At 60.8% G+C, this 43,449-nt stretch carries 45 protein-coding genes, 2 tRNA genes, 1 other RNA gene and 1 pseudogene; 13 read left to right on the top strand and 36 right to left on the bottom strand.

Going from position 1 to position 43,449, the window contains the following annotated elements; all coding sequences use genetic code 11:
• A partial coding sequence (locus ZBI01S_RS07895) for an HNH endonuclease family protein (protein ID WP_066058813.1) occupies positions 1-1,426 on the top strand: 1,426 nt, incomplete at its 5' end.
• Between the two features lie 23 nt (positions 1,427-1,449).
• Here ZBI01S_RS07895 and ZBI01S_RS07890 read toward each other — a convergent pair.
• On the bottom strand, positions 1,450-1,656 hold the full coding sequence (locus tag ZBI01S_RS07890) for a hypothetical protein (RefSeq protein ID WP_066058810.1): 207 nt from the start codon (positions 1,654-1,656) through the stop codon (positions 1,450-1,452).
• A gap of 299 nt (positions 1,657-1,955) precedes the next feature.
• Here ZBI01S_RS07890 and ZBI01S_RS07885 point away from each other — a divergent pair.
• Positions 1,956-2,029: transfer RNA gene (locus ZBI01S_RS07885), tRNA-Pro, on the top strand.
• A gap of 426 nt (positions 2,030-2,455) precedes the next feature.
• Here ZBI01S_RS07885 and ZBI01S_RS07880 read toward each other — a convergent pair.
• From ZBI01S_RS07880 to ZBI01S_RS07860, 5 genes are all read right to left on the bottom strand, one after another.
• Positions 2,456-3,259 carry an ABC transporter ATP-binding protein gene (locus ZBI01S_RS07880; RefSeq protein ID WP_066058807.1) on the bottom strand — a complete coding sequence of 268 codons (804 nt, stop codon included), beginning with the start codon at positions 3,257-3,259 and terminating at the stop codon, positions 2,456-2,458.
• Between the two features lie 38 nt (positions 3,260-3,297).
• Positions 3,298-4,398, bottom strand: coding sequence for a FecCD family ABC transporter permease (locus ZBI01S_RS07875; protein WP_245610584.1), 1,101 nt, complete (start codon positions 4,396-4,398; stop codon positions 3,298-3,300).
• Positions 4,395-5,354 (bottom strand): FecCD family ABC transporter permease, encoded by a 960-nt coding sequence (locus ZBI01S_RS07870; protein WP_245610583.1) that lies wholly within the window; start codon positions 5,352-5,354, stop codon positions 4,395-4,397. The genes ZBI01S_RS07875 and ZBI01S_RS07870 overlap by 4 nt, the downstream gene beginning before the upstream one ends.
• A gap of 49 nt (positions 5,355-5,403) precedes the next feature.
• Positions 5,404-6,456 carry a Fe2+-enterobactin ABC transporter substrate-binding protein gene (gene fepB, locus ZBI01S_RS07865; protein ID WP_083524623.1) on the bottom strand — a complete coding sequence of 351 codons (1,053 nt, stop codon included), beginning with the start codon at positions 6,454-6,456 and terminating at the stop codon, positions 5,404-5,406.
• Between the two features lie 149 nt (positions 6,457-6,605).
• The gene (locus ZBI01S_RS07860; RefSeq protein WP_066058805.1) at positions 6,606-7,916 is read right to left on the bottom strand and encodes an enterochelin esterase domain-containing protein; all 1,311 of its coding nucleotides are present in this window, start codon (positions 7,914-7,916) and stop codon (positions 6,606-6,608) included.
• A 252-nt stretch (positions 7,917-8,168) separates the two neighbouring features.
• On the opposite strand from ZBI01S_RS07860, the pseudogene ZBI01S_RS10240 reads away from it, so the two are divergent.
• Both ZBI01S_RS10240 and ZBI01S_RS07855 read left to right on the top strand, forming a co-directional pair.
• Positions 8,169-8,639: pseudogene (locus ZBI01S_RS10240) on the top strand (BsuBI/PstI family type II restriction endonuclease); the annotation flags it as partial.
• 278 nt (positions 8,640-8,917) lie between these two features.
• Positions 8,918-10,630 carry a class I SAM-dependent DNA methyltransferase gene (locus ZBI01S_RS07855; protein WP_110477071.1) on the top strand — a complete coding sequence of 571 codons (1,713 nt, stop codon included), beginning with the start codon at positions 8,918-8,920 and terminating at the stop codon, positions 10,628-10,630.
• Positions 10,631-10,685: 55 nt separating this feature from the next.
• Here the strand turns inward: ZBI01S_RS07855 and ZBI01S_RS07850 are convergent, their stop codons facing one another.
• On the bottom strand, positions 10,686-11,810 hold the full coding sequence (locus ZBI01S_RS07850) for a cation:proton antiporter (protein WP_066058802.1): 1,125 nt from the start codon (positions 11,808-11,810) through the stop codon (positions 10,686-10,688).
• A gap of 194 nt (positions 11,811-12,004) precedes the next feature.
• Positions 12,005-12,378: a transfer-messenger RNA gene (ssrA, locus tag ZBI01S_RS07845) on the bottom strand.
• 172 nt (positions 12,379-12,550) lie between these two features.
• On the opposite strand from ssrA, the gene ZBI01S_RS07840 reads away from it, so the two are divergent.
• Positions 12,551-14,800: a hypothetical protein gene (locus tag ZBI01S_RS07840; protein ID WP_066058799.1), complete on the top strand. Its 2,250-nt coding sequence runs from the start codon at positions 12,551-12,553 to the stop codon at positions 14,798-14,800.
• A 96-nt stretch (positions 14,801-14,896) separates the two neighbouring features.
• Here the strand turns inward: ZBI01S_RS07840 and smpB are convergent, their stop codons facing one another.
• From smpB to ZBI01S_RS07780, 13 genes are all read right to left on the bottom strand, one after another.
• On the bottom strand, positions 14,897-15,373 hold the full coding sequence (gene smpB, locus ZBI01S_RS07835) for an SsrA-binding protein SmpB (protein WP_066058797.1): 477 nt from the start codon (positions 15,371-15,373) through the stop codon (positions 14,897-14,899).
• A 184-nt stretch (positions 15,374-15,557) separates the two neighbouring features.
• The gene (gene ftsX, locus ZBI01S_RS07830) at positions 15,558-16,472 is read right to left on the bottom strand and encodes a permease-like cell division protein FtsX (RefSeq protein WP_222822380.1); all 915 of its coding nucleotides are present in this window, start codon (positions 16,470-16,472) and stop codon (positions 15,558-15,560) included.
• Positions 16,472-17,389, bottom strand: a complete 918-nt coding sequence (gene ftsE, locus ZBI01S_RS07825; protein ID WP_066058795.1) for a cell division ATP-binding protein FtsE — start codon at positions 17,387-17,389, stop codon at positions 16,472-16,474. The genes ftsX and ftsE overlap by 1 nt, the downstream gene beginning before the upstream one ends.
• Before the next feature lie 104 nt (positions 17,390-17,493).
• Entirely contained in the window at positions 17,494-17,604 is a 111-nt protein-coding gene (locus ZBI01S_RS09735) for a MetS family NSS transporter small subunit (RefSeq protein WP_110477070.1), read from the bottom strand.
• Positions 17,604-19,235: a sodium-dependent transporter gene (locus tag ZBI01S_RS07820; protein WP_083524627.1), complete on the bottom strand. Its 1,632-nt coding sequence runs from the start codon at positions 19,233-19,235 to the stop codon at positions 17,604-17,606. The genes ZBI01S_RS09735 and ZBI01S_RS07820 overlap by 1 nt, the downstream gene beginning before the upstream one ends.
• 62 nt (positions 19,236-19,297) lie before the next feature.
• Positions 19,298-20,413: a peptide chain release factor 2 gene (prfB, locus tag ZBI01S_RS07815; protein ID WP_066058792.1), complete on the bottom strand. Its 1,116-nt coding sequence runs from the start codon at positions 20,411-20,413 to the stop codon at positions 19,298-19,300.
• 86 nt (positions 20,414-20,499) lie between these two features.
• On the bottom strand, positions 20,500-20,895 hold the full coding sequence (locus ZBI01S_RS07810) for a pilus assembly protein TadG-related protein (protein WP_159421460.1): 396 nt from the start codon (positions 20,893-20,895) through the stop codon (positions 20,500-20,502).
• A gap of 128 nt (positions 20,896-21,023) precedes the next feature.
• Positions 21,024-21,470: a hypothetical protein gene (locus ZBI01S_RS07805; RefSeq protein ID WP_066058788.1), complete on the bottom strand. Its 447-nt coding sequence runs from the start codon at positions 21,468-21,470 to the stop codon at positions 21,024-21,026.
• A 46-nt stretch (positions 21,471-21,516) separates the two neighbouring features.
• Complete coding sequence (locus ZBI01S_RS07800) at positions 21,517-21,930, bottom strand: TadE/TadG family type IV pilus assembly protein (RefSeq protein WP_245610581.1); 414 nt, start codon at positions 21,928-21,930, stop codon at positions 21,517-21,519.
• A gap of 2 nt (positions 21,931-21,932) precedes the next feature.
• A complete protein-coding gene (locus ZBI01S_RS07795) occupies positions 21,933-22,115 on the bottom strand; it encodes a hypothetical protein (RefSeq protein ID WP_066058831.1) in 183 nt (60 codons plus the stop codon).
• A 153-nt stretch (positions 22,116-22,268) separates the two neighbouring features.
• Positions 22,269-23,207 (bottom strand): type II secretion system F family protein, encoded by a 939-nt coding sequence (locus ZBI01S_RS07790; protein WP_066058785.1) that lies wholly within the window; start codon positions 23,205-23,207, stop codon positions 22,269-22,271.
• Positions 23,204-24,058, bottom strand: coding sequence for a type II secretion system F family protein (locus ZBI01S_RS07785; RefSeq protein ID WP_066058782.1), 855 nt, complete (start codon positions 24,056-24,058; stop codon positions 23,204-23,206). Before ZBI01S_RS07785 ends, ZBI01S_RS07790 begins: the two co-directional genes overlap by 4 nt.
• On the bottom strand, positions 24,055-25,332 hold the full coding sequence (locus tag ZBI01S_RS07780) for a TadA family conjugal transfer-associated ATPase (RefSeq protein ID WP_066058828.1): 1,278 nt from the start codon (positions 25,330-25,332) through the stop codon (positions 24,055-24,057). Before ZBI01S_RS07780 ends, ZBI01S_RS07785 begins: the two co-directional genes overlap by 4 nt.
• Before the next feature lie 153 nt (positions 25,333-25,485).
• On the opposite strand from ZBI01S_RS07780, the gene ZBI01S_RS07775 reads away from it, so the two are divergent.
• Positions 25,486-26,541: a nitronate monooxygenase gene (locus tag ZBI01S_RS07775; RefSeq protein ID WP_066058779.1), complete on the top strand. Its 1,056-nt coding sequence runs from the start codon at positions 25,486-25,488 to the stop codon at positions 26,539-26,541.
• A gap of 122 nt (positions 26,542-26,663) precedes the next feature.
• On the opposite strand, the gene ZBI01S_RS07770 is transcribed toward ZBI01S_RS07775, so the two are convergent.
• From ZBI01S_RS07770 to murI, 4 genes are all read right to left on the bottom strand, one after another.
• A tRNA-Leu gene (locus ZBI01S_RS07770) sits at positions 26,664-26,745 on the bottom strand.
• Positions 26,746-26,821: 76 nt separating this feature from the next.
• Entirely contained in the window at positions 26,822-27,415 is a 594-nt protein-coding gene (gene rdgB / locus ZBI01S_RS07765) for an RdgB/HAM1 family non-canonical purine NTP pyrophosphatase (protein ID WP_066058775.1), read from the bottom strand.
• Complete coding sequence (rph, locus tag ZBI01S_RS07760; RefSeq protein ID WP_066058824.1) at positions 27,415-28,143, bottom strand: ribonuclease PH; 729 nt, start codon at positions 28,141-28,143, stop codon at positions 27,415-27,417. The genes rdgB and rph overlap by 1 nt, the downstream gene beginning before the upstream one ends.
• Positions 28,144-28,204: 61 nt before the next feature.
• Positions 28,205-29,092, bottom strand: a complete 888-nt coding sequence (gene murI, locus ZBI01S_RS07755) for a glutamate racemase (protein WP_066058772.1) — start codon at positions 29,090-29,092, stop codon at positions 28,205-28,207.
• 255 nt (positions 29,093-29,347) lie between these two features.
• Here murI and ZBI01S_RS07750 point away from each other — a divergent pair, with 255 nt between their 5' ends.
• Complete coding sequence (locus tag ZBI01S_RS07750; RefSeq protein ID WP_066058821.1) at positions 29,348-30,628, top strand: nicotinate phosphoribosyltransferase; 1,281 nt, start codon at positions 29,348-29,350, stop codon at positions 30,626-30,628.
• A gap of 139 nt (positions 30,629-30,767) precedes the next feature.
• Here ZBI01S_RS07750 and ZBI01S_RS07745 read toward each other — a convergent pair whose 3' ends face one another.
• From ZBI01S_RS07745 to ZBI01S_RS07730, 4 genes are all read right to left on the bottom strand, one after another.
• Positions 30,768-31,052, bottom strand: coding sequence for a DUF3039 domain-containing protein (locus ZBI01S_RS07745; protein WP_066058769.1), 285 nt, complete (start codon positions 31,050-31,052; stop codon positions 30,768-30,770).
• Positions 31,053-31,120: 68 nt separating this feature from the next.
• Positions 31,121-32,674, bottom strand: a complete 1,554-nt coding sequence (locus tag ZBI01S_RS07740; RefSeq protein ID WP_159421459.1) for a hypothetical protein — start codon at positions 32,672-32,674, stop codon at positions 31,121-31,123.
• Positions 32,650-33,531, bottom strand: a complete 882-nt coding sequence (locus tag ZBI01S_RS07735) for an ABC transporter ATP-binding protein (protein WP_245610579.1) — start codon at positions 33,529-33,531, stop codon at positions 32,650-32,652. Before ZBI01S_RS07735 ends, ZBI01S_RS07740 begins: the two co-directional genes overlap by 25 nt.
• Before the next feature lie 71 nt (positions 33,532-33,602).
• A complete protein-coding gene (locus ZBI01S_RS07730) occupies positions 33,603-34,412 on the bottom strand; it encodes a carbon-nitrogen hydrolase family protein (RefSeq protein ID WP_066058815.1) in 810 nt (269 codons plus the stop codon).
• Positions 34,413-34,581: 169 nt separating this feature from the next.
• On the opposite strand from ZBI01S_RS07730, the gene ZBI01S_RS09870 reads away from it, so the two are divergent.
• Positions 34,582-34,983, top strand: a complete 402-nt coding sequence (locus ZBI01S_RS09870; RefSeq protein ID WP_066058762.1) for a hypothetical protein — start codon at positions 34,582-34,584, stop codon at positions 34,981-34,983.
• Between the two features lie 111 nt (positions 34,984-35,094).
• Here the strand turns inward: ZBI01S_RS09870 and ZBI01S_RS07720 are convergent, their stop codons facing one another.
• The 3 genes from ZBI01S_RS07720 to ZBI01S_RS07710 form a co-directional block, all read right to left on the bottom strand.
• The gene (locus ZBI01S_RS07720; protein ID WP_066058759.1) at positions 35,095-35,886 is read right to left on the bottom strand and encodes an ABC transporter ATP-binding protein; all 792 of its coding nucleotides are present in this window, start codon (positions 35,884-35,886) and stop codon (positions 35,095-35,097) included.
• On the bottom strand, positions 35,886-36,872 hold the full coding sequence (locus tag ZBI01S_RS07715; protein WP_066058756.1) for an ABC transporter permease: 987 nt from the start codon (positions 36,870-36,872) through the stop codon (positions 35,886-35,888). The genes ZBI01S_RS07720 and ZBI01S_RS07715 overlap by 1 nt, the downstream gene beginning before the upstream one ends.
• Before the next feature lie 111 nt (positions 36,873-36,983).
• Positions 36,984-37,946, bottom strand: coding sequence for an ABC transporter substrate-binding protein (locus ZBI01S_RS07710; RefSeq protein ID WP_245610578.1), 963 nt, complete (start codon positions 37,944-37,946; stop codon positions 36,984-36,986).
• 155 nt (positions 37,947-38,101) lie between these two features.
• Here ZBI01S_RS07710 and ZBI01S_RS07705 point away from each other — a divergent pair, with 155 nt between their 5' ends.
• From ZBI01S_RS07705 to ZBI01S_RS07690, 4 genes are all read left to right on the top strand, one after another.
• Positions 38,102-38,578 carry an Lrp/AsnC family transcriptional regulator gene (locus ZBI01S_RS07705; protein WP_083524620.1) on the top strand — a complete coding sequence of 159 codons (477 nt, stop codon included), beginning with the start codon at positions 38,102-38,104 and terminating at the stop codon, positions 38,576-38,578.
• A gap of 14 nt (positions 38,579-38,592) precedes the next feature.
• Entirely contained in the window at positions 38,593-39,495 is a 903-nt protein-coding gene (locus tag ZBI01S_RS07700; protein ID WP_066058745.1) for an alpha/beta fold hydrolase, read from the top strand.
• 41 nt (positions 39,496-39,536) lie between these two features.
• On the top strand, positions 39,537-40,412 hold the full coding sequence (locus ZBI01S_RS07695; protein ID WP_159421458.1) for a hypothetical protein: 876 nt from the start codon (positions 39,537-39,539) through the stop codon (positions 40,410-40,412).
• Positions 40,413-40,526: 114 nt separating this feature from the next.
• Positions 40,527-41,069, top strand: coding sequence for a MarR family winged helix-turn-helix transcriptional regulator (locus ZBI01S_RS07690; RefSeq protein ID WP_083524619.1), 543 nt, complete (start codon positions 40,527-40,529; stop codon positions 41,067-41,069).
• Positions 41,070-41,203: 134 nt separating this feature from the next.
• Here ZBI01S_RS07690 and ZBI01S_RS07685 read toward each other — a convergent pair whose 3' ends face one another.
• From ZBI01S_RS07685 to ZBI01S_RS07670, 4 genes are all read right to left on the bottom strand, one after another.
• Positions 41,204-41,398 (bottom strand): CsbD family protein, encoded by a 195-nt coding sequence (locus tag ZBI01S_RS07685; protein WP_066058739.1) that lies wholly within the window; start codon positions 41,396-41,398, stop codon positions 41,204-41,206.
• A gap of 178 nt (positions 41,399-41,576) precedes the next feature.
• On the bottom strand, positions 41,577-41,780 hold the full coding sequence (locus ZBI01S_RS07680; protein ID WP_066058736.1) for a hypothetical protein: 204 nt from the start codon (positions 41,778-41,780) through the stop codon (positions 41,577-41,579).
• Positions 41,781-41,904: 124 nt separating this feature from the next.
• Positions 41,905-42,297 (bottom strand): DnaJ family domain-containing protein, encoded by a 393-nt coding sequence (locus tag ZBI01S_RS07675; RefSeq protein WP_066058733.1) that lies wholly within the window; start codon positions 42,295-42,297, stop codon positions 41,905-41,907.
• 9 nt (positions 42,298-42,306) lie between these two features.
• Positions 42,307-43,185, bottom strand: a complete 879-nt coding sequence (locus tag ZBI01S_RS07670; protein WP_066058731.1) for an ArgP/LysG family DNA-binding transcriptional regulator — start codon at positions 43,183-43,185, stop codon at positions 42,307-42,309.
• Between the two features lie 70 nt (positions 43,186-43,255).
• Here ZBI01S_RS07670 and ZBI01S_RS07665 point away from each other — a divergent pair.
• Positions 43,256-43,449, top strand: a 194-nt coding sequence (locus ZBI01S_RS07665) for a LysE family transporter (protein ID WP_245610577.1), incomplete at its 3' end; no start/stop codon positions are given.

The following is a 43,449-nucleotide window of genomic DNA, read 5'->3' as shown; positions in this document are numbered from 1 at the left end:
CACCCTTCTGCTTTCGCTTCTACGAGACCTGGCTACCGATGACGAATTGCGTAGGGACATCCACAAGCTCATTGAAGAACCGGCCGTTGGCTGGGAAGACAAGGTCGCGCGACCCCGCTTGGCGCTACGTCCACGCGACAACCAGTTCTTCTTAGAATATGTCCAACAGCAGGGCAGTACTCTCGGGTTGGTTGGACTGAGCAACAACATCCCGGAGACGGACGCCCAGCGCGGTCTGCGCGACAACGCCAAGGCACTCTACGAGGAGTTGCAGAACTTCACTCCCGAACTGCGCAAAGATCTGTTTCGCCTCATCGCACGACGAGCATTCTTGGTCATCGTCGCAACTCCTGACTTGAACAGTGCGTATCGCATTTTCTCGGTGATGAACGCTCGTGGACTGCCTTTGTCGCCCCAGGATATTTTCAAGTCCCAGATCATCGGCGCGATCCCTGAAACCCAGAAGAAGAATTATGCTGACCGGTGGGAACGTCTTGAGGAAGATCTGGGCCGCGATGAGTTCGGAGATCTGTTCCTTTACATTCGCGCGATTAAATCACGCACTCGAAGTGTCAAGAGCCTGTTGCATGAATTCCCTGAGCAAGTTCTCAACGTCTATCTGCCGGACAATGGAAGCGGCTTCATAAAGGAAGTTCTCGAGCCGTATGCCAAAGCAGACATTCGTCTGAATGCTCAAGACTTCGAAGGAGATGACCCACTTTGGGAACAGGTCAACAATTGGCTAAAACGTTTAGCTCAACTCGACAACGATGACTGGCGTCCCCCAGCTTTGTGGGCGATCACCGAGCACGGCGAAGACCCCGAATTCCTAGTCGCGTTCTTCAGCAAGCTCGAACGCCTCGCTGCCAGCATGCTCGTCCGCCGGGTCTACGCGACGCCACGACAACAGCGTTACATGGAGCTACTCAAACAGCTCGCTGATGGTCATGGTCTGGATTCGCATAGCTTCGAACTCACTGAAATTGAACGAGCAGAGACGTTGAAACGCCTCGACGGTGACATCTACTTGAATGCGCGCGTTCACAAGTATGTGTTGCTACGGCTAGACTCCGTGCTGGCTGATGACCCGGGAGCTACCTACGACCACAAGATCATCTCGGTCGAGCACGTTCTGCCCCAAACCATCAATCCCGATAGCCAGTGGGCCTCAAACTTCACTGAGGAAGATGCCACAACGTGGACCCATCGCCTCGGGAACCTACTGCTGCTCAACCGACGGAAAAACTCCAGCGCTGGAAATTACGACTTCGACGTTAAGAAAGAGAAGTACTTCAAGTCAGGGAAAGGCGTGGCGGTGTTCGCACTAACCACGCAGGTACTCGGAGAACCGGTGTGGACTCCGAGTGTTATCAACCGACGTCAGGAAGAACTTATTGAGATCTTGATTAAGGAGTGGCAACTCTAGTCACACCCTGACACCTTCCCAAGTTACTGCTTGATGGCTACTACTTGGGTGCTGCCGTCGCGGAATTGAAAGGTGACGTTGCCGTCGACGTCGACGGTGCCTTTGTCGAGCAAAGCTACGCAGAGGTATGGGCTGAAGACCAACTGTTCAAGATCAAGGTTAGCGGTCTCCTGCCTGTAGTAGTGGTAGGCGGCCAGTCGGTTGTTCTTGTTTTGGATCTCGGCGACCACGGCAGCGTGCTCAGCTAACAGCGCCTGTGCTGTTCGTGGCTAGCGTTGAACGCCTTCTCGTAGGCTTGCTGGTCTTGAGCGACTCGTGCATTGTGGGCGATCATGACGCGAAATCCGGCGCGCACGAGGGCGCGGGCGGCGGCGAAACCGATGCCTTCGGCGGCGCCGGCGCCGGTGACGATGGCTACAGGGGAAGTGCTACTTTGAATTGGCAGACTTTATCGGGGCGTGTTGGATGCGCGCAGAGCTTCGCGAAATGGGGTAAAGCTATTGGAGTTGCCCGATGCAGTTCGGGACAGCGGGCTGTGGCGCAGCTTGGTAGCGCACTTGACTGGGGGTCAAGGGGTCGCAGGTTCAGATCCTGTCACCCCGACCGAACGAAAAAAGCCGCCTGATGGCGGCTTTTTTCGTTTCGCCGGGGCTCTGTGGACACTCTCTTCGAGCATTGTGCGTGTTCGCGGGATGTGTGCGTGTTCTACCACGCGCACATCCCCGGAAGACGCACAAAGCCGTGAAGCTTGCGGCAGGGAGGTGTGTTACCTCGGTGCTTTCCAGGCTTTGTAGGTGCTGACGAGACGACAGGTGTCCTCTAGCTCCTATGTTGTCCCGGTAAGGCATGCAGAGCCGTGAAACTCCCGCAGCGAGGTACCTGACCGTAGCCAGCCGTCGGCCGGTAGAGGTGAGTGCTGGATGTTTGGTTGGGATGTGAACGATGTCGTGAGACACGGGGTTTGGAATGATGTCGTGAAACCAGACGCTCTGCTGCCCCGGGCACTGCATCCAAAAGCAAATCGATAGCTCAGTGCGTCCGCACACTATCGATTGGAATTACCAGCGGGCGACCCGAGACCGGATCTTCAATAATTCGTGAATTGATACGAAACACATCCTGCAATAAATCTTCAGTCAGCACATCCTGTACCGGCCCATCCCTCACAATCTGTCCACCGTGCATCACGATCAGGTGGTCGGCGAACCGTGCCGCCTGCGTGAGCTCGTGCAACACCAGCACGATCGTGCGGTCCTCCTCGCGGTTGAGTCGGTAGCACAGCTCCAGCACTTCGAGCTGATTCGCGATATCCAAGAATGTCGTTGGTTCATCCAGCAGCATTACCGGTGGATTCTGCGCGAGCAGCAGCGAGATCCACACGCGCTGGCGCTGTCCGCCCGAAAGCTCATCCACTGGCCGATCTACAAGCTCCAGTAGGTCGGTGGCACGCAGCGCCTTCTCTACCGCTGCCTCATCCGCTTCAGTCCACTGCTGCAGCAGGTTCTGGTGCGGGTAGCGACCACGCGCCGCGAGATCGCCAACAGTAATCCCAGCGGGCGCGATCGATTGCTGCGGCAACAGCCCGAGCTTGCGCGCGAACTCTTTCGCCGGCATCCGCTGCACATCCCGCCCATCAAGTAGCACATGTCCGTGCTTGGGGGTCAGTAGTCGCGACAACGCCCGTAGCAGTGTCGATTTGCCGCAGGCGTTGGGACCGATGATGACGGTGATCTTGCCCTCGGGAATCTCGACGTTCAGGTGTTCAGAGACCAGCCGCTCTCCATAGTTGAGCGACAAGTCGTGGCCGCGAAGGGCAGACTTTGGGGCGGCCAAAGGGGTCCTCCTGGGGTTTTCGGATGTGTGGTTGGGTGCTAGATCTGCTTCGAGCGAGTCAGCATCCACGCGAGATAGAGGCCACCGATCAGGCCGGTAACCTGGCCAATCGGCAGAGTGAAGGTCACCGGAATCGTGGCCGTGATGATATGCGCGATGATCAGCAGAAAGGCGCCCATTGCCGCCGCGCTGAACACTGAGAGCGTCTTCGATCGGGTGAGCAGGCGTGCCAGCTGCGGTGAGGACAGGGCGATGAAGGCGATGGGGCCGGCTGCGCTGGTGGCAACTGCCGCAAGCACCACGGCAAGCAACATCAGGATGCGGCGAGTCTGTTCGGCACGGATGCCGAGTTGGCTACCAATATCGTCACCCATTTCGAGCAGGGTTGCGCGCATCGCAAGACCGGAAACCAGCGGAACCACCAGCAGCGTCACTACGGCGACCGGCAGCGCCTGCGCCCACTTGACGTCATCCAGCGAACCCGAAATCCACACATTTGCGGTAAAGGCGCTATCGACGTCACCGCGGACAATCATGACCTGATTCAACGACGACATGAGTGCCCCAACACCGATTCCGACGAGCACCAGGCGAAACCCGCCAGTGACCCCGCCTTTGAGCGCGAGCAGGTAGATAGTGAGCGCGGTGCCAAGGCCACCGACGAGTGCGCCGATAGTCACCTGCACCGGCCCAGCCTGGAAGAAAACGATCTGGCTGATTGCGCCAGTGGCCGCACCCGTGGTGAGCCCGATGATGTCGGGGGAGCCGAGCGCATTGTGCGACACCGACTGGAACACGGTGCCAGAAACACCCAGCGCGGCACCGGCAGCCATCGCTGCGACCAGGCGTGGTAAGCGGATGTTTTGCACGGCAGCGTTGTGGCTGCGGGTTTCTGATAGTCCGAACATTGACGGCAGCAGGTCATCGAGCGGCACCGAAACCCGACCGAGCGTCATCGCCAACGCCGCAAGTAACAGCATCCCGACAAACAGAGTGGCTGTAACCGTGACGGTGCGGGGAGACACCACCAGGGATGCGCGACCGATTCGCAGCACACGGGCGCTTGAAAGGATGCGACTGTCGGCTGTCATGCAGTGGCCGGTGCGGGCCGCTTTGGTGGTTTTGGGTGGGGTGGTCATAGCTGTGGGATCTTTCTGCGCCGCACGATGGCGATGAACACCGGCGCGCCGATGACCGACGCCATGATCCCCACTCCGATCTCACCGGAGGGCACAACGAGTCGGCCGGCGATATCAGCAACGAGCACCACCGCGGAGGCGATGAGCGCTGTTGCGGGAATTAGTCGCCGATGTCTCAGCCCCACGAGTGCGCGGCCAATGAACGGTGCGGTGAGCCCAACGAAGCTGATCGGGCCCGCCGCCGCAGTGACGGCGCCGCACATGATGATGATTGCCGCGGTGGCGAAGCTGAGCACTACCGCCGGCTTGATGCCGAGCGAGCGACTGAGGTCGTGGCCGAGCACGCTCGCATCCAGCGCGCCTGAGATCGTGTAGGCAATCACGAATCCAGCGAGCACGGCGGCGCCGGTGGGGAGCAGCAGCTCGGTGCCACGTCCTTCGAGCGAGCCAACCGTCCAGGTGCGGAAGCGATCAAACACATCCGTATCCGAGTTGACGAGAATAATCCGGGCGCTGGCAAGTAGTGCCACGTTCACCGCGGCGCCCGCGAGCACGAGCCGCACCGGGCCGGCCCCCTGTCGCACACCGCCGAGCGCGTAAACCAGCGCGCCGGTCAACCCGGCACCTAAGAAACCGAACGCCATCGAGGCTGCCAGCGAACTGAAACCGAAGAACGCGATGGCGACCGTCACGGTGAGAGTCACACCCGAGTTCACGCCGAGCAAGCCCGGTTCAGCGAGTGGGTTCCGGGTGATAGCCTGCATGACGACGCCAGCGGCGCCGAGGCCCACTCCGACGATGATCGCGAGCGCGGTGCGCGGCATGCGAATCTCACGCACGAGCAAGTGCTTCGTGTTGCCGGGGTCGAATGCGAAGAACGCGTGCCACGCTTCGCGCGGGGAGATATCGACGGTGCCGACGATGATCGAAACTGGCAATAGTGCAATTACTATCACGCCGATTCCCAGCAACCACACGCCGGAGTGGGCGCTCGACTTGTGCTTGTTAGGCCTTGAAGTTTTCAAGGACGCCATTGACGATTTCGGTCGCAGAGAAGTAATCAATGCGGAACGAGTTCTTACCCAGACCGTAAACCTGGCCGTTCTTCACACTCGGCAGGTTGGCGAGCGTGGGGTCTTTGACGAATTTCTGTGCGCCCTCGTTGTCTTGGGCGAGGATGAATGTGGTATCTGCCTTGAGTTCGGTGAGGTTCTCGTAGCTCGCCCATACGAAGTCATTGCGCAGGTTGTCTTGGTTGTGCCACGAGGGGTCGGGGTCTTCGATCGTGAAGCCCAGTTCAGTGAGCAGCTCTGCGTGTGGTCCGCTAACACGGCCAATCTGGTTGTTCTCACCGGGGCCCTTGAACGAGACGATGTTGGTCTCGCCCTCAGGAATCTTGATCTGTTTCTTCACCTCCGCGACATGCGCGTTGAACTGATCGATCGTCGCTTGCGCTTCCTGCGTCATGCCGGTGGCCTCACCGAGCTGCAGCGTGAGGTCTTGCCAGCTTTCACCGCCATAGTCGACCACGATGGTGGGGGCGATGTCTTGGAAGTCGGCGAGGTTATCGATCGCCGAGTCGGCGCCGGTGCTCGCAACCACGATGAGGTCGGGGTCGGCAGCGATGACCGCCTCGAGGTCGACCTTGCCTGCCGACCAGAGGGTTTCGACCTTAGCGTTCGCCGCTTCGTCTGCCCACTGCGGGAAGAACTTACCATTTGCGGCGGCGCCGGAGGCCTTCACCGGGGCGCCGAACGAGAGCAGTGCACCGGTCACTGTGACGGAGGTGGAGGCGATGTTCTGGGGCTGCTCGGGGATTTCGGTGGTGGTGCCGTCGGCGTTCTGGAAGGTGTAGGGGAACTCGACCGCCGATTCGTTGGCTGCCTGCGTCGACGCGCTGGTAGTACCCTCGCCGACGTCACTACCATTGCTGCCCGCGCAACCGGTGAGTGCCAGTGCGGCCACCGCGACGCCTATGAGTGTGGCGCGCCAGCGGCCACGCTTGGCGTCGCTCGTGCCTGTGGTGGAACGCACTAGCTGTTCGAGTGAATCGTGCATTGAGTTTCCCTTCGTGAACACAACGACAACCTAGAACTTAGGTAAGCCTATCTTTACCAAAGTGCGGGTGGGTTGGTCAATGCGACGGTGTCGTTGAACGATGCCGAGCCAGGGGTCGGTGCTGGATGGTCGCGGTGATGTTGGCCTGGTCAGTGGTCGGTAAGTGCGCGTTCGATTGCATCGGGCAAGAGTGACTGCCATGCGAGCACATCGTGCCCGACCGGATACTGCTCGAAGCCGATGAGCTCGCGGCGCGCGGCCAAGACCGCCGCGGCGTGACGTACGCGCTCGACGAGGTCCCACTCATAGCTGCCGGCCTCCAGCAGCACGCGCCCTGCCGGTTCTGCAGTCGCGGCCTCTTCGAACCAACCGGGCTGTGGTTCGTGCGGCGGCGCCGCCGGCCACCAAAGTGATGGTGATTGTGCGATGGCAGTCGCAACAAGGTCAGGGTGTCGCAGCGTGCAGAGCATCGTGAAAAGTCCGCCGAGGCTCTGCCCGGCCGCGAGCCACGGGCCTGCTTGCGCCAGGGGCCCGGCTGCGTCACGGATTCTGCCCAGAAGTTCTGCCGATTCGTTGACGCTGCACGGATAGTCGAGGTGGCGCTGTCGGGGGCCGCCTGAGTCGAGATACAGCAGGTTGAGCGGCGTGAGGCTGCCGGCATGGATGCGTCGCGACAGCTCTGCGTGGATCGGGAATTGGGTGCGCCACACCTCGCCATCGCACAGCAGTAATGTCGGGCTCGAGGCGGTTGCGCGCGGATGCGACCATCGCCACAGCTGCAGGGGTTCGCCGTTGACGGCGCTCGACACATCCGCGAGGCGTTCGACGCTGGCCGAAGAATCGTGCCAGAGTGCCGTGTTGCTCGCCCGCTGTGCCCTGGCTGCGGCCAGTTGTGGCGCTTGCCCGTTGCCGAAGAGTAGCGACTTGCTCGGCAGGTGTTCGCGCGCGAACGGATCGGCCCGGGCTGCGGCGATGATTCGTCCCCGTTCTTGCTTGTTGACGCCCCGGTGTAGGCGTACCACCGGTTCGTCGGCTAGCGGCACGAAGAGGTAGCTGCCGAGCCAATCGTGGGGCAGTTCGAGAGTGAGTGTGTGGATGGGCGAGTGCTCGAGGGGTTCGAGGATGGTGTCGGCGAGATCCATCGGATCGGTCATGCGGTTGAGCTGCAAGGCGATGCCGTGAGGCGCCTCGCTAATCCAGACGAAGGTCACCAGCGAGGTGGCACTGGATGGCCCCGGTTCGATGAGCGGGGTGCCCTCTGCATGCAGTTCGCCGGTGATTGCCTGCACGGCCTCGTCGATGGTGGCCCGGTTGTTGCCTGCGGCGGCGAGGCGCGATCGCCATTGCTCAACGCGGGGAGATTGCGCGCGCGGGAGTGGCCATGGCCGCACATTGTGCGGTGGTGTTGCGGCGCGGCGTCGGGTCGACTCTTCGGTGGGCGTGAGCGAGTGGTTCGTCATAGAAGTTAGGGCAACCTAATCTAGCTTTCCGAGGTTGTGCGGCTTGATGGTTCAGGCTGGGATGCAACTCTTTCACATCGTCAGGCTACTCCCCGCGGCTACCCGATCCCGCGGGAGGCGAGATCGGGTCCCTCGCCGCCGGGGCCCGTGGGGCGGATGAGCGACGTCGTTCGTGCCGCTGCCCGTGTCTGGCCGGGTCGGATTACGATGATCCTCGCGCAGTCGTAGGCGACTCACGAGAGGCTTCCTGGGGGCAAAGAGATAACCCTTGGAGGCGGTATTCAAAACGTCCTCATTAAACGAATGATTGATGATTTCTGTGCTTACTTTGTTCAGGGTGGTGAAGTTCTTTACATCGGTGATGCGGACGAGTAACTCATGCTCTTCGACTAGGACAAGTTAGCTTCGTTGGGGGTTACTATCGATACTCATGGGCAGCTTCCCGATCTGGTCGTTTATCAGGAGTCAAAGAACTGGCTGTTCCTGATGGAGGCGGCGTCTACTCGCAGACCAGTTGATGCCAAACGTTACGGAGAGCTAACAAAGATCTTCGATGGTTGTACTGCTGGGCTTGTTTTCGTTTCATGTTTTCGGAGCCGAGAAATCATGCGGAAGTTCCTATCTGATCTCGCATGGGAAACGGAGGCGTGGTGCGCTGAAGATCCGACGCATATGATTCATCTGAACGGTGAAAAGTTTTTAGGCCCGTATGCAAATAACTGAGCTTAGATGGGTCGCCCTTCATCTCGTATTCTGGACTGCAATTCATCTAGATTTTACGTTGCGACATAGAGTCGTTGGTGCGTAGTAGCTTCCACTCATGGCAACGGACATTTTGAGCACTGTCTTCGTCAGGTGTCTTCGGCGTGAGGTTTGCCTGCGCGCGAAATCCCGACTGTTTCACTCCTCTTTGGAGGCCAGCCGGGGTAGAGACGTGCCGGACACTTAGCGGTTCGGTAGCATAATCGCCAAACGATTGCCCCAGCCAGGAATCCCAGTTCATTGCCGGTATCGACGCGATCCGATGGCACCGCTCCGCGCTGGGGTCTTGTATCCATCGTGACCAGTTGTGCGACCCTGCCTGTGGTTCGGGGAACTTCCTGACCGAAACGTACATTCAGTTGCGCAAGCTCGAAAACAAGATTCTCTCGGAATTGCAGCACTATCAAATGGCATTCGCGCTCGATGAGACACTTTCGCCGTTGAAAGTATCGCTCAGGCAATTCCACGGCATTGAGATCAACGATTTTGCGGTGAACGTCGCGACAACTGCCCTGTGGATTGCCGAGTTGCAGGCGAACGCTGAGGCACAATCAATCATTACCTCGATGATCAAAGACCTTCCGCTGCAGGACTCGGCGAACATCGTCTTAGGGAATGCTCTCACCCTCGACTGGAAAAACGTTATCGAACCTGAAGAGTGCGATTACATCATCGGCAACCCGCCGTTCTTGGGCGCCCGTAATCAGTCGAAGCAGCAAAAGGCAGAACTTCAAGCAGTCTTTCAAGGCGCAAAGAATGCTGGAAACATCGACTATGTCGCCGGGTGGTACATGAAGGCGGCTCAATTTGTCGCCAACCACCCAGTCCGTTGCGCCTTTGTTTCTACGAACTCCATCTGCCAGGGTGAGCAGGTCGCCAATGTCTGGTCGCCGATCTATGACCTTGGTGTGCGAATCGACTTCGCGCATGACACCTTCCGTTGGGTAAACGACTCCGCTGGTCAGGCCGCCGTTTTCGTCATCATCGTTGGGTTCTCGAAGCTTGGCGGCCCGAAGACGCTATTCCACTACTCCAGTGTCGACGCACACCCAGTTGTTGAGCATCCGTCACAGCTCAATGCGTACTTGAAAGACGCACCCGACGTATTCGTTTGGAACAGGCCAAAGCCGCTCTGCGATGTACCTGAAATGGGAATCGGCAACAAGCCTATTGATGGCGGGAACTACCTGTTCAGTCGCGAAGAAAAAACTGAGTTTCTTGCCAAGGAACCGTTCGCTGAAAAATACTTCAAGCGCTGGTACGGCTCGCAAGAGTTCATCAAAGGCATAGAACGCTGGGTCCTCTGGCTCGGCGACGCATCCCCCGCGGAACTCGCAAGACTCCCAGAAAGCGTTAAGAGGATCCAAGCAGTTCGCGAGTTCCGCTTGTCCAGTAAGAGCGCTCCCACCCAGAAACTTGCCGCTACCCCCGCAAGATTCCACGTGGAAAACATGCCCGAGGCAGATTCAATCCTCGTGCCTGAAGTGTCTTCAGAAACTCGCCGATATATCCCGATCGGCTTTATCACGCCAGACGCATTGGCGAGCAACCTTGTGCGGCTTGTACCGAATGCCACGCCGTACCACTTTGGCGTTCTGCAGTCACGCATCCACAATGCTTGGATGCGAACTGTAGCTGGTCGACTGAAGTCTGACTACCGCTACTCAGCCGGCGTGGTATACAACAACTTCATCTGGCCAATAGTTAGTAACCGGCAAGAAGAAGAGATTTCCCGATTGGCACAACAGATTCTCGACGCCCGTCAGCTATATCCAGATACGACCATCGCCCAGATGTATCGAGCTGACCATGACTGGATGTACCCCGAACTCACGGCGGCACACAAGAAGCTCGACGACGCAGTGGAGCGGGCCTACGGGCTCGAACCGGGGCTCGATGAAAGGGACCTCGTCGCGCATCTATTCAAGCTCTATCAGCAGGCAACTGCATAGGGCGGTAGCTCGAACGACCGCATCAGTTTCGCGCCTCGCTGTTGTCGCACATCCGCTACGAGGCCGACTTCAGCCGGGGTTTGGCGATAACCGTCGCGGCAAGTGAAATGATGGCCCCGAGCAGAATTGCTGCCGCCTCGTCCTCGCGAAACACCCCGAGCGCTCCCCCGATACTTACCGCCGCTGCAGGCACCCCAAGTTGCACACTCGTTAACAAGGCGTAGCCAAACGGCTGCCGGGTCAACACCATTGAGGCATGCAGAATCAACGCTGACACACCGAGCACCAGACCCAGCAGCAACATCTGCGGATTCGCAAATGCTGCTTTGACGTCGACGGTGGTTCCCAACCAGATAAAGAACAGCGGCCCGAAGAACCCTTCGGTTAGGCCAAAGACCTGTTTCGCCACTCGCCGCGGTTCGCCAGCAGCTGCAACGGCAACCCCAAGCATAAATCCGGCAAACATCGCAGAGATACCGAAAAGCGACGCCACCATGACCACCACAAACAGCAGTGCGAGCGAGATTCTGAGTTCCAACGCGAGTCCACGCTCTCGGGTCTCGTCGTGAATTATTTGTCGCACGCGCGAGTCCGCCGTAGTCTTCAGCACCGCGAACACTCCTACGGCAAGCAGCGTAACGACCGCGAGTCCGAGGCAGCGCACCAACGCATTTGACGGTTCGAGCGCCAACGGCAAGGCCACGATACAGGCGATGTCGGCAACCGCGATCTGCGCAACCAGCGCAAGATAGTCGTCCCGCCGTGGCACACCTTGCAGAATCGGCATCGCGACGGCCGCGGACGATGACGCCAGCAGCACCGAATACAGCCAGGCGTTGTCCGTGCCGAACAGTGCCGCGATACCGAAACCGGCAGGAACCGCCAGTACACCGATCAGGCCCGCGCGCATCCCGCCGCGCACCATTGCGTTGCCGATGCCCGGCGTACCAACGGGAACATGCGTGCCCGCAACAAACATCACCAGCGCAAAGCCGACGGTGCCCGCCATGAATGAAAGCGTGGGATCGGCCGGGTCGATCACCCCGAGCCCGCTCCTGCCAATCACGAGTCCGATCAGAATCTCGACGACAACAATGGGTATGCCCCATCGCTTCCAAAGCGAAAGCAGCGGAGCTATCAGCGCTACGACAAGCAGCAACGCAAACGAGAATGCGTTCATTCCTAAACCTTAACCGCCTCGCTCGAGCCGGGGACCCCAAGACGAAACGCGAGGTCACAACCTAGACCATAGCCACGACCTCACTGCGGCAACACGTAACAACGACGTGGACAAATTGTGGGCAAGCCGCAACGATGCAATAACAAACACCCCCGACTCCCCAGCGTTTACCTAGGCAGTCGAGGGCGTGTATCGAGTGGAGATGGGGGGAATTGAACCCCCGTCCATTACTGAGGAGCTGCGGCTTCTCCGGGTGCAGTTTGCCAGGCGTGTTACTCGGTTCCGGCCATGGGGGCAAACACCTTGGCCGACGAACCCAGCTGCAGTAAACGTCCCACGCAGCCCTGCAACACAGCTACGTAGCTAGCGTTCTAAATGACGCCAGGAACTAGATCGAACGCGTATCTAGGCTGACGGACTCGGGCTCGCTGGATTAATTAGGCAGCGAGGGCGAAGTCAGTGCGCTTGTTATTTGCACTTATTTTTGCGAGGGGCGTTAACGAGATAACCCCGCATCCTCGACCCGCTTCACGCAGTTTCACAAGCAATGTCGAAACCGATCATCCCCATGAACGCGAAAGCTTGCTCAGCTTCGCTATTGAGTTATGTACCGACCGAGTGGTCGATCTCCCAAGCATAGTGCCTAGTTCACTGCCAGCACCAGTAGCATTCAGTACTCCTTCAGGTGCATTTGCCGCCCAACACTCCCCCATCTCGCCGCCAGTCCGTATCCTGGACATATGACTTGGAACGAAGGCGGCAACACCTGGGGCCCGCAGGGACAACAGCAAAATTCGCAGAACGGTTGGCCAACTCCATTTGGCCGGCAGCACGCGGACAATCAAGACCAGTCCGAGGCTGCAGCCACGCAGGGCGAACCACCCTCGGTACCTCAACAGGATGCGATGCCGCAGGCTCCGTCGTTCGGCAACGGTTCGACCCCAGAGGCCAGCCCCTTTGCCCCCACCAACAACGACAACAACAGCATGCCGTCGGCACCAAGCTTCGGCACCGGCTCGCAGCCCGGGTTTAACCAGCCACAACCAGGACAGCCGGAACAGCCTCAGCAGTTCCAGGGCGCTCAGCCACAGTGGGGCCAGCAGCCACAGTGGAAGCAGCCACAGTGGAACCAGCCACCACAGGGCCAGCAGCCTGGCCAGGCTCCGTTCGACCAGAGCCAGTTCGGTCAGCCCCAGTTTGGCCAGGAGCAGGTTGGTCAGCCGGGCCAGCAAATGCCGCCGGTGTCTCCCCAGTGGGGCCAGCCAGCAGCATCCGAACCAACGCAGGCCTTCCCACAGGCCGACATGCCACAGCAGACCGACGCAGCAGAGCAGCCTGAACAATCCGAAACGCAGCCACCAGCACAGCCTGAGCAGAACGCCTGGGGCGCGCCGCAGGCGGAAGTTGCAGCGAGTGACGACGCTACCGGTGATTCCGCCGACAGCGACGCAGCGGGCGAGCTGAAGGACCAGACCGAAGGTACTAACGACCGGGACGAAACCGCCTCGGGTGCCGAAACTGCTGCTGCCGCGGGAGCCGCCGCATCCTGGTCGACCGCGGGCAACTGGACGAACGACGCCCCGGCCACAGACGCACAACCGACCCAGGCATTCGGATCGGGCGACCTCGCCGCAACCGCCGCATACCCGGCCGGTGGCTTCGACCACGCCACGCAGCAGGACATGCAGGCGACCCAGGCCTATCAGCCCGACTCAAGCTGGCCACAGCAGGCGAGTGAATTCGCCGATGGCACCGGGCACGAACCCGAACTCATCACTCCCCTTGGCGCCGAACAGGTTGGACCGGTAGGACCCGCAGGTCAGCAGCCGTTCCCCGCACCGGGCGGACCGCATGATCCAAACGGACTGCAGGATCCAAACGGACCGCAGGGACCGCAGGACACCAACAACGACGGCAAGAAGCAGCCGTGGCACAAGCGCAAGGCTGTGATGATTCCGCTCGTCGCCGTGATTCTGCTCGGTATCGCCGCCGCGATTGGTATCCCGTGGTTCTTGCACCAGCAGAACGTCGACAAGGGAGACAAGCTCGCCGCGCAGTTCCAGACCGACCTGCAGGAATACGAAGACATCTGGACCGCCGAGAACATCGACTCGGTGAACGCTGCCGACGTTGCCAACCTCGTTCGCAGCTCGGGTGCCACGTTCTACAACTTCGGCAAGAGCGGTCTCGCCTCGCTGCAGGACACCTGCGCCATCATGCCCGACGTGCGTGAGCGCTACAACACCCTCGCAGAGTCGAAGGCACCGGACCTGCCTGCCGAAGACGGCGCTGACGCTTCTGAGGCCTACCGTCAGGCCCAGAAGGATGCCAAGAAGCTCGAGGAGCAGCGTAAGAACGCCGAGGAGTTCCTCACCGCATCCGAGAAGTCGGTCAAGATGCAGGAAGAGTTCTGCGCGAACTACGACGTCTACACCGATGCCCTCGGCGACTTCACCAACGATCTGAAGACCACCATGCCCGACGCGATGACGCTCAAGAAGGGTGACGAGGTCAAGATCGAAGGCACCAACCTGTTCTACACCTGCGATTCCGACAGCGGTTGCCCGAACCTGTACGCCAAGGACACGCGCGAAAAGTACGCTAAGGCGCACGAAGCAACCTATGTTGACTACGCCAAGAAGATGGCAAAGAACTACAAGGAATCGTGCTTCATGAGCGACTTCCAGGCCGCATGCGACGCTGCCGCAGACGCGTATCAGAAGGCCGCCGACGCTAACCAGAAGGTCGTTGACCTGCTCATGAACAATGAGCCAACCACCGAAGCCGGCAAGCCCCTCTACCCCGACCTCCAGAAGCTGATGGAAGAAGCCATCGCCGCCGAGGAAGCTGCCGACAAGGCACTCCTCGACAAGTGGAAGGAAGTTGAGCCAGGTGTGGGCACCGAGATGGCCATGACCGGTGTCTCACTCGCTGCGTACATGGACGAAGCCCGCGACGCCGCCCTCGCTGCGGCCGACAAGGTCAAGTAGCCCACAAGCCAGAACGGGTCCGGATGCGTAACCAATCGCATCCGGACCCGTTTTCGTTGTGCAGACCAACGGTTCGCGAAGTCTGCCCGAGCTTACTTATTCGCCCAGGTGGCGTCGTGCGCTCATTGCGCGCTCAGCTTCGCGGCGATCTTGCCGCTCGCGCAGTGCGTGGCGCTTGTCGAACTCGCGCTTACCCTTCGCGATCGCGATCTCGACCTTGGCGCGGCCGTCAGAGAAATACAGTTGCAGCGGCACGATCGTATATCCACCTTCGCGGGTCTTCGCCGCAATCTTGGTGATCTCATCCCGGTGCAGCAGCAGCTTGCGCTTGCGGCGCGGCGCGTGGTTATTCCACGTGCCCTGCGAGTATTCGGGAATGTGTACGGCTTCGAGCCACATCTCACCGTTCTCGACGTGTGCGAACCCGTCGACGAGCGAAGCCCGACCCTGGCGAAGCGCCTTCACTTCGGTGCCGTAAAGCACGATGCCGGCCTCATAGGTGTCCTGGATCAGGTAATCGTGTCGGGCTTTGCGGTTCGAGGCAATCACTTTCTTGCCCTGTTCACGAGGCATTGCTGACCTCCTTTCCAAATGCTTGATGTTGATGCGCGAAGTCCCGGTGTACCGGGCACTACGCGCGGTGAATCACGTTGCACGAGCCAGCCGTACAAACAATCGTGCCGTCACGGTAGCGAGCCGTGGGATGCGTGTCCCACTCCCCGTAGCACCGGACGGCACGATCAAACTGTCTACAAGTCTAGACGCGCAAGTACCTTCGAATCGAAATGCTCGACGCGATACCCGCGAGCAGCACACCGATCACGATGATGATGGCCGAAGTGCCAATCGCGTGCGGCCAGACCGAAACCAGTTGCAGGCCGGGTCTTGAGGCCGCCAAATGGCCCTCAACGTACCAGTGCGTTGTGCCGACGACGGCGAGCGACGCCAGTACCGAGCCAACGAATCCGGCAAACACCCCTTCGAGGATGAACGGCGCCTGGATGAATCCGTTGGATGCACCGACGAGGCGCATGATTCGCAGCTCGCGGCGGCGGGAGAATACCGAGAGCCGAATCGTGGTCGCGATCAGCAGCACCGCAGCAATCAACATCACCAGGGCGACACCGAACGAGGCGAGGCTCGCACCGTTCAAGACCGAGAAGATCGAGTCCAAGAACTGTCGCTGGTCGCTAACGAGTTCAACGCCCGGCATTCCGGTCAGGGTCTGGATGATGATGTCCGAGTCTTGCGGGTTCGTGAGGTTTACCCAGAACGTCTCGTTGAGCTGTTCAGGCTTCACGAAGGTGACCATGGGGTCGTCCTTGAACTGCTCAAGGAAACGCTGGTAAGCCTCATCCTGATTCTCGAAGTACACCTCAGACACATACGGGCGCAGCGCGTCGCCGTTGAGTTCGGCCTCGACCGCATCCTTCTGTTCCTGTGTTGCCTGACCTGCCGCGCAATCGGGTGAGGTCGAGATGTCACGGCAGAAGTCAACGGCAACCTGCGCGCGGTCGTACCAATAGGTCTTCATCGACTGAATCTGGAACTGCAGCATAATCGCCGCACCAACAAACGTCAGCGACACGAAGGTAACGAGCACGACCGAAACCACCATCGAGGTGTTCCGGCGCAGGCCCTGCCACATTTCACCGAAGATGAATCCAAACACTAGCGGGCTCCCTTCGCACCGGGGCCGGCATTGCCAAGGTTCGGGTTGTCGAGGTCTTCACCGTCGTCATGGAATTCGTCGGGAAGGCGGCTCGTGGGCGAACTGACCTCTTCGATCGACACGGTCACGCCGCGGTCGGGTGCAGCAACGCGGGCCGCCATCGCCTCGGCGATGGTTTTGCGCGGTGCCGAGCCGGCGGTTTCGGGCGACTCGGGGGCTTCGTACTTGACGATCTCGGGCGTGTACACGCCGCTGGCTTCGTCGCGAACGATCGAGCCCGCATCCAGCTCGATAACGCGCTTACGCTCTTCGTCAACAATCGATACGTCGTGCGTCGCCATGACGACCGCCGTACCGTTTCGGTTGATGCGGCGCAGCACGCTCATGATCTCGCGCGAGGTCGTCGGGTCGAGGTTACCGGTGGGCTCGTCGGCTAGCAGAATTGCCGGCTTGTTCACCACGGCGCGGGCGATCGCCACACGCTGCTGTTCACCACCCGAGAGCTCGTGCGGGAAACGGCGCTGCTTGTCTACCAGGCCAACGGTCTTGAGCACCTCTGGCACCGCCTGGCGGATCTGCGCGCGGGAGCGACCGAGCACCTTGAGCGCATACGCAACGTTTTCGTACACGGTCTTGTTGGCAAGCAGACGGAAGTCCTGGAAAACCATGCCGACGTTACGGCGGTAGTACGGAACTTTTCGCGAGGAGATCTTGCTGAGGTCCTGGCCGAGCACGTTCACGTGCCCTTCGGTCGGATGGTCTTCAAGCAAGATGTGGCGCAGCACAGTTGACTTACCCGAGCCCGAAGGACCGACGAGAAAGACAAACTCGCCACGAAGAATTTCAAATGTGACGTCATCAAGTGCGGGGTACTTCTGTCCCCGGAACGTCTTGGATACGTGGTCGAATCTGATCATGACGTTCTAACGCTACGTCGCCCCCGCAGTATTGCGGGGGCGACGCGCGGAAGGGATGCGAGCATCCAGCAACCCAGCAGTTTTCGGGTTGCGGTGTTTTCGGGTTAGTTGTCCTTATCGGTACCGCGCGACATAAGACGTGCGGTAACAGCGATCAGCCCACCCCACACGCAAAATAGCGCCACGGTCATCATGATGATGGCTTCACCAGTCATTACTTGGCTCCTTCGGTTTCGGTGGATGCGTCGGCCTCGAGCGGAGCATCCGGGGTGTCTGGACGATTGACGTAGATGGCGTGAACCTCGGCGTCTTCGGCGTCCTCGTCGAAGCTGGTGTCAGCGCGCTTCGACCAGGGCAGCAGCGTGAGGATGATGGCGCCGACGACAACTGCCGCGACCATTCCCCATCCGTAAAGGCCTACGAACGCGGCGTCGTAGCCGCCGTAGCCTTCTTCCATCTTCTTGATGACGTCGTTGACGAGCATGACGGTCAGCGCGATTGGTGCGATAGCGCCAACCATGACCATCCAGACACGGCCGGTCTTGAACGAGCTGAGCTTGTCCAGGTGACGGCTGAGCACAGGCAGCTTGCGAGCGATCCACGAGACCGCGATGACTGCGACCAGCGCGCCAGCAAGGATGCCGTACTTATTGATGAACTCGTCGAAGACGTCAAGCACGTACAGACCGGTGGTGGTTGGGAACAGCAGCAGCGAAACCGTTGCCATGATCGCCACAACCGTGATGGTGGCGGCTACGCGCGAGATCGCCAGCTTGTCACGAACGGCAGCAACAACAACCTCAATGATCGAAATCATCGACGTAAAGCCCGCGAACAGCAGCGAACCGAAGAACAGCAGACCGATGATGCCGCCTGCAGGTGCTTCAGAAATGATCGTCGGGAAGGCAACGAAGGCCAGACCGATACCGGCGTCGGCAACTTCGTTGACGCCAGTGCCACTGGCGTTAGCCATGAAGCCCAGCGCCGCGAACACACCGATACCCGCGAGGATTTCGAAGCTCGAGTTGGCGAAACCAACAACGAGACCCGAACCGGTGAGGTCGGTCTTGCGCTTGAGGTACGACGCGTAGGTGACCATGATGCCGAAGCCGACCGACAGCGAGAAGAAGATCTGTCCCACGGCAGCAGTCCACACCATCGGGTCACCGAGTGCCGACCAGTTCGGGGTGAACAGTGCGTTGAGGCCGTCGGTTGCGCCTGGCAGCAGCAGTGCCTGCACCACCATGGCGATGAACATGACGAGCAGCAGCGGCATGAAGATCAGGTTTGCGCGGGCAATACCCTTGTTGACACCGAGCACGAGAACAACGAAGACGACGACCCAAACCAGCAGCTGCGGCCAGAAAACGCCGCCAACAAAGTCGAAGCCGACCTCAACCTTGTCGCTCAGTTGCAGGAACTCGCCGAAGAAGAACCCGTTCGGGTCTTCGCCCCAAGCCTGGTTCGCCGAGAAGATGAAGTACATCGCAGCCCACGCCACAATCACCGCGTAATAGATACCGATGATGAAGCACACGAGCGTCTGCCACCATCCGAGGGACTCCATCCACCGCGAAATGCGCGCAAACGACAGCGGCACCGAACCGCGGTAGCGCTGACCGATCGCGTAGTCGAGGAAGAGCAGCGGAATACCGGCGCCGATAAGGGCGCACAGGTACGGGATGATGAACGCGCCGCCACCGTTCTCGTAGGCCACGTATGGGAAACGCCAGATGTTTCCGAGGCCTACTGCCGAACCGATAGCAGCGAGGATGAACACGTTTCGGGATGAGAAGTTCTCGATTCCCTTTTTTTGCGCCGTTGGCGCGGAAGTAGTTTCGCTCACGACTTCCAAATTCCTTCGCACGTAGTTGGACGCTGCCGAAGGCTTCCGGTAGCGGTGCAGCGTTACGAAGTGGCGTTCTGGTTGGTCTTGCGCCAACGAATACCGGCGGCGATAAAGCCGTCAATATCGCCGTCGAACATTTTGTCCGGATTGCCTGTCTCGTAACCGCTGCGCAGATCCTTCACCATCTTGAAGGGGGCCAGTACGTAGGAACGCATCTGGTTGCCCCAACTCGCAGTGATGTTGCCAGCAAGTTCTTTCTTCTTGGCTTCATCTTCGGCTTGCTGCTGTAGCAACAGTCTCGACTGCAGCACTCGCATCGCTGCGGCGCGGTTCTGGATCTGAGATTTTTCGTTTTGACAAGACACAACAATTCCGGTGGGAATGTGCGTAATGCGTACGGCGGAATCGGTGGTGTTTACCGATTGTCCGCCGGGCCCGGACGAACGGAATACGTCAATGCGTATGTCGTTATCCGGAATATCAATATGGTCAGTTTGCTCGATTAGCGGCACAACTTCAACTGCAGCGAAGCTTGTTTCGCGAGATCCTGCCGAATTGAACGGGCTCATGCGCACCAAGCGGTGCGTGCCAGCCTCGGTAGACAGCGTACCGAATGCGTAGGGCTGGTCGACTTGGATCGTCGCCGACTTGACGCCAGCCTGCTCGGCATATGACGTATCGAGCACCGATACCGGGTAGTCGTGCTGCTCTGCCCAGCGGGTGTACATGCGCAGCAGCATTTCGGCGAAGTCGGCCGCATCAACGCCGCCGGCACCCGCACGAATTGTCATGACCGCGGGGCGGGCATCGTACTCGCCGTCGAGCAGGGTCTGCACTTCGAGGTCTTCGATCACCTTGGTGATCTGCTTGAGTTCTTGCTGCGCTTCGGCGGCCGAGTCCTCGTCTTCGGCTTCATTTGCGAGTTCGACGAGCACTTCGAGGTCGTCGAGGCGCTGTTCGATGGCACCGAGCTTCTTGAGATCGGCCTGCGCGTGCGAGAGCGCGCTGGTGACTTTCTGGGCTGCATCCGGGTCGTCCCAAAGGTCTGGTGCGGATGCGGCGACCTCGAGTTCGTCGACGCGCGCCTGTAGCGCCGCCGGGTCGAGCACTTCGCTGACGCTGGCAAACGTTGCGCGCAGCTGAGCGATTTCATTGCTGATATCGAGGTTGATCATGATCTGCCTAGCTTACCGTGGCCGTTCAGCCGGTTCCCGGCACCCTATTCGAGTGGTGTCATCTGTTTGGCGCGGTATCGCCCGGCCTAGTTGAACTGCACCCGTGCTGATGCGTTGACCGTGATCTCGAAACCGTGTGGCAGTACTCCGGATGCGATCGGCAGGTCCCAGAGGCCGGTGACGGTAACGTGCACCCGCCCGTGTTCGACCGTGACCGCATCCGCCCGTGCGCCGTGCTTTGCGAACTGCTCGACATAGTGCGTCGCGATTAGCCGCGCCTGTTCGCTATCGAGCGTGGCGCGAGGCACTTGCCCGGCAACAAACTCGACTTGGTCGAGATCGAACGAGTCTGCGGCGGCAAGGGCTGCCGCATCCGCAATCGAGAACAGTTGTTTGCGTGTGACGTAGGCGTCGGCGCTGGCACCGATGGTGAACGCGACGAGCAGCGCAATCGCCACGAAGCCCAGCAGCAACGGGAGCATACTGCCGCGTGCTTCGCGCAGCCGCGATCGGATTCGGGAACCGAGCGTTCCCAGATACTGGCCATGCGTTGGCTGTGATTTGGCGAAGCGCGGCAGCCTGTGTTGCTGGCGTGGATCAACCGCGGGCATCAGCTCGCTCCCCCGAGTTCCGCCTCGTGCGCCTTGCTCTGGGCGCTGCGCGGAAATGTCGCCGATGACTCGACCGGAATTTGCCCAAGCGCATCACCAAACGGCAGGAACGGCAGCGATTGCGTGACGCGAACAGTGACCGTGAGCTCGGCTCCGAGCACATGACAGTTGGGGTCAGGTGCGCATTCGATGTGGATTGCCGCAGCCTGCGGATCCAAGCCGTGGTTCGCGAGCGCACCCTCGATATGCAGTTGCGCAAGTGCTTGTGCCTCCGCCGACTCGAAGTCGGCGCTGAGCACGCGCGCGCTATTTCGAGCGGCGAGCTCGGTGGCCAGCATTGATTGTTCGAGCGAGGTCAGCAGCACCATGCCATAGGCGATTGGGCACAGCAGTACGACGCCGAGTCCGAGAAACTCGATGGATGCGCTCCCCCGTTCGCGTGCCAAGATTCTGCGGATCGTACGGTCGCGACCGCACGCCAACTGCCATTTGCTATTCCACTGGCGCAATCGCATCCACCTCTAAAACGTCGGGCAACCCGAGTGTGCCAACGAGCGGCAACGGCGCCCGAACCGTAACCCGAGCGATGTCATCAGCTACCTGCACGTGCACCTCACCGGCGTAATTGTTGGCGATCGCCGCATCGATGAGCTCCCTGGTACGTTCCTCGGCATCAGCCGGTGTCGCGTCGCGAAGACCAGCAATACGCGCTCCCTCGGCAGCCGCATCGATGAGTGTCGTGCGAATGTGCAGCGCGAATCCCACCTGCAGGACCGCACAAAACAGCGCCGTCAGCAGCGCCGCAACGAGGGTCCACTCGACGGTGCTCGCACCACGATCGCACCGCATCCGTTGCGGCAGCCGCAGCCAATATCGCTGCAATCGAGTGGCGACCGAGGTGCTCATCACTAGAAGTTGCCGGTGACCCGGTTGACTGCGTCTTCGAAGACGCCTGCAAGCAGCGGTCCCGCGAGCGCCCAGATCAGGATGACGAGCCCTGCCGACATTGCGGCGATGAGGACCCATCCGGGTACATCTCCTCGTTCTTCTTGAAGGATGCGGCGGTTCGCGAACGCGTAGACGTTGCTGATGACGGTAGCGATGAGGGTGGTGACGGTCTGGATGAATGTGGGCACGGTGGATGATCTTTCGGTGTCAGTGGGTGGGGTTGGCATGTGGCTGGCGTTGGACTACTGGAGTATTGGAACTGCAGCGTTGTTGGCCGCACGCTGGGTGCGATGGCGTCAAAACGTGCTGGTGAGGACGAAGAACGAGGGGTAAATCGCGAACAGTACGGTGACGGGCAGGATGAGCAGTACGAGTGGGAACATCATCCGGATTTCGTTTCGTCCGGCTTGTTCAAGCAGGGCACGCTTTTCGAGTACGCGCGCGTCGGCGGCCTGGGCTTGGAGCACTTCGGCAAGGGGCGCGCCGCGTTCCATGGCGGTGATGATGTGGTCGCAGGTTCGCTGGAGCGGGAGGTAGCCGAGTTCGTTCGAGAAGGTTCGCAGTGCCGTTGCGGTTGGTACTCCGGTTTGGATGCTGCGAATTACCGCGGCGAATTCCCGGGCCAGCTCGCTGTGTTCGAGGTCACCGATGCGTTTCATAGCGTCGAATACGCTTTCACCGGCCGCGAGCGCAAGGGTCATGAATTCGAGGACGGTAGGAAACTCGCTGGTGATTCGGCGCATGCGTTTGGCGGCTCGCGTGCGAAGTAGGAGTTCTCTGGCACCGACTCCGGAGATTCCGAATGCGATTGGGGCAAGCACCAGCACGTTCCATGCGCTTGGGGTGCGGCTTACCACTAGGCAGGCGATCACGAGCCCCATGCCGGCACCGCCCACCGCCCAAGCGGCTTGTTGCATGCGGAACTGCTCGACCGGTTGCCAGCTGCCCGCTTGCCGAAGTCGCATGCGAATCGCAGTTTCACCGCCAACGACGCTGACGAGCAGGCGTTGGATGCGGGCAATGAGTGGCTGGATGAGGGTGCCCGCGAATGGGAGCGGTTCGGCGCTGGTTCGGTTGTGGTGTTGGCGTGCGTTCTCGCTGATGTCGATGACGTGTGGGGCAAGTTTGTCGACCAGGCGTGGCTTGGCAAGCTGCGGTAGGCACGTAAGGCAGGTCCATAGGCCGATGCCGAGCACTGTACCGAGGACGAGCAGTTGACCAAACAGCACGCTCATGCGAACCACCGCCCTTCTTCTGGCAGTTTGCCGAGTTGCAGCATGAGCCGGTAGGCGACGACGGTGACGATGGCGCCGCCGATGATGACCGCACTACCGGTTGGCGTGTTGTAGGCGGTTGCGGCTTCGGGTCGGGTGGTGAGCAGCAGGAGCACGATCCATGGGGCAATCACACCCAAGCGAGCGGCGTTGACCACCCAGCCCTGACGAGCTTCGACTTCGTGGCGCACGTGTTGTGCTTCGCGCAGGTGCGCACCGAATGTCCGCAGAATGGGGACGAGTTGTGTACCGCCGACTTGGTTGGCCATTTCTAGGGTTGCCAGCAGTCGGTCGGCGGCGGGGTCGGCGAGTATGTCTTTGGCGGCGCGGGATGCGGTGCGAAATGATCCGGTAGCGCGATACGTCGTGGTGAAGGCGGCGAAACCGGGCCGGACGGCTTCGGGACCGGTCTGCGCAAGGCTCGCGAGTGCATCCGGCAGCCCCATACCGGATCGCACGGCGGCGACGAGCTGGTCGATGAGGTCTGGCCAAATTGCCCGTAATTGTTGGGCGCGACGGTGCACTCGCTGACGGAGTATGAGCGTTGGCGCGATGAGACCGATCAGGCCGGTGAGCAGGCCGATGATGCCGAGCCCGGTGAGCGCGAGCCCGAGACCGGCGCTGATGAGTCCGCTGAGCAGACTCATGGTCACGAACCCGGTCACTGAAGTGTTTGGAAGTTGGGCTCGCTGAAGCAGTTCGCGGATTCCGGCGAGGTTGATACCGACGGTGGCGCTGGTAGGCCAGATCCAGACGCTGCAGATACTGGCAACGCCCGCTCCGGCGCATAGCGCGATGGCGAGCGCGATCATCGGATTGCTCGCTGTTCGTGGTGCGGGCGGTATTCGCTGTCGGCGTGTGGGGTGTCTTCTTGGTCGTGTGTGAGTCGGTGGGGTCTCGGACCTTGGTGGATGAGTTCTCCGCGTTTTCGAGCAAAGACCGTCTGTGTTTCGATCACACCGCCATGCACGCTGCCGGTTGGGGCAATGATCTCGAGCACTTGCCGGTGTCCGTTCCGATCGCGGCCAAGGTGCACCACGAGGTCGACCGCCGACGCCACCGTGGGCACCACGAATCCCGCATCGATATTGCGGCCTGCCAAGAGCGGCAGCGTGCAGAGCTTCATGAGCGCGTCGCGGGCGGAATTGGCGTGGATTGAACACATGCCGGGCAGGCCCGAGTTCAGGGCGATGAGCAGCTCAAGCGCTTCGGCCTCGCGTACTTCGCCGACGACCAGGCGATCGGGCCGCATCCGCAATGCTTCTTTCACCAGCCGGCGCAGGGAAATCTCACCGGTACCTTCGAGGGATGGCTGCCGGCACTGCATGGCCACAATGTCGCGGGCGACCACATCAAGTTCAAAGGTCTCTTCGACGGTGACGATGCGTTCCGATGCGCCCACTGCCGCCAACAGGGCCCCGATCATGGTGGTCTTTCCGGTGTGGGTGGCACCCGAAACGATGATGTTGCACCGGGCATGAACCGCTTCGTGCAAGAACGTCGCAGCTTCTGTGGTGAGTGCGCCGTGTTCAACAAGGGCACCGAGGTCACGGATGCGGCGGGCAAATTTACGGATATTGATGGCCGGGTACTTCCGCGAAATATCGGGAATCACCACGTGTAGGCGCGAACCGTCAGGAAGCGATGCGTCTACGAACGGGCTCGATACGTCGATGCGACGCCCGGTGTGTTGCAGCATTCGGTCGACAAGTGCACGGAGCTGTTCGGCAGGAATCACGGTATCGGTCAATTCAGTGACACCGTTTCGTGCGACGAACAGTCGGCTCGGCGCGTTGATCCAGATCTCTTCGATCGTGGGGTCATCGAGGTATTGCTGCAGTGGGCCGAGACCTGCCACTTGGTCGAGCACATCGTTGACGGTCTGCTGCTCGGCCGCGTCTATACCAGCGGGGCTGTCCGCATCCGCCGCAGCATGGCCCATGCCGTGCTGGTCGTAGTACGCGCGCACCTCTTGTCGCACGAGCTGCTGCGTTTCGGGGCTCGTGCGAGATATAGCCAGCGTTTCGGTACGCGCTCTGCTGCGGATGCGCTCGGCGATGGTGTTGGCGACGGTCACGGGCGGCATCATGCCCTACCCGCACAACTTCGACCATGAGTTATCCACAGGACGACAAACGTTCACGAGCATTTGCAATCGGCAACGCGGTTTCTCGCCGAGTTCTGTCCCAACCGCACGTCGGCACCCGCCGCATGCAATCGCTTCCCTACTCTGGAAGACATGTTTTCGTGCAACGACCTGGCACTGCCCATCCTTGGCGCCCCCATGGCGGGTGGCCCGACAACACCTGCCCTGGTCGTGGCTGTCAGCGAAGCTGGCGGTCTCGGGATGCTCGCGGGCGGATATCTGACCGCAGACGAGTTTGCGCAGCGTATTGCCGAGGTACAGGCACTCACCAATGCCCCGTTTGGCGTGAATGTATTTGTGCCCGAGGCAACCGCGAGCGATCCCGCGGCCGTGGCGAGCTATCGCGAAGTGTTGGCGCCGCTTGCGAATACGCTCAATACGAGCCTGCCAGCGGTCACCGACGCCTCAGATGACGATTACCTCGCCAAACTCGATGCCATTGTCGATGCCAAACCCGCGCTGGTCTCATTCGCGTTCGGTAACCCTCATGCCGAAGTATTGCAGCGGATGCACCGAAACGGCATCGCGACCGCCGTCACCGTAACCTCACCCGAAGAAGCCCTCGAGGCCTTGGCAAACGAGCCGACGCTGCTGATTGTGCAGGGTGCGAGTGCGGGCGGTCACCGCAGCGTGCACGACCAGTCGAGGGAGCCAAACGACCTCGACGCGATTGATTTGCTGCCGCAGCTCATGGCGCTGGCTGCAGAGACGGACACTGAACTTGTTGCGGCCGGCGGCATCGACTCCCCCGCTGCCGCGCGAACACTGCTCAAGTCCGGGGCCGCTGCAGTGCAGATCGGCACGCTATTGCTCACGGCGACCGAAGCAGGCACCAAACCGGCCCATCGCGCGGCGCTACTGGCCGCATCCCGCGACACGGTCGTGACTCGCGCGTTCAGTGGCCGTGCGGCACGGGCACTGCGCAACACGTTCATCGATCGAATGGATGCGCATGCCCCGGCTGCTTACCCGCAGGTGAATGCGCTGGTCGCCCCGATCAAGGCCGCAGCTGCCGACGACCCCGAATTGCAAAACCTCTGGGCAGGCACCGGTTACCGCGCTTGCCGCGCCCGAACCACGGCGGCTATCCTCGCACCGTTCATTACTGAGCTCACTGCAGCGCCGGACACCGAACAAGACGACCGCTAGCGCCGCGCCGACTCCTCCGGCAAATAGGGCGGAGAAGTTGTGGGCAAACCGGCCTACACCCGAACACAACAAACCCCGCACTCACCAGTAAATTACTGGCAAGTACGGGGTTTTCATCTGCGTGCGGAAGGAGGGACTTGAACCCTCACGCTCGAAAGCACAGGAACCTAAATCCTGCGTGTCTGCCAATTTCACCACTCCCGCAGATCACCCCATCATATGGGATGCGCGGGCGAACGAAAACCCGCGGCGAGCGCCGCGCTAGTCGGCGAGCACCGCGCTAGTCAGCAAGCAGTTCGCGAATGTGCGGGATTAACGCGGTGAACGCACGCCGACGGTGACTCAGCGCATCCTTTTCTTCGGGTGCCATTTCGGCAGACGAAACTGCCGAACCTTCGGGCAAGAAGATCGGGTCGTAGCCGAAGCCGCCCTCGCCGCGAATTTCGCGCAGGATGCTGCCCGGCCAGGTTCCGCGCACCGCAACTTCACGACCGTCGGGCAGCGCGATCGCTGCCGCAGCCACGAACGCCGCACCACGCGATTCGTCGGCCACGTCGTTCAGCTGCCACAGCAGCAGGTCAACGTTGTCGCGGTCGTTACGGTTCGGTCCCGACCAGCGCGCCGAAAACATACCGGGCATACCGCCGAGCACATCGACGCAAATGCCTGAGTCGTCGGCAAGGGCCGGCAGACCCGTCTGTGCGGCAGCCGCGCGCGCCTTAATGAGCGCGTTGGCTTCAAAGGTGAGACCGTTTTCGACCGGTGCTTCACCCTCGTAACTCACGAGTTCGAGTTTGGGCAGGTCGGGCTGCAGGATGCGCTGCAGTTCTTGCAGCTTGTGCGCGTTCTTGGACGCGAGAACGACGCGCTGCATTAGTTAGCCAATACTTCGGCCTGCATGCGTGCGAGGTCGGCGTTGCCCTTGGTAGCAAGCTGCAGCAGCACCATGAGTTCTTCGGTCGAGAAGGGTTCGCCTTCGGCGGTTCCCTGCACCTCGACGAACTTGCCCGATCCGGTCATGACAACGTTCATGTCGGTGTCGGCGCGTACGTCTTCTTCGTAGGGCAGGTCGAGCATCGGCGTACCGTCAACGACGCCGACTGAGATCGCCGAGATGGTGTCGGTAATGACCTCGGCCTTGCGCGAGATGTGCTTGTTGGTGCGGGCCCAGTCAACCGCGTCAACAAGGGCGACAAATGCGCCAGTAATGGCAGCGGTGCGGGTGCCGCCGTCGGCTTGCAGCACATCGCAGTCGAGCACGATGGTGTTCTCACCCAGTGCTTCCATGTCGACGGCAGCGCGCAGCGAGCGACCGATCAGGCGCGAGATTTCGTGCGTGCGACCACCCAGCTTGCCCTTTACCGATTCGCGCTGCGAACGCTCATTCGTAGCGCGAGGCAGCATTGCGTATTCGGCAGTGAGCCAGCCCTTGCCCTGGCCGGTCAGCCAGCGTGGGACGCCCGGGGTAAACGATGCGGTGCACAGAACCTTCGTGCGACCGAACGAAATCAGTGCCGATCCTTCGGCCTGTTCGCTCCAGCCACGTTCGATCGTTACCTTGCGCAATTCGTCTACGGCTCGGCCGTCTGCACGCTTGTTCATGAGTGTTGCTCCCGCGTTGTGTGAAAGTTGGTGGTCTTGCGTAAATACGTGGGTCATACCGCTATTCCGCTGTGTTGGGTGCGGTCGCGGTATCGGTTGTGTCTGCCGGTTTGTTGTGCATGGTGAGCGAGTCTGGCAGTTCGATAACACCAGTACGGTACCGCTCCACGCTGGTTACTTCACCACCGAGGATGCGGTGGGCAAGCTCCAGGAACGCTCCTTCGGCACTGCTGCCAGTCGCGTGGTAGTGGTACTGCGCCGGTTCGTTGCTGGTGTTCAGCAGGTTACGTTCCGCGAGCACCCGATATACGTCCTTCGCGGTTTCAACATCGCTCGATACGAGTGCAACTTCGGGGCCCATGACGTAACTAATAACCCCCTGCAGCAGCGGATAGTGCGTGCATCCCAGTACGAGTGTGTCGACACCGGCCGACTTCAACGGTGCCAGGTACTCGTTGGCGACGGCGACGAGCTCATCGCTGGTGGTGTCGCCGCGTTCGACGAAGTCGACAAACTGTGGGCAGGCCTGTGCAGTTACTTGAATGTCCACGCCCGCAGCGAACGCATCCTCATAGGCTCGGGATGCGACCGTCGCGACCGTGCCAATGACGCCAATGTGCCCGCTGCGGGTGGCGCGCACTGCCGTGCGCACCGCCGGTGCGATCACTTCGATCACGGGCACGTCGTAGCGCTCACGGGCATCGGCGAGCACCGCGGCGGTTGCCGAGTTGCAGGCGATCACGAGCATCTTGACGCCCTGGGCAACGAGTTCGTCCATGATCTCGAGCGAGAACTTGCGAATCTCCGCAATGGGCCGCGGGCCGTACGGCGTGTGGGCGGTATCACCGATGTACAGGATGGATTCGTGCGGCAATTGGGCGCGAATCTCGCGGGCCACGGTCAGCCCACCCATGCCGGAATCGAAAATGCCAATCGGTGCGGTACTCATTTGTTGGCAAATACTACGCCCATTCACTTACCTCACGCGTCCCGCGATGCGAAGGCATCGATCCCCGCGCTCGCAAGGTGTCCCCGCCTGTGCTCGGCAGCATTGCACGGGTTCGCGAAGTACCCTGGCGATATGACTGATCCTCGCAGCGCCATTGATGTTCCTGCTTCTGCTCGCCCTACTGATTCGCCACGATCGACGCGTCCTGCAGCGCCCGCATCCACGGCGTTGCTCACAGATCACTACGAGTTGACGATGTTGGATGCAGCGCTACGGGATGGCACTGCCAATCGAGAGTGCGTCTTCGAGCTCTTTGCCCGCAAGCTGCCGAATGACCGCCGTTACGGTGTCGTGGCTGGGCAGGGCCGGGCGATGGAAGCGCTTAAGCACTTCCGATTTGGCGATGACGAACTCGAGTTCTTGGCACAGCAGCGCATCGTGTCCGACGAAACGTTGCAGTGGCTGGCTGACTTCTCGTTCTCGGGATCGATCCGCGGCTACCGCGAAGGCGAAGCCTACTTTCCGCAGTCACCGCTGCTTGAAGTCCACGGTACTTTTGCCGAGGGTGTGATCCTCGAGACGTTGCTGCTGAGCATCCTCAACTACGACTCGGCCGTAGCGTCGGCCGCCGCGCGTATGGTCAGCGCCGCCGACGGTCGTCCACTGGCCGAGATGGGTTCGCGCCGCACGGGTGAACGTAGCGCAGTCGCAGCCGCCCGCGCCGCCTACATCGCAGGATTCTCGGCCACGTCAAACCTCGAAGCGGGCCGCAGCTGGGGCGTGCCGACAATGGGCACCGCCGCGCATTCGTGGACGCTGCTCCACGACAGCGAGGCCGACGCCTTCCGCTCGCAGATCGCCGCACTCGGTGCCGACACCACGCTGCTCGTCGACACGTACAACGTCACCGAAGCGATCCGCACCGCTGTGGAGATCGCAGGTCCGAGCCTCGGTGGTATTCGTCTGGACTCGGGCGACCTGCCCGTGGTGGTTCGCGAAGTGCGCGAGCTGCTCGACGACCTTGGTGCCACCGAAACGGCGATTACCGTGACCAATGACCTCGACGAATACGCAATTGCTGCTCTCGCCGCATCCCCGGTCAATAGCTTTGGTGTCGGTACGAGCGTCGTCACCGGCTCCGGTGCGGTTGCCTCGGGCATGGTGTACAAGCTGGTTTCGCGCCGAGCCGAAGATGGCTCGTGGGTGCCTGTGGCCAAGGCGTCACCGGGTAAGGCCTCGGTTGGTGGGGCCAAGGTGCCGGTGCGTCGCCGCGAGGACGGCATCGCCTCGGCCGAGCTCATTGCGCTCGGCACCGAGCCAATCGGTGACCACGACGACCGCCCGCTCTACGTCGACTACGTGACGGATGGCGAGATCAACCCGGCCTGGCTCGGCACCGAGGGGGTTGCATCCGCCCGCGAACACTGCGCCATGGCGCTGGCTGAGCTCCCCCGCACCGCCCGTCGGCTGGGCGCCGGTGACCCCGCGCTTACGACGTACTTCGTCCACGACGACGGTTCACTCAACCGCGCTTAGGCGGTCGCGAGACTTCCACCAAAACCGTTCGAGCTTGGTTCCCAGCAATTGGGTTCCAAGCTCAAACTGTTTACCGGCAGGTTGTTGGTCGGCAATCCAGGATGTTGGGCGTGCGGATGCGGTCCCAACGTCGCGAACGCTAGTCGCGCATCATTTCGTAGATTTTCTTGCAATCTGGGCAGACCGGGAAACGATCGGGATTCGAGTTCGGCAACCACTTCTTGCCGCACAGCGCGCGGACCGGCTTACCGGTGACGGCCGCCTCAAGAATCTTTTCTTTGCGAACGTAGTGCGCGAACTTATCGTGATCGCCGTCTTCGACCTGCTCGTCTTCAAGCAGCTGTTCGAGTTCGCGGTCAAGAACGTCTGTGCCGCCGGCAGGGCTGCCGGAATCTGGGGCACCAAAACTTGCAAATCCAGCCATGCGTACGAGTCTACGCGGATGCGTGCCGCAGGTTGGCTTGATTTGGTCGCGTCCAGATGGTTGGTGGCCTAGTAGCTCTGCGCGAATGTCAGCAGTGCCGTTCGACGTGACTCAAACACGCGCCCGCCAATGAGGATGCCCGCGGTAACAAGCACGACGGCGGTACCAACACCAATGCCGGCTGCCATGAGTGCCTGCGACCAGTCGTTCAGCGTCACCGCTTGCCACGCAAAATAGATCGTTGGCAGGCAGAGCGCGACTTCGACCAGCAGTGCCATCGGCTGCGCAAACGCTGCGCCGCCCCATGACCGGACCGGTTGACTGAACGGCGAGTCGCCGGGACGGGCCACCGGATACGGGGCGAGCGTCGACATGATCGACGACCCACCAACGGTGGCACCCAAGAGCGCAATCGATGCCGCGAGGACCGCGACCTGTGCCAGCGTGTTGCCGATCGCCGCACCTACCAAATCGGCGCCGAGTGCGCACAGGACGGTGCCGGTGACCAGCGTTGGGATCGCACGCCCGGCACGATCGGCGCGGCCAGAAAGCCCACCGGTGACGTGCACCCACAGGGCGGTGAAGTCGTAGGCGGTGTCGTTGTGCAGTGCCCACCCGAAGCACATGGCAAAGAGCGGCACCACCAGCAGGCGAAGGACCTCAACAGGCGCGCCACCGACCCAAACGGGCAGCAAAAGCAGCGGTGGCATCACGATGACGGTGCCGAGCAGCACCTGGTAGCGCGGATCACGAAGCCAAGAAATCCAGGTACGCAGCGCAATATTGCGCGTTGCCGAACCGACCGCGAGCTGAAAACTCCCGAGACGGGTGGTGCCGCCATATTGGCGCTGGTAGAGCGCCGATCGCCCCGCACGAGCGCCGAGAATCAGGTCGGTGGCCCACAGCATGATCAGCACGGCGCCGTTGAGCCCCAGAATGATCAGTGGCGCGCCACCGAAGCCGGCAAGAAAAATGTTGACGATCGGAATCCAGGTCGCAACCTGATAGATCCCGGCACCCGCATCCGCGACCGCATCCTGCCACGGGAACATCCACAGGCCACCGATGACCGTGGTGACGGCCAAGAGCAGCAAGTAGATGAGCGTCGCGCGACCTTCGCGGGCGAGGTGCTGTTCGCTGAACCGGCGTCCCAGCCGAGTTCCGAGCCGCCAGCACATAACCCACTGCAGCCAGCCAAGGGCTGCCGTCGCGATCGAAATCCAGTGGTGTCCAGAAACCGCAGCAAGGCCCGCAAAGCTTAGGTACGGGATGGCCGCCAGGAGCGCTGGCAGCGTGAAGTGCGACGCCCCGAGCGTGTTTGAACTCAACCCGTGGGCGCGACCCGAGATGACGGCCAGGGTGCGATTGTCGAGCGCGTCGGCCGGGTGTCCAGCAAAGCCGAGGAAGGCAGCGCCGAGAACCAGCAGGGACGCGAGAATCATCAGCCAAAGTGGCTGAAACACGAGGGGAATGACGCTCAGCGCAATGACCGCGAGCGTACCGAAGGCGGCCAGCACGAGGCTGCCACCAGCAAGGCTCCCGGCAGCCGATCGCACCTGTGAATCGCGCTCCATGCCGCGCGAGAGCTGTTGCCAGCTCAGCCGAACGAGATGTTGAGCCAATCCAGCCCCTCCGATACTGCCGGTCCACGTACGAGGTCACGAAATCGTTCTTCAAGCGAGACATCGCCGCGAACTTCGTCAACGGTGCCTTCCGCCAGCAACTCGCCCTTCATGATGACGGCGACGTGATCACACACGCGCTGCACGAGGTCCATCGAGTGGCTCGAGAGCAGTACGGTGCCGCCACGGCTGACGAAGTCGTTGAGCACTTCGATCAGCGTGCCGGCCGAGACCGGGTCGATCGACTCAAACGGCTCGTCCAAGACCAGCAGGTCTGGAGCGTGGATGAGGGCGGATGCGAGTGCCAGTTTCTTACGCAGGCCCGAGGAGTAGTCGACCACGAGTCGGTTCGCTTCGCTGCGCAGGTCAAAGGCGTCGAGGAGCTGTTCGCTGCGCGCAATGATTGCTTCCTTGTCAACGCGACGAACCGCGCCAACGTACGACAGGTACTGCGCACCCGTGAGCTGTTCGAACATACGCACGCGGTCGGGCAAAATACCGATCCGGTCTTGCGCCTTCGATCGGTTACGCCAAACATCCAGGCCAAACAGTTCAACACTGCCGTGACTTGGTGGCAGCAGACCAGAAATCATGGAGAGCGCGGTCGTCTTACCGGCACCGTTCGGGCCAACAATTGCCGAGAACGAACCCTGCGGCACGGTGTAGCTGAGCTTGTCGACTGCCGTCACTCGGCCGAATCGCTTGGTCAGGTCGGCGACAAATAGCGCTTCGCCGCCAAGGTCGCGTTCCGCCGCCGCGGTCTGTCGCGCCATGGGCGTCATCGTCGCCAGCCCCTCGGCAGTCTTCTTGCCGAGGCCGACATCACGAGCGGAGGTCTTCGCGGGTTCTTCAGTCACGTGCGATCCGATTCTGGTGAGTTTCAATCATTGGGTCTGTTCGCAGCACATCGCGGCACCGATTACCGCGGCTAGTGAATGCGGTACTGACGAAGGCGCAGGGCCGGGTTCTGTTCGCGAGCAGCATCCAGATCCGTCTTCGATAGCCAGGCTACCGTGTCGCCGCGCTCGGCTCCGAGCGACGCGAGGATGACTCCGCGTGGGTCAAGGATCGTACTGTGCCCGACACCAACTGGCGCCGGGTGATCAGCCGCCACGACATAGGACGTGTTTTCGATAGCCCGCGCCGCAAGCAACGTCTGCCAATGTGCCTCTTTTAGCGGACCAGCCACCCACTCGGCCGGAATCGCAAGCACGTTGGCACCCGCATCCACGAGCCGCCGGCTCACTTCTGGGAAGCGCAAGTCGTAGCAAGTCTGCACACCGATACGGAACGGGCCCAGATCAAAGACCGCAGGCGCCTGATCTGGCGCGCCCGGCAACACCCATTGTGTTTCGGATGCACCAAATGCGTCGTAGAGATGCACTTTTCGGTAGCTCGCCACGAGCTCGCCCTGCTCCGATAGGGCGATGCACACGTTGTACGGTCGGCGCTCAGCCGGGTCGTCTGCACGCACCAGGATGCCGGCGACGATGGCGATTTCAAATTCGGATGCGATCGCGGCAAGTTCGCGTACAAACGCACCGTCGAGCGTCTGTGCACTCTCCCCCATCCAGTCGCCAAGTTCCGCCGTAAATCCCGACGCGTATTCGGGACCAACAAGCAACTTCGCGCCGCGCGCTGCTGCCGTTGCCGCCGCATCCCGGAAGCGCTGAAGGTTGGTGTTCGCATCCATCGTTGGCGCGAACTGGGTGACGGCGACAGCAAGCATGGAACTCATGCCCTCAAGGGTACGGATGTCCAGCACAAAGAACCCAGAAGTTCCCCGGCGTGGAAAACCCTCCGAATCCGGCGTTCCTGGGCGGTTCGTTGCTTGTTGCGTTTCCTTTTACCGACTAGCGTCAAGAGTGCGCGATACGCCGGGTGTCGCACCGCTGGAAGGGAAATCCATGCCGAAGTACGCAGTACTCGTTCGTTATGAAGTTATTTCGGGGCTCATCATTGAGGCCGACAGCGAAGACGACGCCAATGCGATTGCTCGCGACTTCGAGGCAACGGTGCACGAAGAGACCGAGGGCACGGATGCGGTAACCATCACGGAACGCATCTGGGGCGGCGGCACCATCAGCGTTGAGGCAGCCGAAGACGATGACGACGCCGAAGACCTCATCGACGAGTGGATCGACCAGATCGAAACCGACGAAGAACTCGGCGACTACGACGAAGACGACGACTACGAGTTCGACGCCGATGAGGACGACGACGATCTTGACGAAGACGAAGAAGACCTCGAATTCGACGAAGACGACGAAGAAGACGAAGAAGACGACGTACAGCGAACCGTACGCTGACGGAGTTTGTTCCGAGCGCTGCGTGTGACTCGCAGGGCGCTTGACTCGCAGGCACAACGCAAGAACGGGCAGTTCACCGCATGGGAACTGCCCGTTCTTGTCTCTGTAGTCCTAAGCGAGCATCGCGCGGTCGTCGATCACCGCATCCTTGACCGAAGCGAAACGTGCCAACAGATCGTCGACGGTGGTCTGCGCCTTCTCATCACCCGAAACCTCATAAATGATGCGCCCCTCGTGCATCATGATGAGTCGGTTTCCAAGCGAAATCGCCTGCTCCATGTTGTGCGTCACCATCAGCGTGGTCAGCTTCTCCGCATCGACAATGCGTTCGGTGAGGGCCGTCACATGCGCCGCTCGAGCCGGGTCGAGCGCCGCTGTGTGCTCATCCAGCAACAGAATCGACGGATGCGTGAATCCCGCCATCAAGAGCGATAGCGCCTGGCGCTGGCCGCCCGAGAGCAACCCAACCCGTGCGGTAAGTCGGTCTTCCAGGCCGAGTTCGAGCGTTGCGAGTTCCTCACGGAAGCGACGACGTCGGGTAGCGGTAACGCCGATGCCGAGCCCGCGTCGTTTCCCCCGCTGCAGAGCAAGCGCGAGGTTCTGTTCGATCGTAAGCTCCGGTGCGGTACCGGCCATCGGGTCTTGGAAGACGCGACCGACCAGGCCGGCGCGACGGTATTCGGGCATCCGCTTGACCGACTTGCCATCGATCAGAATGTCACCGGTGTCGACCGGGAATCGGCCTGCGATGCTGTTGAGCAGCGTCGACTTGCCGGCACCGTTCGAGCCGATGACGGTGACAAAGTCGCCCTCGTCAAGGTGGAGCGAGCAGTCGACAATCGCACGCTTCTCGTTGATGGTGTTGGCAAAGAACGTCTTAGAAATGTGCTGCACATCAAGCATTACTTCGTTCCCTTCGATACCGCTGGAGTTGCCGGCGAGGATTCGGTTTCAGCGCCAGGATCAACACCGATCACCTGCGCCTTGCGACGTCGGCCAAACAGCGACGTCAATCCGAGTCGTCGAGCGACTCCCGTTTGCGGAATGAGGATCGCCACCACAACAATCACGGCGTTCATCAAGCGCACGTCGGAGTTCTCGAGACCAAGCTGAAGCGCCCACAGCACAATGAGGCGATACAACACCGCGCCGACCACGACACCGAGCGTTGCCAGCCAGACGCGACGGTTACCGAAGAAGGCCTGGCCGAGGATTACCGATGCCAATCCGACCAAGATGACGCCAACACCCAGCGAAATATCCGTGGCGTCCACGTATTGCGCAACAAGCGAACCGCCGAGCGCGACGAGGCCATTCGACAGTGCGAGCCCCAGAATCTTCTGGTTGTCGGTGTTGACACCAAACGAACGAATCATCTGCTCGCTGTTACCGGTAGCCTGCAGCGCGAGACCGCGGTCGGTCGCGAGAAACCAGTCGATGATGAGTTTGATCAACAGCACGCCGGCAAACAGGATGAGAACACCCGTCCAAGTGCCCTTGAGCTTGGCGTCCATCATGATGTCAAGCAGCGTCTCGTGGCTTCGAAGGCTCACGTTCGCCGCAGATTGCGACCCGTTGGCTAGACCCAAAATGCGCAAGTTCACCGACCACAGCGCGATCATCATCAAGATACCGGCGAGCAGTCCGTCGATATTGAGCTTGGTGTGCAGCAGGCCGGTAATCGCGCCGGCAACCATACCTGCGGCAAATGCCGCGCACATGGCCAACGCGGGGTTGTATCCCTTCGTCAGCAACAAGGTCGCGACGGCTGCGCCGGTCACAAACGAACCGTCAACGGTGAGGTCAGGGAAGTTCAATACACGAAAGGTGAGGTACACACCGAGGGCTACGACCGCGTACAGCAACCCGATTTCGAATGCGCCAATCAACGCTGGCTCCTTACATTGTGGCGGCGAGCAGGATCACCGCATCCGCCTTGATTGAGAGGTTGGCGGGTGGGATGCATCTGGTTGCGGCATCCCACCCGGAGAGTTTGCGAGTTACTCGATTACTTCGACGGCTTCGTCAAGCAGTTCCTTCGGCAGTTCGATGCCGATGTTGGACGCTGCCTTCTTGTTGAGGGTCAGGTCGAAGGTCGACTGTGATTCGACCGGCATCGAAGCGGGGTCCGCGTTTTCCTTGAGGATACGGATCGCCATTTCGCCGGTCTGCTCGCCGAGCTTGTTGTAGTTAAGGCCGACGGTGCCTGTAGCGCCACCGGTAACCGAGTCAGTGTCGCCCGAGACAACCGGAATCTTCTTCTGGTCGGAGTAGTTGAGTACCGCATCCAGCCCCGAGATCACGGTGTTGTCAGTAGGCAGGTAGAGCGCGTCAACGTCGCCCAGCGAGTCGAGCGCCGTTGGAATTTCACCGACGTTGGTGACCGTTGCGGTTTCGAGTTTGAGACCAGCCTTCTTTGCTGCCTCGGTTGCGAGGTCAACCTGTACCTTCGAGTTCACTTCACCCGACGAGTAGACAACACCAACTGACTTCACATCGGGCTTAATCTGCTTGATCAGCTCGATCTGGTCGGCAACCGGGTTGAGGTCTGTGGTTCCCGTGATGTTCATGCCGGGAGCTTCGAGCGATTCAACGAGGTCGGCTTCAACCGGGTCAGTAACCGCGGTGAACAGCACCGGCACGTCAGTGATCGCCGATGCGGCCGACTGCGCTGCCGGGGTGGCTACGGCCAGCACCAGGTCGATGTCGGCGTCGCTCGCAAAGCTCGAGGCGATCGTGGCTGCCGTTGCCTGCTCGCCATTAGCATTTTGTACATCGAACTCGGCCTCGATACCGGCCGTCTCGAAGGCTGTTTGGAAGCCTTCGGTAGCCGCATCCAGCGCCGGGTGCTGGACGAGTTGGATGATGCCAATCTTGAACTCAGCATCACTGGCGCCACCAGTGTCGGCGCATCCGCTAAGCATCAGCGACGTTGCTGCAAGTGCTGTGGCGGCGAGCTTCATGTGTGTTCGCATTTTTTGGACTCCAATTGACTAAACTGTTCCATTGCACACGCCTTGCGTCGGGCAAAATTCACAGTTTTATGAACAAATTCGTTGAATCAGCTTACAACTTGCAAAGGTGCATGTGTTGCTGACAGCAAAAGGAGAGTTGAATTTTGGATCGCCTTGACTACCGAATCGTCGAACATTTCACGGCGAACCCGGGCACGAGCGTGCTCGCCGCATCCCGCGAACTGAACGTTGCGCGCCCCACTGTTCAGGCGCGTTTGAACCGGTTGCGTGACACCGGCATCCTCGTTGAGATCCTGCCCAAGCTTGCCCCAGAACCGATGGGCTACCCCGTGCAGGCTATGGTCATGGCGCAGATTGACCAGTCAGCCTGGCACGGCGAGCTACATGACAATTTGTTAGAAATTCCCGAGGTCGTGGACTGTTCGACCATGGCCGGTGACTGGGACCTCTTGATCCGCGTCGTTGCGAAGTCCAATACCGACCTGCAGCGCGTTATCGACAAAATCGGCACACTTGATCCCATTGAGCGCACCACCACGTCGATTGTGCTGCGCGAACTCATGCGCGACCGCATGCTGCCACTGATGGATGTGGCGACCTCCGAGTCGACTTCGAAGTAGCCACACGCAAGGACATGGCCGAACCTGTGCGTGCGGAGATTCCGCACAACTCTCCGCAGTACCAACCGCTGCGCACCGGCACCTTTCGAGTGTCGGCAGGTAGGTGGCTGCAGTGGGCTGAGTTCGGTCGGGAAGACGGCATTCCGGTGGTGTCGTTTCACGGCGCTCCGGGGTCGCGAGGCGAAGCGGCCATGTATGGCCCGGCCGCGCATCACTTGGGCGCAAATGTGCTGGCGGTTTCGCGCCCGGGGTTCGGCAAGTCAACCCCGCAGCGCCGCCGCCAGATCGGCGACTTCATCGATGACGTCCTCGAGATTCTGGATGCGCGTGGCATCGATAAGTTCGGGGTGTCGGGATACTCCGCTGGCGGCCCGTACGCCCTCGCAGCGGCCGCACGCGTTCCGGATCGTGTCGTCGCTGTCAACCTCATCGCCCCCGTGGCGCCGCCCGCGATGACCGGCCGCTTACCGGGCCAGAATGTGCCATTCATGCTCGGTCGAGTGCTCGATTCGCAATTTGCAAAGCACCTGCCCAAAGCACACCGCCGACTGCACCGGTTCAGTGATGCCGCTACCCGCGAGCTCGGGTTGCCGGACGTGAGCGGTGCGGCATTCTTGGAGTCCGTGCGGGCAGCGTTTACGCACGGCCCGCGCACCGTCATAACCGATTGGCGGCTCACATTCGGCGCCTGGGACTTCGACACGAGTGAGTTGACGAACTGCACAATCGTGATTTGGCAGGGCAAACGCGACCTCTCCGTGCCCTGGCGCGGCACCGCACGCCTCGCGCTGCAATTGCCGGGTGCCCGCCTCAACCTCGACGCCAAGGCAAACCACTTTTCCATCTTTACCTGTCACGCAGATGAGTCCATCGCGACCTTGGTGAATGCGTACCGCATCCAGGAACGCGCACAGTAGACCCCGGCTCCAGCCCAGGTGACTCCCCTACGCTCGATGACATGCACAACCAGGCACACGAGCCACACAGCCCTACGGTGACCGCACTCGACGCGGGGTTTGAACCGGCCGCATCCGAACCGACTCAGGCCACGGATGGCGGCGATGACTGGCTCATTCGCCAGCTCGACCGCGTCTTGCGCGCGCAGCGCCCTGCTGCCACGGCAATGGCGCGGCGGATGCGGAACCAGAATCCCAGCGCAACTCCCGAACAACTCGTGGTCGCGGCCGAACGCTGGTACCGACGAGCAGCCATGGGCACGGGTGCTGGTGTGGGTGCAGCCGCAGTTATTCCTGGTGTCGGCACAGTCACCGGTGTTGCCCTTGCCGGTGCAGAAATCGTTGGTTTCTTGGAGCTCACCGCCCTCTATGCCTTGACTGTGGCAGAACTCTCAGGTGTAGCCGCCGATGACCCGACTCGTGCGCGAACCTTGGTGATGGCAATCATGCTCGGCGAACGCGGCCGGGCGCTCGTGTTGGAGTTTGCGCGAAACCGCACCCCGGGTGCGCTCATGAAGTCGCCGTTCTGGGGCGAGCTGGTGACGCAGGCGATGCCGACGATGTTCGTGGGCGAGCTCGGTCAGCGCGTGCGTGGCGCCTTCCTTCGCCGCTTTGCCAACAAGCAGATGACCGGGGCGCTCGGCAAGGTCATTCCGTTTGGCATTGGCGCGGCCGTTGGCGCGTTCGGCAACCGCACGCTCGCCAATGAAGTCATTCACACAGCCCGCGGCGCGTTTGGCCCCGCACCCACACAGTTTCGGGGCGCGCTGAGCGATGCCGCACTCGCCGAGCACGACCGCGACCGCAGTGCCGCGGCCCTCGAACGGCGGCGACCGCTGCGTGCCCTGTTGCCCGGAAAACGCGACACAACACGCTAGCCATACCATGCCGGCCACGCCCGCGCCGGATATGTTGCGGACTGATATCAACCGGTTGCCTGGAATCCGGCCAAGTGCCGGTTCTACGCTCTCATCAGGATTTATGATGAACGTATGAGTACAGACCAGGTGAGGTGGCTCTCGCGCGAAGAACAGGCCGCCTGGCTCCGAATGATGGCCGTGATGGAGTTGCTCCCGAGCACATTGGACTCGCATCTGCGGCGGGCAAACCAGGTAACGCTGACGGAGTATTACGTCCTCGCGATGCTTTCGCACAGCCCGGGCAAGCGGTTGCAAACCAAACAGCTCGCGGTTCGCACGAACACCACGCTGTCACGTCTTTCGCGAGTGCTCAACCGGCTCGAGGGCTCAAACCTGGTCGAACGCGTACAGAACGCCGACGATGCCCGAGCCACGGACATCCTGCTCACCGAAACCGGTATGAACCTGCTGCGCGAAGCGGCGCCCGAGCACGTGTCGCTGGTGCGTAAGTTTGTGTTTGATCCACAGGATGCGGACGGAATTGACGACATTCGTCGCGTTACCGAAGCCATGCTGAACGTCCTCGACCCGGATAAGCACATGCATCGCGACCCGATCCACTCACTGACGGCTTCGGAATCTGCCGCGGAAGCGTCCGTGAACACCGCCCACTAACCGGCCGTTGGTTGCCGGAAGGAAGACACTGCCCACCCGACCACGGCATCCAGAAACGCAACGACGCCCACCAACACGGTGAGCGTCGTTGTTCGTATTGCGCAGCGCAGTTCTTGAGCGCTTTGCGCAACTACTTACTTGTCGTCCTTCTGCAGTGCGTCGTTGATACCGTCGCGGATGTTGTCAACGCCCTGCTTGACGTCGGCCGAGACCTGATCGAGCTGACCTTCGCGTTTGAGGTCGTCGTTGCCGCTCGCTTCGCCGGCCTTTTCCTTGCCCTTACCGAAGAACTCTTCGGCGTTGTGCTTCATGTCGTCCATGAGACCCATCGGTTTGCCTCCTTGTGTTGGCCTGTGATCCGTGTTGGATCTGGAACCGTTTCGGAACGTCTCGGTTGATTGAGACATCTCCACACAAACAAACGAGCCTGGGAACAATACCCAGGCTCGTCACCTTGTGCATCAGTTCTGCGTAGGCGATCCGCCCGCGCAAACACCGAAATGGTGGCTACTTGGCCGCAGTCTCGCCGGATGCGTCGCCTGCTGCGTCGTCGTCCTGACCAGTGAGGCGGTCCTTGACGTTTTCGAAAATTTCGCCCGGGTTGCTTCCGAGCTCACCCGACTTGGCGTCTTCGATAAGGTCGCCAGCCTGATTCTTGAGATTCTCGATGAACTCGCCGGCGTTGTTCTTTGCGTCATCCATAAACGACATGGGTGCTCCTGTATGTAAGTGATGGCCGCCAGTGCGGCCTACGCAAGCGTGGCATAACCACATGCGAATATCCTGCGGGTTTCTTCGATCACCAATTTCAGTCGGATGCGCGCTGGTCGCGACGCTACTGCAGCATAATTCGCCACCGTTCGATCATGGTCTCGATGTCGATGATCGGAGCAACAATCGGGATGGGCAGGTCGAGTGCGGGATGCAGCCGGTCACGTTTAACCCGCCGGTTGTAGTCCTCCAGCCGCGCCCGCACCTCGGCCTCGTCTACACAATCGGCCAAACTTTCCGGATACGACTGCGCTTCTTTGCGCAGGCCGAGCACGGTTGGCGCAGTGGCGAGTGGTTCGAGTTCCTCACGCTCGATGAATTGCGCCAGCCAGGATTCTTGATCACGCGGACCGAGATCCGACAGCGGTTTTCCGGCACCGACAAGGTTGTCGAACTTGCCGGCGTTCACCGCTTCACGGATCCGTTCCTCGGCCATGCGCTCCGCAAAATCGCTCATGTTCCGAGTTTACGAATCAATCGGTTCGAGCCGCTCTCCGGCTACGCGCAGTACCGTCTCGGTCAATCGTTGCAACTGCCGCGACGGTACCGTTGCCGATTGCCAGTAGAGCGGCACGAGCACGTCTTCCAGGCCCGGCACGCGCACCAACTCGCACTGAACTGCCGGCGTGAGTTGTTCATCCACGACCATGCCCCACCCGAGCCCTGCTCGTAGCGCGTGCAGGTAGCCGTCAAATGACGGCACGTAGTGCACCGGACCGTGGTCAGTTATGCCGCTGGCGCGCATTGCCGCGGCCGGAAGGTCGTCTTTGTCGTTGAATCGCACGAGTGGCAGGCGCTGTATCGAGGACTGCCCTTGCGTCGGCAGCCGTTGCAAGAGTGCTTCCGCAACGACAGGTACGTACCGAGTAACGCCGAGCGGCGTCACCGAGTATCCCTGCACCGAGGTTGGCTCAGCGGTTACCGCGGCGATGACGCGTCCGTGTTGCAAGAGCGCCGCGGTGTGATCCTGGTCTTCTACATGCAGGTCCAGGGTGGTTTCTGGCCAGTTCGCAGCGTCTTCGAGGACTCCCCCGAACCAGGTACCGAGCGCATCCGCATTCACCGCAACGGACGTGACCGTGCGACCGTGCGCATCCTTGCCGAGTGCCTGCCAGGCCTCGGCTTCGAGCACCGCAACCTGGCGAGCAAGCCGCACCACCGCTTTGCCGCGATCCGTCGGGTGGCAGGGAGCCGTTCGAGTCACTATCGGATGTCCGACAGTGCGTTCCAGCGCACGGACGCGCTGGCTGATGGCCGATGGTGTTACGTTCAGCACGAACGCGGCGCCTTCGAACGAGCCCTCGTCGACGATGGCAGCGATGGCGCGGAGCTGATCGAGGTTCATGAAGCAATTCTAATGGTTCCTTCATTTCCATTATTTGTGTTCATCTGGGCAGCTTCATACGCTGACCAGCATGATTCAGACGTTGTTGACCGGGCTCATTACCGGATGGGGATTCATCGCCGCCATTGGCGCCCAGAACGCGTACATCCTGCGCCAGGGCGCACGCCGCAGCCACCTGGGCAAGATTCTGCTGATCTGCATGATCAGCGACGTCATCCTGATCTTCGCCGGCACCGCAGGTATCGGTGCGTTAATCGAGCACGC

This window comes from [Zimmermannella] bifida NBRC 103089, from assembly GCF_001570925.1.
GTDB classification, from domain to species: Bacteria; Actinomycetota; Actinomycetes; order Actinomycetales; family Microbacteriaceae; genus Gulosibacter; species Gulosibacter bifidus.
The sequence above is the reverse complement of the archived record's forward strand: the minus strand, read 5'-3'. Positions and strand labels throughout refer to the sequence as shown.

Excerpts from the sequence above, each read along its gene's own strand:
- ZBI01S_RS07685 (WP_066058739.1), bottom strand. The coding sequence starts at position 41,398 with ATGGGTCTCATGGACGACATGAAGCACAACGCCGAAGAGTTCTTCGGT.
- ZBI01S_RS07790 (WP_066058785.1), bottom strand. The coding sequence starts at position 23,207 with ATGAGCGTGCTGTTTGGTCAACTGCTCGTCCTCGGTACAGTGCTCGGC.
- ftsE (WP_066058795.1), bottom strand. The coding sequence starts at position 17,389 with ATGATCAGATTCGACCACGTATCCAAGACGTTCCGGGGACAGAAGTAC.
- rdgB (WP_066058775.1), bottom strand. The coding sequence starts at position 27,415 with ATGCAGCGCGTCGTTCTCGCGTCCAAGAACGCGCACAAGCTGCAAGAA.
- ZBI01S_RS07875 (WP_245610584.1), bottom strand. The coding sequence starts at position 4,398 with ATGACCACCCCACCCAAAACCACCAAAGCGGCCCGCACCGGCCACTGC.
- rph (WP_066058824.1), bottom strand. The coding sequence starts at position 28,143 with ATGAACAAGCGTGCAGACGGCCGAGCCGTAGACGAATTGCGCAAGGTA.
- ZBI01S_RS07745 (WP_066058769.1), bottom strand. The coding sequence starts at position 31,052 with ATGGCTGGATTTGCAAGTTTTGGTGCCCCAGATTCCGGCAGCCCTGCC.
- ZBI01S_RS07680 (WP_066058736.1), bottom strand. The coding sequence starts at position 41,780 with ATGTCGTTTATGGATGACGCAAAGAACAACGCCGGCGAGTTCATCGAG.
- prfB (WP_066058792.1), bottom strand. The coding sequence starts at position 20,413 with ATGATCAACCTCGATATCAGCAATGAAATCGCTCAGCTGCGCGCAACG.
- ZBI01S_RS09735 (WP_110477070.1), bottom strand. The coding sequence starts at position 17,604 with ATGACTGGTGAAGCCATCATCATGATGACCGTGGCGCTATTTTGCGTG.
- ZBI01S_RS07850 (WP_066058802.1), bottom strand. The coding sequence starts at position 11,810 with ATGAACGCATTCTCGTTTGCGTTGCTGCTTGTCGTAGCGCTGATAGCT.
- fepB (WP_083524623.1), bottom strand. The coding sequence starts at position 6,456 with ATGCACGATTCACTCGAACAGCTAGTGCGTTCCACCACAGGCACGAGC.
- ZBI01S_RS07810 (WP_159421460.1), bottom strand. The coding sequence starts at position 20,895 with ATGCTCCCGTTGCTGCTGGGCTTCGTGGCGATTGCGCTGCTCGTCGCG.
- ZBI01S_RS07695 (WP_159421458.1), top strand. The coding sequence starts at position 39,537 with ATGCACAACCAGGCACACGAGCCACACAGCCCTACGGTGACCGCACTC.
- ZBI01S_RS07700 (WP_066058745.1), top strand. The coding sequence starts at position 38,593 with ATGGCCGAACCTGTGCGTGCGGAGATTCCGCACAACTCTCCGCAGTAC.
- ZBI01S_RS07710 (WP_245610578.1), bottom strand. The coding sequence starts at position 37,946 with ATGAAGCTCGCCGCCACAGCACTTGCAGCAACGTCGCTGATGCTTAGC.
- ZBI01S_RS07780 (WP_066058828.1), bottom strand. The coding sequence starts at position 25,332 with ATGCCGCCCGTGACCGTCGCCAACACCATCGCCGAGCGCATCCGCAGC.
- ZBI01S_RS09870 (WP_066058762.1), top strand. The coding sequence starts at position 34,582 with ATGCCGAAGTACGCAGTACTCGTTCGTTATGAAGTTATTTCGGGGCTC.
- ZBI01S_RS07690 (WP_083524619.1), top strand. The coding sequence starts at position 40,527 with ATGAGTACAGACCAGGTGAGGTGGCTCTCGCGCGAAGAACAGGCCGCC.
- smpB (WP_066058797.1), bottom strand. The coding sequence starts at position 15,373 with ATGCCTCGTGAACAGGGCAAGAAAGTGATTGCCTCGAACCGCAAAGCC.
- ZBI01S_RS07775 (WP_066058779.1), top strand. The coding sequence starts at position 25,486 with ATGTTTTCGTGCAACGACCTGGCACTGCCCATCCTTGGCGCCCCCATG.
- ZBI01S_RS07800 (WP_245610581.1), bottom strand. The coding sequence starts at position 21,930 with ATGAGCACCTCGGTCGCCACTCGATTGCAGCGATATTGGCTGCGGCTG.
- ZBI01S_RS07730 (WP_066058815.1), bottom strand. The coding sequence starts at position 34,412 with ATGAGTTCCATGCTTGCTGTCGCCGTCACCCAGTTCGCGCCAACGATG.
- ZBI01S_RS07860 (WP_066058805.1), bottom strand. The coding sequence starts at position 7,916 with ATGACGAACCACTCGCTCACGCCCACCGAAGAGTCGACCCGACGCCGC.
- ZBI01S_RS07675 (WP_066058733.1), bottom strand. The coding sequence starts at position 42,297 with ATGAGCGATTTTGCGGAGCGCATGGCCGAGGAACGGATCCGTGAAGCG.
- ZBI01S_RS07670 (WP_066058731.1), bottom strand. The coding sequence starts at position 43,185 with ATGAACCTCGATCAGCTCCGCGCCATCGCTGCCATCGTCGACGAGGGC.
- ZBI01S_RS07840 (WP_066058799.1), top strand. The coding sequence starts at position 12,551 with ATGACTTGGAACGAAGGCGGCAACACCTGGGGCCCGCAGGGACAACAG.
- ZBI01S_RS07720 (WP_066058759.1), bottom strand. The coding sequence starts at position 35,886 with ATGCTTGATGTGCAGCACATTTCTAAGACGTTCTTTGCCAACACCATC.
- ZBI01S_RS07750 (WP_066058821.1), top strand. The coding sequence starts at position 29,348 with ATGTTGGATGCAGCGCTACGGGATGGCACTGCCAATCGAGAGTGCGTC.
- ZBI01S_RS07785 (WP_066058782.1), bottom strand. The coding sequence starts at position 24,058 with ATGATCGCGCTCGCCATCGCGCTATGCGCCGGAGCGGGCGTTGCCAGT.
- murI (WP_066058772.1), bottom strand. The coding sequence starts at position 29,092 with ATGAGTACCGCACCGATTGGCATTTTCGATTCCGGCATGGGTGGGCTG.